45 protein-coding genes and 1 pseudogene are annotated in these 49,072 nt (G+C 72.8%); 24 read left to right on the top strand and 22 right to left on the bottom strand.

The genetic code is table 11. The features are described 5' to 3' along the window. Positions 1-122: 122 nt before the first annotated feature. Positions 123-1,811: a putative Ig domain-containing protein gene (locus ACFVXG_RS43435; RefSeq protein WP_387936041.1), complete on the bottom strand. Its 1,689-nt coding sequence runs from the start codon at positions 1,809-1,811 to the stop codon at positions 123-125. A gap of 270 nt (positions 1,812-2,081) precedes the next feature. Next, a complete protein-coding gene (locus tag ACFVXG_RS43430) occupies positions 2,082-3,281 on the bottom strand; it encodes a M20 family metallopeptidase (protein ID WP_387936040.1) in 1,200 nt (399 codons plus the stop codon). Between the two features lie 236 nt (positions 3,282-3,517). Between ACFVXG_RS43430 and ACFVXG_RS43425 the strand changes: the two genes are divergently transcribed. From ACFVXG_RS43425 to ACFVXG_RS43415, 3 genes are all read left to right on the top strand, one after another. After that, a complete protein-coding gene (locus ACFVXG_RS43425) occupies positions 3,518-3,844 on the top strand; it encodes a PadR family transcriptional regulator (protein ID WP_387936039.1) in 327 nt (108 codons plus the stop codon). Then, on the top strand, positions 3,841-4,764 hold the full coding sequence (locus ACFVXG_RS43420; protein ID WP_387936038.1) for a hypothetical protein: 924 nt from the start codon (positions 3,841-3,843) through the stop codon (positions 4,762-4,764). The genes ACFVXG_RS43425 and ACFVXG_RS43420 overlap by 4 nt, the downstream gene beginning before the upstream one ends. A gap of 127 nt (positions 4,765-4,891) precedes the next feature. After that, complete coding sequence (locus ACFVXG_RS43415) at positions 4,892-5,764, top strand: DUF4184 family protein (RefSeq protein ID WP_387936037.1); 873 nt, start codon at positions 4,892-4,894, stop codon at positions 5,762-5,764. A gap of 91 nt (positions 5,765-5,855) precedes the next feature. Here ACFVXG_RS43415 and ACFVXG_RS43410 read toward each other — a convergent pair whose 3' ends face one another. Next, entirely contained in the window at positions 5,856-6,254 is a 399-nt protein-coding gene (locus ACFVXG_RS43410) for a DUF1634 domain-containing protein (protein WP_387936036.1), read from the bottom strand. Further along, on the bottom strand, positions 6,247-7,140 hold the full coding sequence (locus ACFVXG_RS43405) for a sulfite exporter TauE/SafE family protein (protein ID WP_387936035.1): 894 nt from the start codon (positions 7,138-7,140) through the stop codon (positions 6,247-6,249). The genes ACFVXG_RS43410 and ACFVXG_RS43405 overlap by 8 nt, the downstream gene beginning before the upstream one ends. 90 nt (positions 7,141-7,230) lie before the next feature. On the opposite strand from ACFVXG_RS43405, the gene ACFVXG_RS43400 reads away from it, so the two are divergent. Together ACFVXG_RS43400 and ACFVXG_RS43395 are read left to right on the top strand one after the other, a co-directional pair. Then, positions 7,231-8,595 carry an acyl-CoA dehydrogenase family protein gene (locus ACFVXG_RS43400; RefSeq protein ID WP_387936034.1) on the top strand — a complete coding sequence of 455 codons (1,365 nt, stop codon included), beginning with the start codon at positions 7,231-7,233 and terminating at the stop codon, positions 8,593-8,595. Between the two features lie 151 nt (positions 8,596-8,746). Further along, positions 8,747-9,643 carry a fumarylacetoacetate hydrolase family protein gene (locus ACFVXG_RS43395; RefSeq protein ID WP_387936033.1) on the top strand — a complete coding sequence of 299 codons (897 nt, stop codon included), beginning with the start codon at positions 8,747-8,749 and terminating at the stop codon, positions 9,641-9,643. Between the two features lie 34 nt (positions 9,644-9,677). Here ACFVXG_RS43395 and ACFVXG_RS43390 read toward each other — a convergent pair whose 3' ends face one another. Beyond that, positions 9,678-10,682, bottom strand: coding sequence for an ArsR family transcriptional regulator (locus ACFVXG_RS43390; RefSeq protein ID WP_387936032.1), 1,005 nt, complete (start codon positions 10,680-10,682; stop codon positions 9,678-9,680). 162 nt (positions 10,683-10,844) lie between these two features. Between ACFVXG_RS43390 and ACFVXG_RS43385 the strand changes: the two genes are divergently transcribed. Further along, the gene (locus ACFVXG_RS43385; protein ID WP_387936031.1) at positions 10,845-11,228 is read left to right on the top strand and encodes a hypothetical protein; all 384 of its coding nucleotides are present in this window, start codon (positions 10,845-10,847) and stop codon (positions 11,226-11,228) included. 80 nt (positions 11,229-11,308) lie between these two features. Here ACFVXG_RS43385 and ACFVXG_RS43380 read toward each other — a convergent pair whose 3' ends face one another. Further along, positions 11,309-12,388 (bottom strand): hypothetical protein, encoded by a 1,080-nt coding sequence (locus ACFVXG_RS43380; RefSeq protein WP_387936030.1) that lies wholly within the window; start codon positions 12,386-12,388, stop codon positions 11,309-11,311. A 31-nt stretch (positions 12,389-12,419) separates the two neighbouring features. Then, on the bottom strand, positions 12,420-14,243 hold the full coding sequence (locus ACFVXG_RS43375; RefSeq protein ID WP_387936029.1) for an FAD-dependent oxidoreductase: 1,824 nt from the start codon (positions 14,241-14,243) through the stop codon (positions 12,420-12,422). A 301-nt stretch (positions 14,244-14,544) separates the two neighbouring features. On the opposite strand from ACFVXG_RS43375, the gene ACFVXG_RS43370 reads away from it, so the two are divergent. The 6 genes from ACFVXG_RS43370 (at position 14,545) to ACFVXG_RS43345 (ending at position 22,012) form a co-directional block, all read left to right on the top strand. Beyond that, complete coding sequence (locus tag ACFVXG_RS43370) at positions 14,545-15,390, top strand: patatin-like phospholipase family protein (protein WP_387936028.1); 846 nt, start codon at positions 14,545-14,547, stop codon at positions 15,388-15,390. Between the two features lie 329 nt (positions 15,391-15,719). After that, the gene (locus ACFVXG_RS43365) at positions 15,720-16,178 is read left to right on the top strand and encodes a DUF2690 domain-containing protein (RefSeq protein ID WP_387936027.1); all 459 of its coding nucleotides are present in this window, start codon (positions 15,720-15,722) and stop codon (positions 16,176-16,178) included. 265 nt (positions 16,179-16,443) lie between these two features. Next, a complete protein-coding gene (locus ACFVXG_RS43360; protein WP_387936026.1) occupies positions 16,444-17,085 on the top strand; it encodes a DUF4360 domain-containing protein in 642 nt (213 codons plus the stop codon). A gap of 136 nt (positions 17,086-17,221) precedes the next feature. Next, entirely contained in the window at positions 17,222-19,369 is a 2,148-nt protein-coding gene (locus ACFVXG_RS43355; RefSeq protein ID WP_387936025.1) for a hypothetical protein, read from the top strand. Positions 19,370-19,519: 150 nt separating this feature from the next. After that, the gene (locus ACFVXG_RS43350) at positions 19,520-20,824 is read left to right on the top strand and encodes a tetratricopeptide repeat protein (RefSeq protein ID WP_387936024.1); all 1,305 of its coding nucleotides are present in this window, start codon (positions 19,520-19,522) and stop codon (positions 20,822-20,824) included. A 138-nt stretch (positions 20,825-20,962) separates the two neighbouring features. Beyond that, positions 20,963-22,012: a hypothetical protein gene (locus ACFVXG_RS43345; RefSeq protein WP_387936023.1), complete on the top strand. Its 1,050-nt coding sequence runs from the start codon at positions 20,963-20,965 to the stop codon at positions 22,010-22,012. Positions 22,013-22,124: 112 nt separating this feature from the next. On the opposite strand, the gene ACFVXG_RS43340 is transcribed toward ACFVXG_RS43345, so the two are convergent. Next, entirely contained in the window at positions 22,125-23,060 is a 936-nt protein-coding gene (locus ACFVXG_RS43340; RefSeq protein WP_387936022.1) for a GDSL-type esterase/lipase family protein, read from the bottom strand. Between the two features lie 244 nt (positions 23,061-23,304). Between ACFVXG_RS43340 and ACFVXG_RS43335 the strand changes: the two genes are divergently transcribed. From ACFVXG_RS43335 to ACFVXG_RS43325, 3 genes are all read left to right on the top strand, one after another. Continuing rightward, positions 23,305-24,144: a phytanoyl-CoA dioxygenase family protein gene (locus ACFVXG_RS43335; RefSeq protein ID WP_387936021.1), complete on the top strand. Its 840-nt coding sequence runs from the start codon at positions 23,305-23,307 to the stop codon at positions 24,142-24,144. 44 nt (positions 24,145-24,188) lie between these two features. Further along, on the top strand, positions 24,189-24,461 hold the full coding sequence (locus ACFVXG_RS43330; RefSeq protein ID WP_387936020.1) for a hypothetical protein: 273 nt from the start codon (positions 24,189-24,191) through the stop codon (positions 24,459-24,461). Between the two features lie 139 nt (positions 24,462-24,600). Then, positions 24,601-24,774: a hypothetical protein gene (locus ACFVXG_RS43325; protein WP_387936019.1), complete on the top strand. Its 174-nt coding sequence runs from the start codon at positions 24,601-24,603 to the stop codon at positions 24,772-24,774. Positions 24,775-24,904: 130 nt separating this feature from the next. Here the strand turns inward: ACFVXG_RS43325 and ACFVXG_RS43320 are convergent, their stop codons facing one another. From ACFVXG_RS43320 to ACFVXG_RS43290, 7 genes and pseudogenes are all read right to left on the bottom strand, one after another. Then, the gene (locus tag ACFVXG_RS43320) at positions 24,905-25,069 is read right to left on the bottom strand and encodes a hypothetical protein (protein WP_387936018.1); all 165 of its coding nucleotides are present in this window, start codon (positions 25,067-25,069) and stop codon (positions 24,905-24,907) included. Positions 25,070-25,072: 3 nt separating this feature from the next. Next, positions 25,073-26,587, bottom strand: a complete 1,515-nt coding sequence (locus ACFVXG_RS43315) for an NCS1 family nucleobase:cation symporter-1 (protein ID WP_387936017.1) — start codon at positions 26,585-26,587, stop codon at positions 25,073-25,075. Positions 26,588-26,792: 205 nt separating this feature from the next. Next, complete coding sequence (locus ACFVXG_RS43310) at positions 26,793-29,210, bottom strand: ricin-type beta-trefoil lectin domain protein (protein ID WP_387936016.1); 2,418 nt, start codon at positions 29,208-29,210, stop codon at positions 26,793-26,795. Positions 29,211-29,281: 71 nt separating this feature from the next. Then, positions 29,282-30,838 carry an arabinofuranosidase catalytic domain-containing protein gene (locus ACFVXG_RS43305; RefSeq protein ID WP_387936015.1) on the bottom strand — a complete coding sequence of 519 codons (1,557 nt, stop codon included), beginning with the start codon at positions 30,836-30,838 and terminating at the stop codon, positions 29,282-29,284. A 432-nt stretch (positions 30,839-31,270) separates the two neighbouring features. Continuing rightward, positions 31,271-33,382 carry a hypothetical protein gene (locus tag ACFVXG_RS43300; protein WP_387936014.1) on the bottom strand — a complete coding sequence of 704 codons (2,112 nt, stop codon included), beginning with the start codon at positions 33,380-33,382 and terminating at the stop codon, positions 31,271-31,273. A 307-nt stretch (positions 33,383-33,689) separates the two neighbouring features. Further along, positions 33,690-34,379: pseudogene (locus ACFVXG_RS43295) on the bottom strand (phosphotransferase family protein); the annotation flags it as partial. 147 nt (positions 34,380-34,526) lie between these two features. Further along, a complete protein-coding gene (locus ACFVXG_RS43290) occupies positions 34,527-35,096 on the bottom strand; it encodes an NADPH-dependent FMN reductase (protein WP_387936013.1) in 570 nt (189 codons plus the stop codon). 186 nt (positions 35,097-35,282) lie between these two features. On the opposite strand from ACFVXG_RS43290, the gene ACFVXG_RS43285 reads away from it, so the two are divergent. The 3 genes from ACFVXG_RS43285 to ACFVXG_RS43275 all read left to right on the top strand — a co-directional run bounded on the left by ACFVXG_RS43285 (position 35,283) and on the right by ACFVXG_RS43275 (position 38,230). Next, positions 35,283-36,176: a pirin family protein gene (locus ACFVXG_RS43285; protein ID WP_387936012.1), complete on the top strand. Its 894-nt coding sequence runs from the start codon at positions 35,283-35,285 to the stop codon at positions 36,174-36,176. Then, the gene (locus ACFVXG_RS43280; protein ID WP_387936011.1) at positions 36,173-37,384 is read left to right on the top strand and encodes an MFS transporter; all 1,212 of its coding nucleotides are present in this window, start codon (positions 36,173-36,175) and stop codon (positions 37,382-37,384) included. Before ACFVXG_RS43285 ends, ACFVXG_RS43280 begins: the two co-directional genes overlap by 4 nt. Positions 37,385-37,555: 171 nt before the next feature. Further along, a complete protein-coding gene (locus ACFVXG_RS43275) occupies positions 37,556-38,230 on the top strand; it encodes a TetR/AcrR family transcriptional regulator (protein WP_387936010.1) in 675 nt (224 codons plus the stop codon). Here the strand turns inward: ACFVXG_RS43275 and ACFVXG_RS43270 are convergent. The 4 genes from ACFVXG_RS43270 to ACFVXG_RS43255 all read right to left on the bottom strand — a co-directional run bounded on the left by ACFVXG_RS43270 (position 38,181) and on the right by ACFVXG_RS43255 (position 42,447). After that, positions 38,181-39,740, bottom strand: coding sequence for an amino acid permease (locus ACFVXG_RS43270; RefSeq protein WP_387936009.1), 1,560 nt, complete (start codon positions 39,738-39,740; stop codon positions 38,181-38,183). The genes ACFVXG_RS43275 and ACFVXG_RS43270 overlap by 50 nt on opposite strands. A 197-nt stretch (positions 39,741-39,937) precedes the next feature. Beyond that, positions 39,938-40,627 carry a VC0807 family protein gene (locus ACFVXG_RS43265; protein ID WP_387936008.1) on the bottom strand — a complete coding sequence of 230 codons (690 nt, stop codon included), beginning with the start codon at positions 40,625-40,627 and terminating at the stop codon, positions 39,938-39,940. Between the two features lie 133 nt (positions 40,628-40,760). Further along, positions 40,761-41,540: a hypothetical protein gene (locus ACFVXG_RS43260; RefSeq protein WP_387936007.1), complete on the bottom strand. Its 780-nt coding sequence runs from the start codon at positions 41,538-41,540 to the stop codon at positions 40,761-40,763. Between the two features lie 103 nt (positions 41,541-41,643). Then, positions 41,644-42,447 carry a MerR family transcriptional regulator gene (locus tag ACFVXG_RS43255; protein WP_387936006.1) on the bottom strand — a complete coding sequence of 268 codons (804 nt, stop codon included), beginning with the start codon at positions 42,445-42,447 and terminating at the stop codon, positions 41,644-41,646. 129 nt (positions 42,448-42,576) lie between these two features. On the opposite strand from ACFVXG_RS43255, the gene ACFVXG_RS43250 reads away from it, so the two are divergent. From ACFVXG_RS43250 to ACFVXG_RS43235, 4 genes are all read left to right on the top strand, one after another. Beyond that, positions 42,577-42,969, top strand: a complete 393-nt coding sequence (locus ACFVXG_RS43250) for a nuclear transport factor 2 family protein (protein WP_387936005.1) — start codon at positions 42,577-42,579, stop codon at positions 42,967-42,969. Between the two features lie 21 nt (positions 42,970-42,990). After that, a complete protein-coding gene (locus tag ACFVXG_RS43245) occupies positions 42,991-43,305 on the top strand; it encodes a putative quinol monooxygenase (protein ID WP_387936004.1) in 315 nt (104 codons plus the stop codon). Between the two features lie 153 nt (positions 43,306-43,458). Next, positions 43,459-45,291 (top strand): glycoside hydrolase family 15 protein, encoded by a 1,833-nt coding sequence (locus ACFVXG_RS43240; protein ID WP_387936003.1) that lies wholly within the window; start codon positions 43,459-43,461, stop codon positions 45,289-45,291. Positions 45,292-45,511: 220 nt separating this feature from the next. Continuing rightward, positions 45,512-45,721 (top strand): DUF6243 family protein, encoded by a 210-nt coding sequence (locus ACFVXG_RS43235; RefSeq protein ID WP_387936002.1) that lies wholly within the window; start codon positions 45,512-45,514, stop codon positions 45,719-45,721. Between the two features lie 130 nt (positions 45,722-45,851). On the opposite strand, the gene ACFVXG_RS43230 is transcribed toward ACFVXG_RS43235, so the two are convergent. Then, positions 45,852-46,271 (bottom strand): RidA family protein, encoded by a 420-nt coding sequence (locus ACFVXG_RS43230; RefSeq protein WP_387936001.1) that lies wholly within the window; start codon positions 46,269-46,271, stop codon positions 45,852-45,854. A gap of 44 nt (positions 46,272-46,315) precedes the next feature. Further along, positions 46,316-46,822: a cupin domain-containing protein gene (locus ACFVXG_RS43225; RefSeq protein ID WP_063352400.1), complete on the bottom strand. Its 507-nt coding sequence runs from the start codon at positions 46,820-46,822 to the stop codon at positions 46,316-46,318. An 85-nt stretch (positions 46,823-46,907) separates the two neighbouring features. On the opposite strand from ACFVXG_RS43225, the gene ACFVXG_RS43220 reads away from it, so the two are divergent. Continuing rightward, positions 46,908-47,399 carry a MarR family winged helix-turn-helix transcriptional regulator gene (locus ACFVXG_RS43220; protein ID WP_387936000.1) on the top strand — a complete coding sequence of 164 codons (492 nt, stop codon included), beginning with the start codon at positions 46,908-46,910 and terminating at the stop codon, positions 47,397-47,399. 10 nt (positions 47,400-47,409) lie between these two features. Continuing rightward, positions 47,410-47,934: an AAA family ATPase gene (locus ACFVXG_RS43215; protein WP_387935999.1), complete on the top strand. Its 525-nt coding sequence runs from the start codon at positions 47,410-47,412 to the stop codon at positions 47,932-47,934. Between the two features lie 32 nt (positions 47,935-47,966). Here ACFVXG_RS43215 and ACFVXG_RS43210 read toward each other — a convergent pair whose 3' ends face one another. Next, the gene (locus tag ACFVXG_RS43210; RefSeq protein ID WP_387935998.1) at positions 47,967-48,890 is read right to left on the bottom strand and encodes a GNAT family N-acetyltransferase; all 924 of its coding nucleotides are present in this window, start codon (positions 48,888-48,890) and stop codon (positions 47,967-47,969) included. Positions 48,891-49,072 lie beyond the last annotated feature (182 nt).

Below are 49,072 nucleotides of genomic sequence, written 5' to 3'. Positions count from 1 at the left end.
GGTGCGCCGCCGCCCGTCGGTGGGGGTTTGCGGACGGGGTCCTTCGGGCGGCCCTGCCGTTTTGCGCCCGGGCCGCCCCCCCCGCCGGGGGGTGGGCCCCCGGCCACGGTTCAGGTCCGGGATCAGGAGACGTTGACGGCGGTGTCGTCGAGGACGAAGGAGGTCTGCTTGGTGTAGTCCTCGGAGCCGCTGAACTTGAGGGTCACGCTCTGCCCGGCGTAGCCGGACAGGTCGAAGCTGTGCTGCTGGTAGCCGGTGGCCGCGTTGACGTTGGAGTAGGTCGCCAGGGTGGTGCCGTTGGCGGTCACGGTCAGCTTGTCGAAGGCGGTGGTGTTGCTGGCGGCGGTGTCGATGTGCAGCCAGAAGCTGAAGGTGTAGCTGCTGCAGCCGGTCGGGAGGGTCACGGTCTGGGCGAGGGTGTCGGTGTTGGTGCTGCCGTACCCGTCGAGCCAGGCGTCGTAGCTGCCGGAGTGCGGCGGCTCGCTGGAGCTGCTGTTGATGGTGCTGGTGCCGCTGGTGTTGGTCTCGGTCCAGCCGGCCGTCGAACCGGCTTCGAAGCCGGGGTTGGTGAGCAGCTGGGCGGCGGTGCAGCCGCTGCCGCCGCCGGTGGGCTGGACGGTCCAGGTGAAGGTGACGGAGGAGGACGGGCCGGTGGAGTCGGTCGCGGTGGCCGTCACGGAGTACGTCCCGGCGGTGCTGGGGGTGCCGCTGATCAAGCCGGTCGCGGTGTTGAGCGTGAGGCCGGCGGGCAGGCCGGAGGCGCCGTAGCTCAGGGTGCCGCCGACGGTGTCGGTAGCGGCGAGCTGGAGGCTGGTGGCGGTGCCGGCGGTGGCGGTGCGGGCGCCGGGGTTGGTGAGGGTGACGCTGCCGGTGGTGCTGCCGCTGCCGCCGGCGGCGAGCCAGGCGGTGGCGTTGAGGCCGAGGGCGGCGTCGGTGCCGGCCGGGTCGTTCCAGCCGTCGTAGACGGTCTTGCCGGGCTCGCCGGTGCCGTCGTCGATGGCGGAGCTGTCGCCCCAGATGGCGACCCGGCCCTTGCCGAAGCTGCTGGTGGCGAAGAAGGCGCCGGTGGTGCCGGAGTAGCCGGTGCGGTAGACGATGCCCTTGACGGCGGGGTTGTCGGCGGGCTTGAGGGTGAAGGTGGTGCCGTTGCGGATGATGCTGCCGGTGACGGTGCCGAAGGGGCCGTGCAGGACGGGGTCGGCGGCGTCGTTGATGGCGGTCGGGTTGTCGGTCTGGATGTTGAGCAGATCGACGGAGAGCCCGAACGGGTCCTTGTTGTTGACCGAGTTGGTGGTCATCAGGTCGTTGATGATGGCGGGGGAGTCCCAGCCGTCGTTGTTGCGGTCGCTGCCGGTGTGGTCGGAGATCAGGAACAGGCCGCCGCCGTTCTGGACGAACGTCATGACCGCGGTCTTCTCGGCGTCGCTGAGCCGGATGTTGGGCTCGGGCAGCACGAACTCGTCGAAGTTGGCGAGGTCCAGCGCGCCGCCGGAGCCGTAGGTGATGGTGGAGCCGCTCGGCAGGGTCTTGAGGCTGTACTGCCCGGTCTTCTGGAGGGCGACGCCCCAGCTGGAGATGGCGCCGGTCCAGTCCGTCTCGGACTGCGGGTTGGCGTTCTCGGCGAGCGGGTCCGGCTGGCTGGTGCTGATGATCCAGTCGGCGTTGCCGGCGGTCTCCGCCTTGCTGTTGTCGAACAGGACGCGGTGCTGGGTGGCGGTCGCGGCCGTGGTCGTGGTCGCGACCCCGGCCGTCGTGGTGGCCGCCGGGGCCGCCGCGGCCGGGTGGGGGGCGGTGCTCGCGACGGCGAGCACGGTCAGGGCGGCGGCGCCGAGGGCAAGCGGGCGTATCGCGTCGATGCGTCTGAACACGGGTCAAGTCCCTTGGGGTGTGGGGGTGCAGGAGAGTGCTACGCGCGTAGGTGCGGTGGCACCGTCCCATGGTGAGGTAAGCGGAGCTTGAACGGAACACGACGATCCAGGGCAATGTGTCGCCGCCGGCCCCCGCCCGCAGCGGCCTTCACGGCGGCGACACCGGCCGGGCACCGGACCCGCCGAATCGGCCCCGATCCCGGGGTGGGGGCTTTACCCGCGGGCCAGCCTCCCCAGGGCCAGACCGGCCAGCAGCGCCGCGCCGTCGCCGAGGACGTTGTCGGCGAACTCGGCCTCGGGGGAGTGGTTGTAGGGCGCGGTGAGCGGGTCGCGGCCGTCGTCCGGGACGGCGCCGAGCAGCAGGTACGCCGACGGGACCAGCTCGCCGACCACGCCGAAGTCCTCCGAACCGGCGATCGGTTGGGGCATCTCGACGTACCGCCGCGCCCCGAACAGACGGGCCGCCAGACCGGCCGCGAAGTCCGCCTCCACGGGGTCGTTGACGGTCACCGGGTAGCCGGGCTCCACCTCGGCCGCCGCCTCCAGCCCGTGGGCGGCCGCGATCCCGTGGACCACCCGCAGCGCCTCGGTGCGCACCAGCTCGCGCGAGCGCGGCGAGATGGAGCGGATGGTCGCCTCGAACCGCGCCTCGTCGGGGATGATGTTGGCCGCCGTACCGGCGGAGAACGTGCCGACGGTGAGCACCACCGGGTCGAAGGCGTCGATCCGGCGGGTCACCATCGACTGGAGCGCCAGCACCGTCTCGCAGGCCGCCGGGACGGGGTCGAGCGCCGCGTGCGGGCTGGAGCCGTGGCCGCCGCGCCCGCGCAGGGTGACCCGCAGGGTGTCGGAGGCGGCGAGCACCGCCCCGGGGCGGGTGGTGACCATTCCGTTGGGCAGTATGGCGGAGGCCACGTGCAGGGCGTAGGCGGCCACCACCCGCTCCCCGGCCGCCTCCAGGACGCCCGCGTCCACCATCAGCCGGGCGCCGTCCGCCCCCTCCTCGCCGGGCTGGAACATCAGGACCACGTTCCCGGCCAGCTCCGCGCGCCGCTCGGCCAGCAGTCGGGCGGCCCCGACCAGCGCGGCCATGTGCAGATCGTGCCCGCAGGCGTGCATCGTGCCGGGGATCCGGGAGGCGTACGGCAGTCGCGCGCTCTCCTGGACCGGCAGCGCGTCCATGTCGGCCCGCAGCAGCACGTTCGGCCCCGGGCGCCCGCCGCGCAGCACCGCCGTGATCGAGCTCAGCCCCTTGCCGAGGGTGAGCTCCAGGGGGAGGCCGTCGAGCGCGACGAGCAGCCGGTCCCGGGTCCTGGGGAGTTCCAGGGCGAGCTCCGGTTCCTGGTGCAACTCCCTCCGGAGAGCAGCTAGTTCGGGCTGCAGGAGGGCGGCTGAGCGGAGCAGTTCGGGCAGCCCGAGCAGATCCAGGGGTGCGGCGGACGCGGACGGGTCGGACACGGGCAGGTCGGACACGGGGCCTCCAGGTGTGGATGGACCGGGGAGCCGGGGCGGCTGGATCCATGATCGGAGCTTGCCCGCCCCGATCGGGCCCGGCACACGGACCCGCCGTGAATCCGGTGCGGGCCGGGCTCGGCCTCGTTGAGATAGTCCGACGGAGTGACTATCTTCATGGGGTGAGTGAGCGTGTGATGCAAGAACCCACCGTGATGGTCCTGACCGCCCTCGCGGACGCCCCCCGGCACGGCTACGCCATCGCCCAGGAGATCAAGGCGATGACCGACGGCCGGGTCGCCCTGCGCACCGGAGCCCTGTACGGGGCGCTGGACCGCCTGCTGGCCGACGGCCTGATCGACGTCGACCGCGAGGAGGTCGTCGACGGCCGCGCCCGACGGATCTTCACCCTCTCCCCGTCCGGCCGCGAGCGGCTGGCCGCGGAGGCCGAACGCCTGGCGGCGACCGCGCGGGAGGCCACCCGCCGCCTGTCCGCCGTGCGGCCGGCGGCGACCGGCACATGATCGAGCACCTGCTGCGCCTCTACCCCGCCGCCTACCGGCGCGCCCACGGCGAGGAGATCGCCGAGGCCCATCGCGAGCTGACCGCGGGCGAGCCGCTGCGCGTGCGGGTGCGGGATGCGGCGGAGCTGGCGGCGCACGCGCTGCGGCTGCGTGCGGGGCTGGGGCCGGCCGCGCCCGTCGCGCGGCTGCTCGGGGCGGCGTACCCGTTGGTCCTGGCCGCCTCGGCCGCCGCCTGCGGTCTGCACCTGCTGCGCTGGTACACCGCCCTGGTCTCCTCGCCCGCCCCGTGGGGCCTGCAGCTCCGGTCCGACCTGTCGGGGGCCTGGGGCGCGCTGCTCGTCTCCTCGCTGCTGGTGTTCGCGGGAGCGGCGCTCGCCCTGGCCGGACGGTGGCGGGCGGGTGTGCCCTGCACCGTGGCCGGGCTGCTCGCCTTCGCGGCGGCCGCGGTGGCCAGCGGACCCGCGTTCGGTGACCCGGTCGCCGCCCCGGCCGCCGCCGTCCTGGCGGCGGCCGTGCTGCTCGGCTGCCCGCCGGACCGGCGCACCGAGGCCGTCGCGATGGGCCGGGCGGGTACGGCCGGGGGCGTGATCGCGCTCGTCCTGGTGCCCCGGGCCGCCGTCGACGCGCACATCGTGCCCGGGGTCAGCACCGACTACGGGTGCTGGCCGCTGCTCGTCCTCGCCGGGGCGGGGGTGCTGACGGCCTGGCGCGGCGGGTCGCCCGGCGGTCGCGGGCCGGCGTTGACCGCGTCGTCGGCGACGTCGCTGGCGGCGACCGTCCTCGCGGCCCCGCCGCTGCTCGCCCAGGCCTGCACCACGGCTTGGGGCGATGCGACCGCGGTCGCCTGCCTGGCGGCCGTCCTGGTGGCGGGTGCCACGGGCGTGCTGCTCGCCGGCCGCCTCGGACGGGCCCCGCGCTGAGCTGAACCATCCGACCCTGCCGAGCGGCCCCGTCCGGGCCGCACGGCAGGGTTCATCGCGCACGTATTACTCCGTTTGACGTAGCGTTCCGTTCAACGGACTATCGGGTCCGCGCGAAAGGATGCCCATGCCGTTCACCCTGTCCCACCCCGCAGCCGTCCTGCCCCTGCTGCGCACGCCGTTCAGCCGAGCCGCGCTGGTGGCCGGGGCCGTCGCGCCGGACATGCCGTACTTCCTGGTCACCACGGGCCTGCCGGTCAGCGCCCAGTCCTGGTACGAACCCTTCGCGAACGCCACCACCACCCACACCCTGCCCGGGGTCCTCACCGTCGGCCTGCCGTACACCCTCGCGCTGTGGGCGCTCCTGCTGGCGGGCCGCCGCCCGCTGGCCTCCCTGCTGCCGCTGCCCGCCCTCACACCTGTGGATCACACGGCCCGGACCGCCGGGGCGCTGGTGCGGCGGGCCGGCTGGATCCTGCTGTCCGCGCTGATCGGCCTCGCCACCCACCTGGTCTGGGACTCCTTCACCCACTTCGACGGCTTCGTGGTCACCCGCGTGCCCTGGCTGAACAGCACCCTGGCGGGCAGCCTGACCTGGGCGCGGGCGCTGCAGCACGCCAGCACCATCGGCGGCCTGGCCGCCATCGCCGGCTACGGCTGGCGGCGGCGGGACCGGCTGCGCACGGGCGTCCTCCCGACCGGTCCCGGCGCCGGGCGGCGTCGCCGGGTGCTGCTCGCCCTGGCGCTGTGTGCGGGGGCCGGAGCCGTCGCCCACGCCGGGTGGTGGCTGGTCGGGCCGCAGGCGCCGTCCGGTCGGCCGCTGGATGCCGTGCTCGAAGGGGTGCTGTCCGACGCGGCCAAGGGCGCGGGTGCCGGGCTGATCGCCGCGCTGGCGCTGTACATCACCGCCTGGTGGGGCCGCCGCGCCGTCACGGCGGCGCGCGGTCGCGCGGGCGGCGCCGAGCGTGAGGCCGCCGCGCGGTCCGGCACCACCGCTTGACGCGTGGGCGGCGCCCGCTCGGCGACCGCGACTACCGCGCGGGGCGGTTCGGGCCGACCGCACCGGGGCGGCCGCACGCGCGGAGGATGCGTCAGCCGAGGAGCGCGCCGCCCAGCAGCAGGGCCACCACGAGTACGGCCAGCAGCGAGTAGCGCCAGTCGCCGGCCCGGAGCCAGCGGGCCACGGTGACCAGGATGCCCAGGCCCGGGGCGGCGGCCAGGGCGAGGAGCCCGAGGCCGAGCAGCAGGGGGCCCGGGTCGTGCTGGGAGGTGAGGTCGGCGAGGGCGAGCGGGCGGGCGGTGCGGTCGCCGTCGGCCAGGGAGGTGACCAGTCCGGCCAGGATCAGCACCAGGGCGAGGGCGGTGACGACCAGCAGGGCGGTGGCGGTGAGCCGGTTGGTGCGGGCCTCCCGGGCGAGGGGGTCGGGGGAGGCGGGCGAAGGCCGGTCGGCCGCCGTGACGGCGCTTCCGGTGGTGGGGAGGTCAGACATGGATCACTCCGAAGGCGCCGAGGACGAAGGACAGGCCGGAGGCGAGGACGACCGAGGAGTAGACGGCTTCGATCGTGCCCACCGAGAGGCGGCCGGAGAGGCGGGAGCCGAGCAGTGACCCGGTGGTGATGCCGAGCACGATCGGGGCGACCAGGAGGGGCTGCACCACCCCGGCGGCGAAGTAGACGACGAAGCTGGCCACCGCGGTGATGCCGATCATGAACTGGCTGGTGGCGGTGGCGACCCGGACCGGTACGCCCATGCCCACCGTCATGGCCGGCACCTTGAGGAAGCCGCCGCCGATGCCCAGCATGCCGGAGAGCATCCCGGCCACCATGGAGGCGCCGGCGCCGAGGAGCGGGCGGCGGGCCCGGTAGGCGCGCGCGGCGCCGTCGGTCTCGTCCGCGACCAGACCGGTCAGCCCGTCACGGCCCTCGGAGGCGCGCAGTCCGTGCCGGGAGAGGGCGTCCGGCGGGACCTCGGCGGTCGCCAACGCGTTTGCGGCGGACGGGAGTCGTTTGCGGCGGCGGGTGAGTTCGGCGGACAGGAACTGGCTCAGGCCGAAGACGCCCTCCAGAGCGGGGCGCGGGATGAAGGCGGTGACCAGGCTGCCGAGGATGCCGCCGATGGTGGTGGTCACCTCCAGACTGAACGCCAGGCGCTTGTGGGTCAGCCCCTGCCGCAGGTAAGCCGCCGAGCCGGCAGCGGAGTTGGCGATGACGGCGGCCAGCGAGACGGCCACCGCGGAGCGGAACGAGACGCCGTAGCCGAGCACCAGGGCCGGGACCACGACCGCACCGCCGCCGATCCCGGTCAGCGCACCGACGCCGCCCGCCGCGGCGCCCATCAGTATCAGTACGAGGAGGGTGGAGAACGTCAGCGTCATCGGCATGCCCTTTCCGGGGGACGCGTGGACAGCGTGGGCCGGAATGCCACTTTCCGGCGCCTGAACGTTAGTTGACGCAGGATCAGGACAATGTGGAACTGTGACGCACACCACCGGTCGCCACCGGACAGTTTACCTGCCGGTAACATGGCAGGGTTCCGGGACTGGCATTGTCGATTCCGCTCGCACCGGGATGTGCGATCGGCGCGAGCCTGCAACCTCTCCTCCGAGGAAAGGGCAAAATCCGTGACTCCCTTGGTCGTTCAGCAGCGTCCCTCCGCTGCTGCCCACATCGACGAGGCCGCCGGCACCGATTCGGCGGCCTTTCTGGACCACGTTCGGCGCTTCACCCGGGAAAGAGTCGCCCCGGTGGCCGGACTGATCGACCGCAGCGACGAGATCGGCACCGAACTGTTCGGCGAGCTGGCCCGGCAGGGCCTGTTCGCCAACTCCCTCGGCTACCAGGCCGACCAGCCGCACGGCGGGCCCGAACGGGTCCGCTTCCTCCTCCAGGTGCTGGAGGAGATCTCCCGGGTCTCGCCCTCGGTCGCCAAGGCCGTGATGGACCAGAACCTGGGCCAGATCGGCATGTTGCGCGACTACGCGGGCCCCGACCTGCGCGACCGCTACCTCGACGCGATCCGCACCGGCGAGAAGCAGGCCGCCTTCGCGATGAGCGAGCCGCAGACCGGCTCCAACGTCGCCCGGTTCACCACGGTGGCGACCCCGGTCGAGGGCGGCTACCGGATCAGCGGCGAGAAGGACTGGATCACCGGCGCGGCCCGCCGGACGGTGCATTTCGTGGTCGCCAAGCCCACCCCGGAATCACGCGAGGTCGGCCTGTTCCTGGTGGACCGCACCAAGCTCGGCGCCGGCGACGGAACGGTCGAGATCGACGACCGCAAGGAGAAGCTGGGCCTGCGCGGACTGGGCGAATTCCACATCCGCTACCACGATGTGTTCGTACCCGTCGAACAGGTGGTGCTCGGTTTCGAGCGGGGAACGCTGCGCCGGATCATGCGCCACTACAACGGAAAGCGCCTGGGCCAGTCGGCGATTTGTCTCGGCCTTTCGAAGAGCGCGCTGCGTACGGCCTTCGACTACGCCAGCGCCCGTCTTCCGGCCGGTTCGCCGGGCCACCTCGCGATGCAGAGCACGCTGGCCCCCTTGGTCAGCGAGCTGCGGGCGGCGCAGCACCTCGTCGACTGGGCCGCGGGCGAATGGGCCGCCGGGGACGAGACCGGCGCGCCCAGTGCGATGGCCAAGTACGTGACGGGCGACCTCGCCCAGCGGGTCACCAACGCCGCCGCCCAGGTGTGCGGGGCCAACGGGCTGTCGGACAAGATGCCGCTGGCCCGGCTGATGCGGGACGCCCGGATGCTCACCATGGCCGGCGGCGCCGCGGAGGTGCTGCGCGGCACCGTCGCCCAGAACCTGGACCGCCTGCTCGACTGAGCGCGGCGCCAACGGGCTACGCCCCGGCCGTCCCGGCCGCCCCGGCCACACGCCGGGCGGCCGGGGCGTCGGCCCGCCGCGCCCCGCCCCGCCCCGTCGAGCACGAGTACGAGTACGAGCACGAGAAGCACGAGCACGAGAAGGAGGAAGGATGCGCGTTGCGACCATCCGGACCGGTGGAGCGGAGCGACTCGCACTGGTCGACGCGGACGGCGGCTCGCTGACCCTGCCCCCGGCCGACCGGCCGGGGCCGGACAGCCTGCCCGAGCTGATCCGCCGCGGGCCGGAGGCCTGGCAGGAGCTGGCCGGGTGGGGTCGCTCCGCCCCCGGCCGCTCCGGTCGCCGACTGCCGCTCGGCGACGTCGAGTTGCTGGCGCCGCTGCCGCGTCCGGCGAACAACCTGTTCGCCCTCGGCCTCAACTACACCGACCACGGCGAGGAGGCGTACCGCGCGGCGGGCCGGGAGTACCGCAGACCACGGCACCCGGTGGTGTTCACCAAGGACCGCGGTTGCGTGGCCGCGCCCGTCGGCCCGCTGGAGATCGACTTCTCGCTTTCGCGGGAGATCGACTGGGAGGTCGAACTCGCGGTGGTGATCGGCCGCCGGGCCTGGCGGGTCGGCGAGGCCGCGGCCCTGGACCACGTGTTCGGCTACTGCGTGGCCAACGACATCACCGCGCGGGACCTCCAGACCCGGCACAAGCAGTACTACCTGTCGAAGAGCCTGCCCGCCAGTTGCCCGCTCGGGCCGTGGATCACCACGGCCGACGAGGTGCCGGATCCGCACGACCTGGCGATCACGCTCAGCGTCAACGGCGTGCCCCGACAGGTCTCCCGTACCGACCAGATGGTGTTCTCCATCCCCGAGACGATCGCCGCGATCTCCCGGATCGTCCCGCTGGAACCCGGTGACATCATCCTGACCGGCACCCCGGCCGGGACGGGCTTCGCGGCCGATCCGCCGAGCTACCTGGCCCCCGGTGACGTGGTGGAGTGCAGCGTCGAGGGGCTCGGGACACTCGGCAACCGGGTCGTGGCGCTGGACTGACGGCCGGCACCAGGGCGGCGGGCGGTGCGGGCGCTCAGCCGTACACGGCGGCCAGGTCGCGCCCGCGGTCGCTCTGCTGGTAGTAGACCCGGTGCTGTTCACGGGACTTGAGGACGAAGCCGGCCCGGTGGAGGGCGGTGAGGTGGTGGGAGACGGCGCTGGGGGTGAGCCAGTGGCGGCGGGCCAGTTCGGTGGTGGTGCGCGGGGTGGCGAGGTCGCGCAGGATGAGGCCCCGGGTGCCCGCCATCCGGTCGGCCGCCGGCCTGCCCGTCGGGCGGCCGCCCTCGCCGTCGCCGGGGACGGTGTACGCGGGGTAGGAGATCACCGGCTGCTGGCGGCCGGCCCCGGGGAGCGGGTCGGCGGCCACCGAGAGCGAGCCGTTGAAGACCGACGGCGCGAGGAGTAGCACGTCGGCTTCCGTCACGTCGAGGTCGAACGGCATGTCGATGCTCAGCCGGTCCCCGTGCCAGCCGATCCGCGGGTCGAGGCCGGAGAAGACCTCCGCCAGGCCCTGCCGCGCCATGGTCCGGGCGCGGCGGGCGATGTCACCTTCGATCCGGGCCCGCAGGAGCGGCCACTGCCCGGCGAGTGCGCCGTCCCACAGCTGGGCCATCTCGGTGGCCGCCCGCTCCGCGAAGGCCGCCTCGCCGTGCTCCAGCGCCTCCAGCAACTCCCTCGGCGTACGGGCGAGTCGGGTGCGCCGCACGGCCGGTTCGCGCAGCATGTGGCCGAGTTCCCGGGCCAGCCGCTCCGGACTCGCGGTGGCGACGGCGTGCAGTTCGCTGTCGAGCGACCCCTGCACGACGGTCGGACGCGGCAGGGTGAAGTCCGGGATGTACCGCCAGTGCCCGGCGAACAGCCCGCTCAGCACCGTCAGCCGCCGCTCCCGCAGGGTCGCCCGCAGCCGCGCGCTCGACGCGCGGGCCTGCGGCTGCACGGGGCAGTACCCGAACATCAGTCCCTCGACCAGCGCGTGCAGCGGCGAGACCACGAACCGGGTGTTCGCCCAGCCGTGCGCCCCCATGCCGATCGTGATCACGGTCGCCCCACCCCCGAATCGCCCCGCTCCGGCGGCACACCCTAGGGCGCCGCCGCAAGCGCATTCGAGGAAATCGCAAAGACTTTACCGGCCTGCCGAGCCGCCGCTTCCATGGTTCCACCGCCCCGGAAGACCCCGAAAGAACCTACGGAGGGAACAAGCATGGCCATCGGCAAGAGGACCAGGTTCGGCCTGGCCACCGCGTTCGGCGCGGCCGCCCTGCTGGCGCTGGGCGCCAATCCGGCCTACGCCCAGGAGGGCAACTTCCCGATAGGGCCCAACTCTTGTACGGCCGTCGAGGAGATCCAGCTCCAGTGGATCGACGGCGCGTGGCACGACGCCATGGAGAACAACCCGACCCAGGCCTCGGCGACCGACCCGTACTGGTGCCGGTTCAGCCTGATCGACAACGGCGCCGAGATCTGGCACTCGACCGGCGGCGGGTCCGGCTGGTGGCCCGACGGCCCTGGCCACCACATGCAGGCCTGCGCCGACCGCTGGTACAACGGCATCCGACAGGCCCACGACTGCGGTCCGATCAACTGACCCCGCACGCCCGGCCGTCGGGGCCCCACCCCCGGCGGCCGGGCGCCGGCCGTTCCGGAGCTTGCCCCAAGTGACCTCGGTCAGTGGGGCATCCGGTTGTCCGTTGCCAGGACGTCGCCCGGCGCCGTCGAGCCCACCTGGCGCCGTAGCGCGCCGATCGCCGGGTCGGAGATGGAGACCGTGAGCCGGTAGTACGGCTGGCCGGTGACGGTGCTGTGCGAGTCGGTCGGCGCCACCAGGAACTGCTGGAGGGCGAAGCCGTCGAGGCCCGGGCACAGGGCCTCGGCCGGGAGGGTCACCTGTACGGACGCGCCGTTCTCGGGTCCGGCGTGGACGGTGCCGCCCGCGTCGGACGGGCCGTCGGACGAGGCGTCGTCCTCGGGCGTGAGCGGGAGGCCGTGGGCCCCGGCGACCAGGCCGTCCGGGCCCTCGATCTCCACCGCCACGCCCTGCGGACCGAGCGGCGCCGACAGGTCCAGCGCGCGCCCGCCGGGGCCCGGGCCGAGCATCAGGCCGATCGTGAAGTGCCCGGGGTCCGGCGCCGCGCTCCGTGAGAACCCGTAGGAGCCGAGGACGAGTTGCGGTCCTGGCGGTGGGGCGTCCGTCACCGATCCGGCGAAGGTGTAGGACGCGGGCGCCGGCTCGAAGTGGTGGAAGCCCTTGGTGCCGCACTTGGTGGCGTCGGAGACCCCGCCGCCCGGCAGCGCGACGTCCGCGGTCGGCCGGGGAGATCCGGGCACCGGCCGCGGGCTGTGCATCGACAGGCCGTCCGGGTTGAGCGGACCGCTCCGGTTCAGCAGGCCGCCCGGGTCCGTCCCGACCGCGACGGCCAGCAGCGCCGCGAAAGCGGTGACCGCGATCAGTACGGTGCGCCGGCGTCCGGGCCGGGTCCAGCTCGAGCGGGCCGTGCCGGAGGCCGACCCGGGTGTCCAGCGGCGGCCTCCCGGATCCACCGGCGGCTCCTCCCGCCACCGGGCGGCGAGCATCCGGGTCCGGGCGGTGGGCTCCGTGACGGCGGCGTCCCCGATGAAACGCTCGTCCAGGACGAGTCCCTCGAACGGGTCGGGCGTCGCCCGGCCGGGCGCTGTCGGCTCGGGCTCGGGCTCCGGATCGGGGGAAGGGGGCTGGTGGGGCTGGTGGGGTTCGTCGGCGGTCGGCACGGCGCCAGTATGCCGGTCCGGTCCCGCGCCGTCAGCCCAGGTCGAGGGCGTTCGGCAGGCCCCGGCGGTAGCGGGCCTCGTCCCGCTGCTGGAGGGCGGCCAGTTCCGGCGGCCGGTACAGCGGCCACACCGTGCAGCGCGGGGCCGGTGAACCGTCCGCGTCGAGCAGGGCGTTGACGGCTCGGCGGGCGGATTCGTTGGCGCCCTCCATGGTGGCCAGGTCGATGTCGGTGGCGACGTAGTCCCCGGCCAGGAAGAGGTTGGGCACGGCGGTCGCGGCGGACGGTCGGTCGTACAGGGTGCCCGCCGGATGGACCAGCAGCTGTTCGCGGTTGGCCGGGGCCGGGCCGCCGAGGCCGGTGACGGCCGGGTCGATGAACCAGGTGACCAGGTCCGCGTCGTCCAGCACCCGCCGGCCGCCGCTGTTCAGGGAGTCCTTGAGCTGGGCCCAGGTCTCGCGCACCACCTCCTCGCGGGAGCACTTGAGTGCGGGTTTGCCGTAGACGATCCCCGGGACGTTCCACTCCGAGACGATCGCCGAGAGGCAGTCGGCCGTCCGCCCGTCGCCGTAGTCCCGGCGGAAGTCCCGGCCGGGCCAGAACTGGGCCTGGCCGATGCAGGTGACGGACCAGGGCGAGTCGACCAGGTCGACGTGGCCGTGCACGATCGGGGTGCGGCCGCGCAGGTAGAACTGCACGCCGACCATCCAGTCGGTCCGCAGCCGGTCGCAGCGCGCGAGTTGCGGGTCGGCGGCGCGCAGCCCGGGGCCCCAGGTGGCGCGGGCGTGTTCGACCGGCATCGCGCTGAGGTAGTGGTCGGCGACGACGGGGGCGTCCGCGTCCCGCAGCCGCACGCCGGTGATCCGGCCGTCCCGGTACAGCAACTCCTGCACCTCGGTGCCGAGTTCGAACCGTACACCGAGGGAGCGCAGCCGGGCCTCCCAGGGGCCGATCCAGGCCTCGCTGGTCGGGGCGTTGAGCACGCGGTCCGGCTCGCCGTCGCAGCCCTGGCCCAGGACGTTGTAGACGAACGCCTGGAGGATCCGGGCGACGGTACGGGTGCTGGCCTCCTCGGCCTTGGTCGCGACGAGGTTGCGGGTGAGGCCGACGCCGAGCAGCCGCTGGTAGTCGTACGACATCTCGCCGGCCCGGATGAACCGCCACCACGGGACGCGCTCCCACTGCTCGTGGCGGCGCAGGTCGCAGCTGGTGAAGTGGACCAGCAGCCGGTTGGCGAAGTACGCCACCTCGCCGGCCGGCAGGTGCAGGGCGGTGTCCAGCAGGCCCGTCAGCGTCTGGAGCAGCGCGTCGGGCAGCAGCTCGCCGAGCACCGGGGGAGTGGTCACGGTACGGAACGGCAGCCGCAGCGCCGGTCGTCCGGCGTTGCGCGGGAAGAGCTCCTCGGTGGCGTTCACCAGGTTGTCGTGGACGGTGCGGCCCACCGCCCCGGCGGGCAGCGGGATCCGGCGCAGGGTGTCGGGCAGGTTGCGGTAGAAGCCGGGGAAGAAGCGGAAGCCGTGCTCGCCGGGCAGCGGCCGCCGGCCGCCCCGGGCGGTGTCGGGCACGTCCATGCTGCGGGCCTTGCCGCCCAGCACCCAGTTGCGCTCGTAGACCGTCACCTGGTAGCCGCGCTCGGCCAGTTCCTGTGCCGCGCTCAGGCCGGCGACCCCGCCGCCGAGCACGGCGACCCGCCGTCCCGGCTGCCCGTCGGGCCGCTGCGCCGCGCGCGCCGGCTGTGCTGCCCGCGTCGGCTGCGCTGTCGGCCCGGTGGCGGTCAGTGTGAGGTCGGTGGCGGCCCCGGCCGCCGTGGTGAGCAGGGCACGCCGGGTGGGGGCGGCCGCTGTGATCGTTCGCATGCTCCGTCAACGAGCCCGCGCGGGCGGCGGGCACGGCCGGGACCGGGGCGCGGCCGGGACCGGGGCGCGGATGCTCCGGGGCAGCGGGTCCGGACGGCCGCCACGGGTCGACAGCCGTCGATCCCGCCCGACCGCTGAGTGAGCCGCCGAGCCCCACGAACCACTGCACCCCTCGCGCCGCTGGTGCGAGGGGTGCAGTGGCTACGACCCGCCCCACGCCCACCCCCGCTGGTGTACTGTCGCATCGACACAAAGTGGGGATCATTCCCCATTTCCTGCGCGTCGGGGGAGAGGAACCACCATGAACGGGACGGCTCTGGTACTGGGCGGCGGCGGACCGGTCGGCGGCGCCTGGCTGACCGGCGTGCTCGCGGGCCTCGCCGACGGCGGGATCGACCCGACGGCCGCCGACACCGTCATCGGCACCTCGGCCGGAGCCGTCTTCGGGGCCCGCCTCGCCGCCGGTGAAACCGCCCGCGAGCTGTTCGAACGTCAACTGGCCGACCTCGACCGGGTCGAGATGGGCATCACCCTCGCACAGACCCTGCGCTTCCTGTGGGCAGCCCTCGCCACCCGCGACGCGGAACGCTCGGTCCGGCGCCTGGGTCACGCCGCCCTGACCGCGCGCACCACCCCCGCCCAGGACCTCCACACCACCGTGCGCACCCTGCTGCGCGACGCCACCGCATGGCCCGCGCAAGAGCTGCGGATCACCGCCGTGGACGCACGGACCGGCGAGGTCCAGGCCTTCGACGCCGACTCCGGCCTCGCCCTGGCGGACGCGGTCGCCGCCAGCTGCGCCGTCCCGCTGGTGTGGCCCCCGGCCGCTGCCCTCGGGCGGCGGTGGATCGACGGCGGAACCCGCTCCACCGGCAACCTCCAACTGGCCGACGGCCACCAGCAGGTGCTCGCCGTCTCGCCCGTCCCTACCGCCGTCGGGCCGCATCCCAGCGCCCAGCAGCAGGCGGACCGGCTGCGTGCCGGCGGCGCGCACGTCACCCTGATCACCCCGGACGCCGACGCCCGCCGCGCGATGGGCCGCAACCTGACCGCCAACGCCCGGCGCCCGGCCGCCGCCCGGGCCGGGCACCGGCAGGGCACCGCCCTCGCCGTCTCCCTCGCCCTCACCTGGCCGTCCCGCCTCTGAGTCGGGGCGGCAGCGAAGGCGCCGTCCCGCATCCCGCCGGCGTCCTCGGGGCGGGCGCGGGCGTCCCGGGACGCAGCGGGGACGCGCAGACGGCTCCGGGAACGGGCTCCGGGCGGAACACTGTCGAACTGCGCCGCAGTCCTCCTGCCGGGCTGCCGGAGTTCGCCGTGCGAACGGCACGGACGGCACGGACGGAGTGCGGCGACACCATCCCGATCAGGAACAGTGCTGGTGGGACCCGCTGCCGTGCGTTCCGTCCGACGGCACCGGGGCGTGTCACTTCGCCAGCTCGACCCAGCACTGACCACGACCAGCTCTCAGAAGGATCCATGCGCATCTCCACCTCCCTCAAGCGGGCCGCCCTGGTCGGCGCGGTCACCGTCGCCCTGGCCACGGGCGTCAACGGGACCGCGAACGCCGCCGGCTACGACGGACAGGACCCGATCTCGTCCGGCTGCGCCGCCGACGCGATCACCGCGAAGTCCGTGGCCCTGAACGCGGACGGCATCGGCCAGGTCGGCACCCTCGAGCTGCGGTACAGCCCCTCGTGCCGCACCGCCTGGGCCCGCGTCTACTCCCGGGGCAGCAACCTCTGGGCGAACGTGGTCCGTCAGAGGGACAACCAGCGCTCGGGTTGCGACAAGGCGTCCTGGGACTCGGGCTCCGGGCAGTACTACTGCTACACCCCCATGGTCAACGACGCCGGCTACTTCTCCTACGCCGTCGGCAACGCCACCGACTCCTCCGGGCAGATCGGCAGCCACGCGGGATACACCCCCTTGTACTGACAGCGGTCCGCCCGTGACGACGGTGCCCCCGAACGGCTGGTCCGTTTCGGGGGCACCGTCGTCATGGCGGTGCCGAGGCCCTGTCCGCCGCCCGTCCCAGCGGGTGGGTGAACGTGATCTCCGTCGTGAAGGCTGTTCGAGTGATTGGATCGTCACCTTCTGTGCGCGGATGTGCGGCGTGTGGTGCGATGCCGACGTGAAATCCGGGGGGCGGGCGCGGAGAGCGACGCCCGCCCTGGATCCGTGGACGATCGAAGGGAAGCCCATGGTGCTCCGCCTGCTGGCCGCGACTGGTGTCGCCACGTCATTGTTCGGCTCGTCGGCCTTCGGCGGCAGCCCGCCCCCGCCGCCCCCGCCGACGGACCGGATCGTCATCGACAGCGTGGTGGCCAACGGTTCCGGCTGCCCGGCGGGGACGGCCGCCGTGGCGGTGTCCCCGGACGGCACCGCCTTCACCGTCACCTACAGCAACTACCTCGCCCAGGTGGGGCCCGGGACGTCGCCGACCGACTTCCAGAAGAACTGTCAGCTCAGCCTTTCCGTGCACGTCCCCGGTGGCCTGACGTACGCGGTCGTGTCCGCCGACTACCGCGGCTTCGCGTCCCTGGCGCCGGGCGCGTCCGGGACCCAGCGGGCCGGCTACCACTTCCAGGGCGACCCCCGCACCACCAACGCGACCCACCAGTTCAAGGGCGGGTTCAACAACGACTGGGAGACGACCGACACCGTGCCCGCCCCCGCCCTGGTCTTCGCCCCCTGCGGGGAGGAGCGCAACCTCACCATCGACACCGAACTGCAGGTCGACGCCGGCACCTCGAGCCCGAGCGCCACCAGCTTCATGGAGATGGATTCGACGGACGGCACGATCAAGACCGCCTACCACCTGGCATTGAGACAGTGTCCGTGATCCACTGAGTCGGGGCGGCCCGCGTTCGGGCCGCCCCTTCGCCGTTCCAATCCGCCCCGTTCACCCTGCCGCTTTGAGGCCCACCGGCGGCAGCCGGCCTGAGCGGATGTCAGTGGTCCCGGCGAAGATCGCAGCCATGGATCTCCGCACCGCCCTCGCCGGCCTCGACGCCCACCCCTGGGCCACGGTCAACCACGCCTACGGCCCCGCCGAGGACCTGCCCGGGCTGTTGCGCGCCTTCGCCGAGGGCGGTGAGGACGCCGAGGAGGCGCTGGACGAGCTGTACGGCTCGATCGTGCACCAGGGCACCGTGTACCCGGCCAGCGTCGACGCCGCCCCCTACCTCGCCCGAGTCGCCGCCTCCGGCCGCCGAAGCGCCGACGCGCTGCGGCTGCTCGGCTGCCTCGCCAAGAGCGAGGACGAGTACGGCGTCGAGCCGGGCGCCGTCCGGGCCGCCGTCGCCGCCCAACTGCCGCTGCTGATAGCCCTGCTGGCCGACGCGGACGCCACCGTCCGGCAAGCGGCCGGCTGGACGGTCGGCCACACCCGGGACACCGGCACCGCCCTGCCCGCCGTCCGGGCCCGCCTCGCCACCGAGACCGACCCCGCCGTCCGGGCCGAACTCCTCACCGTCTACAGCCGGTTGGACCGCACGGGCGCCGCCGACGAGGCCCGCACCCTGCTCGGCCCCGACACCCCCGCACAACTGCGCCTGGCCGCCGTGTTCGCCGCGCTGGACGCCGACGAGCCGTGGCTCGCCGCCCACCACGACACCGTCCTCGGCCTGCTGCCCGCCCGGGAAACGGTCAGGTCCGGGTACGCGGACGAGCACCGGGAGCCGCTGCGCACGATCGTCGGAGTCCTGCTGGGACGGGGCACCGGCGCCGCCCGCGAGAGCGCGCTCGCCCTGCTCGACGCCGCCCTGCGCGACGAGCGCCCCGAGGTACGGGCCGAGGCCCTGTGGGCGGCCGACCGTGCCTGCATGCTGTCCCGCAGCGCCCCGCAGCGGCTGATCCCGGCGATCGCCCCGCTCGCCGCCGACTGGGCGGCCGCCCAACTGCTGGCCAAGCTCGGCCCGGCCGCCGCCGACGCCGCGCCCGTCCTCGCCGAACTCGCCGCGCAGCCCGACGACGAGGCGGCCGACCAGGCCCTCGCCGCGCTCGTCCTGGTGGCGCCGCGGGCCGCAGCCCCGCTGCTGGCCCGGGCCCTCGGCCGCCGCCCGCGCGCCATGCAGTCCGCCGCCGGGTCCTACGCCCCGGCCGACGCTCCCTTCCCGTTCGACCCGGAACTGTTCGCCGCGGTCCGCGCCCGCCTGGCCGCCAAGGCCCTGGAGCGTCCCACCGGATGCGAGGGCTGCGGCTGCTCGACGACCGAGGACCACAACGACACCGCCGGCCTGGTCCACCTGCTGCGGCAATGGGGCCCGCAGGCCGTCGAGGCACTGCCCGAACTGTGCGCCGTCCTGCCCCGGTTCCAGTACGCCGCCACGGCCATCACCGCCGTCGCCACCGACCTCGGGCCCGAGCAGCGCGAGCAGGCCGCCACCGCCCTGCGAGCCGACGCCGGGAAGCTCCTCGTGGCGCGGGCACTGCACGAACTGACCGGCGAGGCCGGGCCGTTGCTGGCCGCCGCCGAGGCGGCGCTCGCCACCGGCGTGCGCGGCGCCGCCGAGGGCGCCGACGCCGCGGCCGACCTCGGCCCGGCGGCCGCCCGCCTCACCCCGGCCCTGCGGGAGGCGCTCGGCCGCACCGCCGAGCGCGACACCACGCCCCAGACGGACACCGACCTGGCCCTGGCGCTCGGCCTGTGGCGGATTACCGGGGAGGCGGCCGAAGTCCTCCCGGTCCTGGCCTCGGTACTCGACAACAGCCGAGGCCGGCAGTGGTTCCACCGGACGGCCGCCCGCGCCGCCCGCGAGATCGCCGCACTCGGCCCGGCCGGACGCCCGCTCGCCGCCCGCCTCCACACCCTCCTCGACGACCCGGCCCAGGCACCCTCGGCCGTCCTCGCCCTGCTCGCCGTCGCCGACCTGGCCGGCCTCGACCACGCCCGCCTCGCCGAAGCGGCCCTCCACTCGGCCGAGACCCACGCCGACCTCAGGGGCGCCTGCGCCGCCCTGCGGGCACTCGGCACCTCCGCCCTGACACCGCAGCAGCACGACCGGCTGACGGCGCTCGCCACCGGGGACCGCCGCCTGGCCGTCTCCGGGTCCGACCACGCGATGATCCGCGAGGACGAACACCTGCGCACCGCGCTGGCATCCGTCCTCGACCAGGCCGACTGAGGCGCGGGCCTCTCCCGCGCCTTGGCCCTGCCCGGCGCCGGAGTGCCTGCGGTCGACATGCCGGTGGCCCAGCCGACAATGCACGAGTACGCCAGTATGATCATCGCCGCGTATCGGCTCGGGGCCGGAATGACGGGGTGGGGGGCGGACATGCCGGAGTGGTGGCGGAACCGGTCGCAGCGGCGTGCGGCCGCGCGCGCGGAGTCGCTCACTGACCAGTCGAACCGTCTCGCGGCCGCCGGCCAGTGGGCGCGGGTCGAAACCGTACTGCGGCAGGTCATCCGGCTGCGCACCGACCAACTGGGCCCGCACGCGTCGGCCACTGTGGCCGCGCGCGGTGAACTGGCTGCGGCCCTGGTCGCGTTGAGGCGGTATGAGGAGGCCGAGGCGGAGTTGCGGGTCGCTCTGCCGCCGGCCGTTGCGGCCCAGGGCGAGGACCACACCGACGTGCGTGAGCTGCGGGCCGTGCTCGGCCGTGCCCTGGTCGAGTTGAGGCGGTACGAGGAGGCCGAGCCCGAGCTGCGGGCTGTTCTCCCGCTGGCCGTCGCGGCCCGGGGCGAGGACTCCGACGACGTCCACGACCTGCGGTTCCTGCTGGGCCGCGTCCTGATCGCCACCGGACGCCCGGCGGAGGCCGAGGAACTGGCGTGCGCGGTGCTGGCCGCGCATCCCGCCGTGGATCCGGTGCGCCTGCGCGCGTGGAGGGCCAGGGCGCTGGCGCTCAACGGCCTCGGCCGCCACCGTGAGGCCGCGGCCGAGTACACCGCGCTCCTGACCGCCGCCCCGGCGGTGCTCGGCGAGCGTCACCGGCTGCTGCTGGTGGTCCGCTCGCTACGGTTCCAGCAGCTCGCGGTCCTGGGTGAGTGCGACCAGGTCGAACAGGAATACCCAGCCCTGCTGTCCGCCCTTCCCGACGGCGACAGCCTCCGCTCCTCCGTGCACAGCGCGAGGGTCTTCGCCCTCAACGTCGCGGGCCGGCACACCGAGGCCGAGGCCCTCGCCCGGAAGGCACTGGCCCGCCATCCCGGGATCGGCCTCTCCCTCGGACTCGCCCGCAGCCTCAACGCCCTCGGCCGGTCCACGGAGGCGCTCCAGGTCCTCACCGACGCCGAAGCGGAGACCCCCAGGTCGGTCGAGGGCGCGCTCGCCGTCCTGCTTGCCATCCTTACCGCCCAGGCCCTGCTCGGCCTCGACCGGCCGGACGAGGCCGAGACCCAGGCCAGGCGTGCGGTCGACCTCGCCCAGTGCTACTACCACCCGGACAACCACCGGGCCCTGGAAGCCGCCACCACCGTGGGTCGCGTCCTCGCCGCCCAAGGCCGGCACTCCGAGGCCACGACCCAGCTGTCCCGCTGCGCGACCGTCTGGCGCGAGCACTTCGGCGCCCGGCACCCGTACACCGTGGCCGTCGAGGCCGACCTCGCGGCGCTTTGTGGCGGGCGGCCCTGCGGCTGACCCCCGCTCAGGCGGTGGGCGGGCCGCAGTGTGCGGGCCTCGGGCTGCCGGAAAACCTGTTCGTGGCTCTGTGTCCGAACGATAAGATCTCCACGAAACGCACACCTGTGCGACAAAGTTCCGTAGAGAAGCAGGTCCATGCATCACCCGCTCGTCATCGTCCCCCTCGTCGTCCTCCTCATCAGGCTGGGCCTGTGGCTGAACAAGCGCCGCAAGGCCACCGCCGGCCACGATGCGCCCGCAGCCGGCTTGGTGCCGCGCGCCGAACTGGTGGAAGTGGGCAGCGAGCCCGCCGACCCGGCGGCGCGGGCCGCGCTGAACGCGGCGAAGGCGGGGGACTGGCGGCCCGCCGCGGCCTACCTCTCGGAGGGCGGCGGTGACTGGAGCACCCGCTACGCCCGGATGGGCCCGTTCGGCGACCTCGCGGCCACCGACGACACCTGGCTCTGGCAGTGGCGCAAGGAGCAGCCGTTCAGCCCCGAGGCCGCCCAGGTGCAGACCGACGCCCTGGTCAAGCGGGCGTGGGAGATCCGCACCGGGAAGTACGCGTCCGAGGTGACCCGCGAGCAGGCGATGGGCTTTCACCAGGTGCTGCAGGAGGCGGCGGAGGTGTCGGAGGAGGCGGTCCGACTCGCCCCGGCCGGGGACCCGAACGCCTGGGTGATGCAGCAGCCGATCGCGATGGGCCAGGGCTGGTCGAACGAGCGCTACCGCGCGCTGTGGTCGGAGATCGTGGCCCGCGAGCCCCACCACTACGGCGCCCACGCCGCCGCGCTGCAGTACTGGTGCGAGAAGTGGCTCGGCAGCAACGAGTTGATGCACGGGTTCGCGGACGAGGCGATCGCCGGAGCGCCGGCGGGCAGCCTGCTGACCGTGCTGAAGCTGCGGGCGTACTGGGAGCAGGTCCTGCGCGACAAGTCCGCGGCCCCGCTCTACCGTTCGGCCGAGTACACGGCCGCCCTGGACGCGGCGCTGGCCGACCTGGCAGCCGCCGACCCCGCCCACCCCGGCATCGTCCCCGTGCGTGGCTGGATCGCCCACGGCCTGATCGAGAACGGCCGCCCGGCGCAGGCGCTGGACCTCTTCCGCGGGATGGGCCGGGAGATCGCCGGTCCGTGGATCTACTACGGGAACCCGGCCGCCGTCTTCGACCGCGCCCGCACCAAGGCCGCCCACGCGGCGGCCTGACGCCCGTCGCGCCGGCGGCTCGCGGCTGCTCGCGGGGACCGGGGCGGTGCCGGGCAGGGCGGGGGCGAGCAACCCGCCGCGCCCGCGGGCGGCCGCTCCGGTCCTGCCGTGCTCAGCGGAGGGCGTCCAGGTGCCGGTAGAGCTCCTTGTGTCCCTCCGGGCCGGGGTGCAGGCCGTCGACGAGCAGGTCCGGCTGCTCGCGGAGCGGCTCCCACAGGTCGAGGAAGTCGATGTGGTGGTCCGCGCACCAGGTCCGCAGGGCCGCGCGCAGGGCGAGCGCCCGGTCCGTCGTGAAGCGGAGGCCCTCGTAGTCGCCGGTGCGCGTCTCGTCGAGCCAGATCGGTCCGGCGACGACCAGGCGCGCGTTGTGCCGCTGGGCCGTCGCGGCCAGCGAGTCGAGGCGGCCCGCGATGTGCGCGAGCCCGTCGTGGCCGGCGTCCGTCGTGGCGAGCGGCACGGCGGAGTCGTTGATCCCCGCCGCCACGATGAGGGTGTCCGGGTGACGGGGAGCCAGGAGCGCGGGGGTCTGCTCGCAGACGTCCGCCAGGGTGCTGCCGGGGATGGCGAGGTTGAAGACCCGGTGCCCGGTCTCGTTCGCCGCGATGTGAGCTGCCGCCAGGTGCCCGGCCCAGCCGCCCTGGGGGTCGCAGCGTCCGTAGGCGATGCTGTCGCCGACGATCACGATCCGTGCCGCCGAGCGCAGCGGGTTCGCGTCCAGGTAGGCCCAGGCCGTTTCCCCCGAGGTGAGCAGGACCCGTCGCCGGGCGTAGTCGGCGACCTCGTACGCGTCGGCCGCGGCCAGTTCCTGGTCGGTCAGGCGCAGGACGGCGCCCGCGACGGTGCTGCCGAGCCTGCGCTCCAGGGTCAGGTGCACATCCTGGCCGCTGGTGGCGATCACGTCTTCGTCGGTGATGGCGAGGGGCTTGGCCGCGTAGCCGGCCAGGGCCGCCGGGGTCATCGCCACGATGCGCCCGAAGAGCGCGGTCTGGACTTGCGGGTCCAGCAGCGTGCCGAAGGAGAACAGGGTGTGGGGGTGGGACTCGGTCACCGTGAAGCCGTGGCCTTTCGATTGGGGATGATCGACTCACTCTATGTCGGCCCTGCGGATCCCGTCACAGTGGCCCTGAACTGGTCACGGTGCCTCTGAGCTGGGACGGCTTCGGCGAGTGCGCTGCGCCTTTCCGCTGAGAGCCCGGTGGCGGGAAGGGGCCGGTGACCACCGGTGACCACCCGACAAAGGCGGTGCGGGATATGTCGGGTGGCCGGAACCGGCGCCACCGCATGATGGGGGCATGGATGACACGACCCTGGTAACCCGGTTCCTGCGCGACGGCTTCGTGAAGCTGGAAGGCGCCGTCGCACCCCGGGTGGCCGCCGACTGCGCACGGCTGCTCTGGCAGGAGACCGGCTGCGACCCGCACGACCCCGCCACCTGGACCCAGCCCGTCCACTGGATCCCCGGCATGGCCCAGGGGCCCTTCGCCGCCGCACCCAACTCCCCGGCCCTGCACCGCGCTTACGACCTCCTCGTCGGCAAGGGGCGCTGGGAACCGCGCTACTCGCTGGGCACCTTCCCCCTGCGCTTCCCCCACGAGGAGGAACCGGACGACGCCGGCTGGCACATCGAGGGCAGCTACCTCCCCGAGGGCGAGACCTGGTACTTCACCAACCTCCACTCCGACGGGCGCGCGCTGCTCATGCTGTTCCTCTTCAGCGAGGTCGGCGAGCACGACGCCCCGACCCGCATCCGCGTCGGCTCCCACCTCGACGCCCCCAGGGTGCTGGAGAAGTACGGACGGGACGGCGCGAGCGGACTGGTTCTCGCCCCCGACCTGGTGACGGCCTCCGCCCACCGGCCCGTCGCCCTGGCCACCGGCTCCCCGGGCGACGTCTACCTCTGCCACCCCTTCCTCGTCCACGCCGCGCAACCGCACCACGGCACCCGCCCGCGCCTCATGGCCCAACCACCCCTGATGCCCGCCGCACCGTACGAACTGGACCGCGCCGACGGCGCGTACTCACCCGTGGAGACCGCCATCCGCCGGGGCCTTGGGCAGGACACCCCCGACCCGGACGGCCACGGTCCGAAATCCGATGGATCCTCCGCCGCGCGCGAGGCACAATCCCGGTGAACCGCAGCGGGGGGAGCTTGTTTGGACGTGTTCGAGTGTGCCGGGTGGGCGAGCCGTGGCGCCCACCCGACCGCGAGGCGACGGTGGTGCCGCTGGACAGCGGGGTCTGGGCGTACCTGACCAGCCCCGGGGAGACCTCGCCGATGCCCGCCACCGGGGTACTCCCGGAGGGTGTCCTGCGCGACGACTACCCGCTGCCCCCGCGCCCCCGGTGCCCCCTGGAACCCCACCACGGTGCCTTCAGGGCCACCCTGGTCGGGCTGCCCGCGATCCGTGGCCCCCGGCTGCGCAGGTACCACGACTCGTACCGGCCATGAGCGTCCGCTGGGCGACGGCGGGGCCCATGACCTGTGAACCAGGGCGTCTGCGTTCGGGGTACGGGCGGTGACGGCCCCGCGTGCCGCAGCGGCCGACGTCCTGTCCGCGGCCGGGACCCGGGGTGACAGACTGTCGGTCATGAGTGATCAAACCGGCCATCCGACCCACCGCCCGCTGGCCCAGCCGTTCTCGCACGCGAGTGCCGCCGCCGACGAACCCCTCGTCGAACGAGTGCTCCCGACCGAGCGCCTCGGCTCTCCGTTCGCCGTCCCGACCGCCTCCGAGGCCGAGCCCGGCGAGGTCCTCCCGTAAGGCCGCCCGTGGTTGCCTCGGCCCCGGCCTGAGCGAAGCGGGCCCGGGCCCACACCTGAGAGGCACACCCGGTACGCGAGCGGCCCCGCACCCGGAAACGGGGTGCGGGGCCGCTGCGTTGCGCCGGTTCTCAGCAGCGGGGCACGCCGGGTACGGTGTGGAACGCTCCGGCGCCGTCGACGAACGGCGCGAAGGTCCAGGACTGTCCGACCCCGGTGGCCTGGTTGTTCCGGTACACGAACGTGGTGTGGTACCAGACGTCACCGAAGGACCCGGGGGCCGGGTCCACGGCCACGGTTCAGGCCGCCTCGGCCGTCTCGTCGGCGGGGAGCGCCGGGAGGATCCGGCTCCTTCCGCCGTTCACCGCGAAGTACAGCGAGCCGGCGACGATGACGCCGATGAACCAGCTGTACGGCCCGAGCGCCGCGGCGTAGCCGGCCGGCCCGTAGACCGGCAGGAGGCTGGAGAAGACCGCGCCGACGGCGGCGGCGGCGAACGCCCGGATGTTCCAGCCGCCCTGGAAGCGGAACACGCCGTTCTCCTGGTAGAGCGCGGGGACGTCGATCCGGGCCCGGCGGATCAGGTGGTAGTCCACGATGACCACCCCGAAGATCGGGCCCATGGTCGAGCCGATGGCGTTGACGAAGCTCGGCGCGTTGTCCCAGGGGTGCAGGGGGTAGAGCAGGAGGGCGATGCCGGCGGCGATCAGGCCTCCGCGCCGGAAGTCGATGTATTTCGGGGCGACGTTGGCGAAGTCGAACGCCGGGCTGACGAAGTTCGCGACCACGTTGATGCCCAGGGTGGCGACCGCGAAGGTCAGCGCGGCCAGCAGGACCAGGTAGACGCTGTCGAACCTGGCGGAGATCTTGGCGGGTTCGAGGATCACCTGGCCGTAGACCTTGCCGGCGGCCGCGGTGGTCAGGGCGGCGACGAAGGAGAACAGGATGAGGTTGACCGGCAGCCCCCAGAGGTTCCCCTTGCGCAGGGTCTTCTCGTCGGGCACGAAGCGCGCGAAGTCGCCGAAGTTGAGGACGAGGGCCGCGAAGTAGGTGATCCACGTGGCCGCTATCGCCGCGATCGCGGCGAGCGAGCCCGGGACGACGTCCAGGCCGGTCGAGCTCTTGGCGAGCGCGGCGAGGTCCCCGGCCGGCATGTCGACGGAGAAGGACAGCGTGCCGGCCTTGACCGACAGGACGACGGCGAGGACCAGCATCATCAGCCAGACGACCGGCCCGGCGAAGTCCTGGAAGCGGCGCACCGTCTCCATCCCCTTGCTGATGACCAGCAGTTGTGCTGCCCACACCCCCAGGAAGCACACCGTCTCCAGGCCGCTGTGTCCGAGCAGGTGGGTGCTCTCGTGGAACTGCCTGGGGCCGCTGTACCTGGTGAGGAAGGCGACGATCGCGCCCGCTGCGGCGCTGGTCTGCGCCCCGTACCAGAAGGTGGCGACCACGGCCCGCACCAAGGCCGGGACGTTCGCGCCGAAGGTGCCGAACGAAGCCCGCGCGAGCACCGGGTACGGCACGCCGGTGCGCACTCCCGCCTTGCCGATCAGCGTCATCAGCCAGTAGATCACCAGCGAGCCGACGCCGATCCCGATGACGAACTTGAAGGCGTTGCCGGCGACGAGGAACAGGCTGGCGGCCAGGAAGTAGCCGTAGAGGCTGTGGACGTCGGAGGTCCACACGTTGAAGATGCTGAACGCGCCCCACTTGCGCTCGGTGGTGGGGGCCAGGTCGTCGTTGTAGAGGCGCGGCGAGTACTGCGCCGGGACCGGTGCCGGGGTGAGGGCCGTGTCCGCTTCCGCTGTCATGCTCTCTCCTTGCCGCTCTGACCTGCGGAAGCACGTTTGCTCCGTCGTGGTGGCAGGCCAGGTGCCAGATGGCATACAGGGAACGGGCCGTGCGTTTCCTCCCGATGCCGCGGATGTAAGCGGAACGTCAACTTCGGAAGCGCTGTTTCGCATGGCGGAACAAGGTGCGCCGGGGGCTCAGCCCCCGGCGCACCCGGGCGAATCCTCAGGACAGCGACCACCGCTGGTTGGACTGGCCGTTGCAGGCCCACAGCTGGACCGGTGCGCCGTTGCCGGTGGAGGCGCCAGACACGTCCAGGCACAGCCCGGACTGCACCCCGGTGACGGTGCCGTCGGCGTTGAAGGCCCACTGCTGGTTGCTCTGGCCGTTGCACGTCCAGACCGCGACCTTGGTGCCGTTGGTCGTGCCCCTGCCGTAGGCGTCCAGGCAGAGCCGGTCCGTGCCGCCGTAGACCGTCAACTCGCCAGCGGACGTGCGGGTGAAGAGCTGGTTGGCCGCACCGCTGCAGTCCCAGATCTGGGTCTGGGTGCCGGGGGAGGTTGACGCGTTCGGCACGTCCAGGCACCTGCCCGCCCCCACGGCGTGCACCGCCCCGCTGACATCACCGCCGCCGTCGCCGCCGCTGCCCGTCACGCCCGACTGGGCGATCACCTGCTGCGCCCCGGACGGCCAGTTGGTGCCGCTGACCTGGACGTTCCCGGTGAGGACGTTGTTGTGCGGGGCTCCGGTGGCGACCTGGGTGGCGCCCGCGTTGTACCAGTTGCCCGAGAAGGTGCTGTCGTTGGTGTTGTTCCCGCCGCTCGCGTTGGTGAAGGCCCACACGCCCGAGTCCTGGACCACGTTGCTGCTGAGGGTCTCGCTGCGGGAGCCCTCGTCCAGGTAGAGCCCGACGGTGTTCCTGTTGTCGTAGACGTAGTTGTGGTCGACGCTCGTGCCGGGGTCGGCGGACAGGGTGTAGATGCTGCCGCCGTCGTGGAACACCTGCTTGGTGCCGTGCACCTTGTTGTAGCTGATGACGGTGTTCTTCAGGGTCGTCGGCGTGGTGTAGACGGGCTGGTAGTCGTAGAGGCCGCGGTTGCGGTAGTCCTGGCTGCCGCCGGCGTCGTTGGCTCCCCAGCCCCATCCGACGTCGATGCCGTCGTAGGCGAGGTTGGAGACCTCGTTGTGGGTGATGACGGCGTGGGTGACGTAGGTCGAGAGGATCCCGGCCATGTCCTTGTAGTCCTTGGCGACGTCACTGATCCGGTTGTTGCGGATGGTGATGTCCCGGTCGGTCATCGCGGCGTCGGACGGGTGGTGGGCGTCGGGCTGCACGCCGCCGACCACGATGCCCGCGCCGGAGTCGTCGGTGAACGTGCTGTCCGAGACGGTGATGTCCGAGGCGCCCAGGCCGACGCCGGAGGCATGGGCGTCGGCGTCGTTGCCGATGCCCAGGCCCACCTGGCCGAGGTGGGCGAAGGAGTCGCCGGAGAAGGTGATGGAGGCGGCCGCCGAGACCTGCACCGCCGCCGGCACCTGGTTCCAGTTGTTGCGGGCGGCCTCGAACAGCGGGCATCCCGACTGGCACGAGGTCATGAAGTCCGAGGGCTGGGTGAAGGGGCGCGACAGGAACGCCCCGCTCTGCTGGTCGGCGTAGCCGACGGAGGTGCCGGGCTGCAGCCAGGTGGTGTGGCTGAAGGCGATGCCCTGGAAGGCGATGTCGTGCACGGGGCTGGGGTAGCTGCCGCTGATCTGCAGCAGGGACGTCAGGCGGGGCAGTTCGATGTCGTGGGCGGCGGCCGACCAGCCCGCAGGGGCCTTGTAGTACAGCCGGCCCGCCTGCGGGTCCAGGAACCACTGTCCGGCGGACTTGAGGAACGCGTACGAGTTCTCCAACTGCAGCGCCCCGCCGGCGAAGGGCTTGGCCAGGGTGTCGTAGCCCCAGTTGTTGTTGTTCCACGCGGGTTGCTGCATGGTGACCGTCGTCCCGCTGATGGACTGCACCGGCGCGTAGCGGTCGGTGAAGGAGTTCTGGCTCTCCAGCTCGATCCTGCTCTGCTGGGGCAGCGTGGCCAGGTAGTTCAGTGCCGGATTGACGATGGTCATCCCGCCGGCGGTGATGTTCACGTCCGAGCGCGAGACCGGGATCGCCGCCCGCGGCGCCAGCATCCCGTCGACGTACAGCTGCCGCGAGTCGGTGCCGGACGGCACCGGCGCCGCGTAGATGTCGTTCGCGGGGTCCGTCAGGGTCCAGCCCGTCACCTGCTGCCCGCCCGACAGCACCGGGGTCGCGCCCGGGGCGGCCTGCCAGAGCACCCGGTGGCCGTTGCCGCCCGAGTCCGCGGCGCCGAGCGTGAGCGGAGCGGTCAACCGGTAGGTCCCGCCGGCCAGTTGGACCACGATGTCGCCGGTCATGCCCGCGTTGACGGCTTCCACGGCGGTCTTCGCCTGGGTCAGGGAGCAGGGGGCCGAGGCCGAGCACGTGCTCCCGCTACCGGTCGGCGCGACGTACAGGGTGGTCGTCGTCGCCGCGTGCGAGGCCGCGGCGGGCGCGGCCACGACGGCGCCGGCGGCCAGGGCCGCGACGGCGAGGGCCGCTCTCGTGCGGCCGGGCGCCGGGAGTGCGCGTCGGGTGGGCTTCATGGGGTTGCTGTCTCCTCGCGTGGGTGGTGGGCCGGGGTGGAGGTGTACGGGAACGGGCGCCGACGGTCAGCTCAACTGCGGGCCCACTTCTGGTTGCTGGCACCCGTGCACTGCCACAGCTGGAGCAGGGTCCCGTTGGCGGTGCCGTAGGCGCTGACGTCCAGGCACAGGCCGGACTGCACGCTCGTGACGGTGCCGTCGGCGTTGAGGTTCCACTGCTGGTTGGACTGGCCGTTGCAGTCCCAGATGATCGCCTTGGTGCCGTTCGCCGTGCCCCGGGCCTCGGCATCCAGGCACTTGCCGCCGTAGACCCGCAACTCCTTGGCGCCGGTCGGCGTCCACTGCTGGTTCGTGCCGCCGCTGCAGTCCCAGAGCTGCGTCTGGATGCCGTTGGCCTGGCTGGAGTTCGGGACGTCCAGGCAGCGGTTGGCGCTGGTGCTGCGCAGCGGACCGGCCGGGCCACCGCCGGTGCCGGAACTGCCGTAGCCGGCGGCGGTGATGCTCGTCTGCACCGCGTTCTCGGTGGCGTCCGGGGGGAAGCCCGCGGTGATGGCGCCCTCGAAGAACTCGCCCTGGCCGGAGACGCTGTTGTCGCCCCCGGTCCCGAGCAGCAGGGAGCTGTCGGTCTTCATCGGCGAGTAGCCGTTGGGCAGGGCGCCGGAGTAGGGGGTGGTGAGCCCGCCGCTCGCGGCGTTCCCGTACTTCAGCGTGAAGTTGCTGGTCCCGTTGTTCTTCTCCATGGCGCTGACGAAGGGGTAGTGGACGCCCTGGTTGCCGGGATCCTTGTTGGAGCCGGTGTTGGTGTGGAACATCCCGTTCTCCAGGTCGGCCTCGACCCAGGGGCCGGTGCCGGTGCAGCCCTTGAACCAGCAGGCGTTGCCCCAGTAGATGGCGTTCATCGTGGCGTCGCCGGTGTCGGTGTGGCTGTTCTCGCCGCTGCCGTAGTCGAAGCAGCACCACTGGTTGGTGAAGTCGGAGGAGGTCACCATGTAGATGCCCTCGGGCTGGGAGCCGGTGGGCGCCCCGCTGGCGTGGTCGATCCGGTACCCCACGCCCTGGGTGACCTTGACGCCGAAGACCTGGTGCCCGCCCGCCGTGACGGGCAGGGCCGAGGCGTCGGCGCCGACGTCGTAACCGTTCGGGCCGGGGCCCTTCCAGTAGCCGCCCCACGAGATGGCCAGGTCGTTGTGGTGGCTGGTCTGGTCGTAGATCTTGGTGATGGTGCAGGAGGTGCCGGCGCAGAAGGAGGTCTGGGCCGACGCATCGGCGTAGCCGCCGGCGGCGAGCAGGCCCACGTCGTGGGACGCGTGGTCGGACGCGCGCTGGACCTGGTACAGCGGGCCGTCGTAGCCCGCGAACAGCGCCCTGGTGGTGGCGTGGGCCGCGATGCAGGGCGCGCCGCCGGCCGCGTAGAGGTCGCAGGGCAGCGCCGCCGCCGGGGCCGCTGCTGCGGCGGGGCGGGCTGCGACGGGGACCGTCCCCGCGGCGGGACCGCTCGCGGCGGCCGGGCCGCCGAGCACGGCCATCGTCACCGCGAGGACCAGCAGCAGCACGGCGCCCGGCCGGGCCAGCCGCAACGGGCGCAACGGGCGTAAGAGGTGGGAGCGGGTGGTCGTGCGGTGGTGCATCGGAGCCTCCTGCGGGTGGGACACGAGGACGCGAGGACACGGGGACACGGGGGAGGAACAGTGACCGCGGATCAGCGGCGGGACGTGCCGCGCGCCACCGTGGTCCGCGATGAGTACGACACATTCCGGCCACGGTGGATCGGGGCCCGGGTGCGGATTCAGCCGACGGAGCGCTCGTTCGACCAGCTCGGTGCCGTTCCTGGGGTCACAGGACGGCCCCGGCAGGGGAGTTGTGGCAGCTCATTCATGTGAGCGCTCACAATCGAGAGGGAGGATCGCCGGCGGGCACCGCTTGCCGCTGGGGAACTGCGGTGAGCCGAAATGAGACTGACACATGTTTCAGTCGCATGACAAGACATGTGAAGCACATGCCCGATGCCGGCCGGTCCCAGGATCGCGGACCGGCCGGCGCATGGCGCGTCGGACGCCGGGTCAGGGGAAGGCGACCACGTTGCTGGGCACGGTGCTGCCGGTGGGCGTGCTCGCCCCTGTGTCGTTGATGACATGGGTGATCGTGCCCTTGCCGCCGAGGGAGACGGTGAACACGTCGTGGAACCTCACGCCCGGGACCGCCGGTACCTCGAACGCGTGGTAGCTGTTCACCGACGGGTCGACGTTGAAGTAGCAGTAGCTGCCCAGGCCCCACGCCTCGTGCGAGATGACGTTGTCGCCCACCTTGTAGGCGGCGTAGCCGTTGACCCCGGTCGGGCCCGTCCAGGCGGCCTGGTTCGGCACGTCGTACGGCATCTCGTTCTGGAAGAAGATCGTCTTGCCGTTCTGGCCGTTCCAGGTGACGTCGTACTTCTGGTAGTGCTCGACGAACAGGCCCGTCGCCTCGACGTTGTCGCCGTTGACGATCAGGCCGTTGTCGGCCGTGTTGACGTCCCAGCCGACCGTGCCCGCGTTGCCGTGGTCGGCCCGCCAGGCCCAGATGTCGTCGATGATCGCGTCGTTGCTGTTCACGACCAGGCTCGCGGTCGCCCGGCCCGCGATCTCGCCACCGATCCGGAAGAACACGTCCTGGATGGTGGTCGGGTCGCCCGCGTGACTCGCGCCCGTCCTCGGGGCCCCGACCGTCAGCAGCGCGGCCGAGTCGATGGTGCCGGCATCGAACAGCAGGCCCTTGAGCCGGACGCCGTCGACGTCCGCCACCTGCATCGCGTCGACCCCGTTGTCCGGCACGAACGTCGGGTAGCCGATGCCCAGGACCACCGTGTCGGCCTTGGTGACGTTGAGCGTCCGGTCGAGGTGGTAGACCCCCGGGGTGACGAACAGGTTGCACCCCTGGGCCAGCGCCGCGTTGATGGTCGAGGCGGTGTCGCCGGCCTTGACGACGTAGAACCCGTTCATCGGCAGCGAACTGCCCGCGGTGCTGCCGCCCGCCCAGCTGGGGCCCGAGGCGTCGGTGCGCAGAGAAGGCAGGAACACCCGGTACCGGCCGGCGCCGTCGACATAGAGGTAGGGCACGTCACGCGAGACGGGGGTGATGCCCAGCGTGGTCTCCGGGGGGTTCGGGAAGGTGTTCGCCGGAGCACCGCCGGTGCCGGAGAAGACCATGTTCCACACACCGCCGCTCCAACTGCCCAGGCTGCTGTCCCGGGTGTACCACTGCTGCTGCGAGGAGGAGGACGCCTGACCCGCCACCTTGCTGTCGGCGACGTAACCACCGCTCGCCCAGCCGTAGCTGGCCGGGTAGAGCTGCAGGTCGCCGTGGACGTCGACGCGCCGCAACGGCGCCGCCTGCGCCACGGCCCAGCGGTTGCCGCCGGCCGGGTTGATGGCCAGGTTCTCCGCCGAGCGCCAGAAGTTCTGCGTCGCGTTGCCCGCGTCCGAGGCGTTGAACGCGTCGACCGTGACATGGCCGTTGATGGTCACGTCGTCCGGATTCAGCCCCAGACCCGCGACCGAGGTGTAGAACCCGACGTTGTCCTCCACGCTGTACACGCCGGGCTTGAACAGGTCGGCCACCCGGTTCTCGGAGAACTGCGCGGTGTTGGTGTCCTTCATCCGGGCGAACTGCGCGTCGAGCTCCGCCTGGATGGCGGCGCCGGACATGCCCGGGTCGAAGACGTGCACGTTCGGGCCCAGGTCCGGGGTGTCGGACTGGGCCGGGCACCCGGTCGTCGAGCCGCCTCCACCACCCTGGGTGTAGGTGAAGTGCGGGGTGTCGTACTGCGGGCCGCTCTTCTCGTAGGTGAACCAGTACTCGACCGGAGTGCCGGCGGAGAGCGGGCCGACGGTCCGGGTCCAGGTGCCGGCCTCGTTCGCCATCCGGAAGTTCTGCTGGCCGGCACCGTTGACCAGGTAGTGGACGTCGACGTACCGGGCCGGCGTCGTCGGCGTGAACGCGATCCGTACCTGCGTGGCGCCGAGCGGCGTGGCGCTCTGGGTGTAGTCGCCGGACGCTGCGGCCGCGGACGTGAGGCCGAACAGCCCGGCGAACGCCAGGGCGAGGACGGCGAACAGCGCCACGACGCGCGACGGCCCGCGGCCTGGCCTCGGGCTCGGGCTCGGGGCGGGGGTCGGGAGGACTATGCGATGCATGCGGTGGGGGTTCCTCTCGTCTGTGTTCGCGAAATGAACACCGGAGCATGACCCGCGGCCACCGCGGGGCAAGCGCCTTCGAGCCGGTCCACAAGGACCGTCGTCCAACAGCCGATCGGGAGTGAGCATGTCAGAAGGGGAGTCTCATGGCGGCCTGAACCATCGTCAAGAGGCGGCACACCGTTCATCTTCTGAACAAGCCACGCGGCCACCGCCGGACACCCCTTCAGAGACCGACGCCCGGCCGACGCGGGCGGAGTCGCCGGGGTGTCCGGAGCGCCTCGACTCAGCCCGGTGCGTCCATCAGCGCGGTGACAAGGTCCGCCGGGCCCCAGGAGGTGGCCGCCCAGTCGACGACGCCGGTGATCCGGGCCCCGGCCGGGCCGGAGGGCTGAGCGTCGAACAGCACGGTGCCGGGCTGGAAGTCCCGGTGCAGGAAGCGCCCTTCACGGGGCGGTACCGGTCCGCGGAGCACGTCGATCGCCGCGGCCCATGCCGCCGCGTCGGCGCCCTCGGGAGTCACGACGGTGTCGGTGGTCGTCAGCGTCACGTACGTCGGGGGCCGCTCGGCGGGGCGCAGGGCGTGGATGGTCACGAGTCGGCGGGCCAACAGGGGAAGGCGCGCCTCCAGTCCTTCGTCGTCGAGGACCGTCCGGCCCGCCAGATGCGTCATGAGGAGCGACGGGTGCTCGCAGTGTGTGGCGGTCGGGTCCCGGGCGACCAGTTCGGGAGCCGGCACGTCGGTCCCCGCGAGCAGGGTCAGGGCGCCGGCCTCCCGATTCAGCCAGTCCTCGGCATCCGCCACGCCGGGGAAGGTCCGCAGCACCAGGTCATGAGTGCCGCCGTCGCGCGTGCGGATGGTCAGCCTCCGCATCTCGGCGGTGCTGCCGCCGTGCAGCGCGCGGGTTCGGACGATCCGTTCGCCGGCCGCCAGCTGCCGGCGCACCCAGGCCAGTGTCAACGGTCGGATGGTCGCAGCCTCATCGAGGTCCGTCATCGGGCCACCTCGTCACCCGGGTGACGGCACGCGCGAATGCATTCGTCCCACCGGCTCCGGTTTCGACATGTGGGGGCAACCGCGTCCCGGCGGCAACCGTCCGCCGGGACGGGGAGTGGCGAAGCCGGTGGGGTTCGGCGCAGGGTGTCAGGCGCGGGCGTCGATCTTGCCCTGGAGGGCGGCGAGCAGGTCCTTGAGGATGCCGACGGTGACCTCGTCGGTCAGCTCGCCCTGCTCGTCGAAGCGCTCGTGCGAGCGGAAGGCGACCAGCTCGGGCTTGACCACGACGTCGCTGTCGGTCCAGACGAAGACCTGGCGCAGCGCCAGCTGGGCGCGGACGGAGCCGAAGTTGGTGGGGGCGGCGCCCATGATCGCGGTGGGCTTGCGGTGCAGCGGCAGGCTCTCGGTCTTGGTCCAGTCGGTGCTCAGCCAGTCCAGGGCGTTCTTCAGGACGCCGGGGACGGAGTAGTTGAACTCCGGGGTGGCGATGAGCAGTCCGTCGGCCTCGGTGACCTTGCGGCGCAGCTCCTCGACGACGGCCGGGCGCTTGCCGGGGTGGTCGAGGTCGTAGTCGTACGGCGGGATCTCGCGCAGGCCGTCGTAGATCTCGATCTCCATGCCGGCCGGGTTGAGCTTCCGGGCGGCGCGCAGCAGCGCGGTGTTGTGCGAGTCGGCGCGAAGCGAGCCGGAGATGGCGAAGACCTTGGACGCGCTCATGACGGTGCTCCTTGCAATGTGGGTCTGGGTCTGGGTCTGGGTGCGGGTGGGGGCCGGCCAGGTGTGGTTCGGGTGCTGGGGCCGGCTGCCGTTCCGATGCCGAGAAACCTAAACCGTTCAGTTCAATGCGTCAACCAGACGGTTCAGTCTTGACTCTGAACTGAATCGTATAGTTCAGTTCTCGGCATGACGACGACTCAGCTCGCCGCGGCCCAGGCCGCCCCCGTCCGCACGACCACCACCGTCATCGATCCCGTCCACACCTTCGAGGGCGCGGGCTTCCCCGTCCGCCGCCCGTTCCCGGTGGCCGAGCTCCCGATGCTCGACCCGTTCCTGATGGTCGACCAGACCGGTCCGCTGCTGCTCGCCCCCGGCGAGGCCAAGGGCGCCCCCGCCCACCCGCACCGCGGTTTCGAGGCGGTCTCCTACCTCATCGAGGGCTCGATGGACTGGGCCGACTCGACCGGCCGGCGCGGCACCAGCGTCGCCGGCGAGGTCGAGTGGCTCACCGCCGGTGCCGGCATCGTCCACTCCAACGAGCCGACCGCCGAACTGCTCGCCCACGGCGGCCGCCAGCACATGCTCCAGATCTGGGTGAACCTGCCCGCCCGGCTGAAGGACCTCCCGGCCCGCAGCCAGAACCAGGGGCCCGACACCATCCCGGTGGTGCACACCGAGGACGGCAGCCGGGTCAAGGTGATCGCGGGCCGCAGCCACGGTGTGGCCGGACCCTTCGAGACGCACCTGCCGGTGCTGCTCGCGCACGCCGTGCTGCCCGCCGGTGGGCAGGTCGATTTCACGGTGCCGATCGGCCACAACGCCGCCGTCTACGTGCTCTCCGGCGCCGTCGAACTGCCCGACGCGCCGCTGGCGGACGGCCGGCTCGCGGTGTTGGCGCACGACGGCGAGCGGATCGCCGTCGCCGCGCCGGACGGCCCGGCCGAGGTGCTGGTCCTGGCCGGCGAACCGATCGGTGAGCCGGTCGCTCGCGGCGGCCCGTTCGTGATGAACACCGCGGCCGAGCTCCGGCAGGCCCAACTCGACTTCTCGAACGGGAAGTTCGGGAGGATCCCGGAATGAACCCGGGAGTGCTGAACACGGCGGCCGGGGCGGGCGCGCTCCCGGCGGAGCCGCCGACGGGCAGCGCCGGCCGGGGCGTACGGGGGTCGCTCCGGACTGGCCTGCTGCTCGCGGCGGTCGCCGCCCCGGGGGCCGCCGGACTCTCCAGCCCGAGTCTCGTCCTGCCCGCCGTCGCGCGGGAACTGCATACCGGCCCCGGCTCAGCCGCCTGGCTGATGAGCGGCTACGGGCTCGGCATGATGCTCGGCACCCCGCTGCTCACCGGTACCGCCGGGCGGCGCGGCCCCCGGCCGCTGCTGCTCGCCTCTGCCGGGGCGCTGCTGCTCGGCGTGCTGGTCACGCTCGGCGCCGGGGCGGCCCTCGGTCCGCTGGTCGCCGGGCGCGCCCTGCAGGCGGTCGGTGCGGCCGGGTTCAACGTGGCCGCCTTCCAGTTGGCCGCGCGCCAACCGGACGGACGCGCCTCCGGGGTCGTCGCGATCGGCAGCGCGGCGGGCGGCACCGCCGGGCTGTTCATCGGAGCGGCGGTGGCGGCCGGGCTGGGCTGGCGGGCCTGCCTGGTGCTGCCGGTGCTGACCCTGGCAGTGCTGCCGGCCGCACTGCGCGGGTGCGCCGAGCCGGACGCGGGCGCGGTGGCCGGGACCGGGACGGCGACGGTGGCCGGGACCGGTCCGGAGCCGGCGCGGGGCGCGGGTGCGGCGAGCCGCTCGCTCCTCGGCCTGGACGCCCTGGCGGTGCCGCGCTTCCGGGCCGTCGCGCTGGTGATGCTGATCCTGGCGACCGTCAACTTCGGCCTGGTCTACGGCGCACCGCGGCGGGTCGCCGCGCTGACCGGCTGGAGCGCCGTCCAGACCGGTGCGGTCGGCTCGCTCGCCACCCTGACCGGTGCGCTGCTCTCCTGGTCGCTGGTGCGTGCCGCGCCCCGACTGGGCCTGCGGCGGACCACCGGCCTGCTGCTCGGTGTCTCGTTCGCCGCGCTCCTGCTCGCGGCGGTCGGCCCCTGGGCGCCGTTGGTGCTGCTGGGCGCCGGGGCCAGCGCCTGCGTCAACGCGGGCGGCCAGGGCGTCCTGACCGGTGCCGCCGCCGAGGCCGTGGCGCCGCGGCGGCGGCCGGAGGCGATCGGGCTGTTCAACCTGGTGTTCCTGCTCGGCGCGGCGCTCGGCCCGCAGCTCGCGGCGTTCGGCGCGCGGATCGCCGGGGCGGGCCCGTAGTCCGCCTCGCCGGCGCACCGGTCGGGGCGCCTGCCGGGCGCGCCGATCTGACGCGCGGTCGGGGGCGCCGCCGGTCCGGAGGCCGGGCCTGCCGACCGAACCGTTCAGTTTCCTATACTGGCCCGTACCGTCTCCCTCCGAGCGCCCAGCACCCCCGAGGAGAACCTCCTGATGGCCGCCGACAGCCCCCAGCCGATCGACGAGTTCGGCATCCCGATCATCCCGAGCCCGGTCGACGCCGCCCAGCGGCGTCGACAGGCGATCATCGACGCGGCCCTGGTCGAGTTCCTGAAGGAGGGTTACTCCGCCGCCTCGATGGACGCCATCACGGCGCGCTCCGGTGTCTCCAAGGCGACCATCTACAAGCACTTCGGGAACAAGGAACGGCTCTTCCTCGCGGTGATCGGCGGCATACTGCCCACCACCTACGAGGACCTCAAACCGTGGAACTCCACCATCGCCGAGGCCGACGACCTGCGCTCCGCGCTGATCACGCTCACCCTCGACTGGACCCGCATCCTGCTGCGCCCCGACATCATGTCGCTGCGCCGGCTGGTGATCGGCGAGATCGACCGCTTCCCCCAGTTGGGCCAGCTCTGGTACCGGGTCAGCTACGACATGAACAACGGCCCGCTGATCGAGGCCTTCGCCGAACTGGACCGCCGCGGCGTCCTCGCCGTGGAGGACCCGGCGCTGGCCGTGCAGCAGTTGGTCGCCTGCACGGTGGGCGTGCCGCAGCTGGTGCGGACGTTCCGCCCGGAGGCGGAGCTGGACGAGGCCGAGATGCACCGGATGATCAGCTCCGGGGTCGACCTGTTCCTGGCGCGGTATGCACGGGAGCAGTGACGACGGAGGTCGTGTCCACGGCGGCCGTGGCCACGGCGACGGCGGGTTCGGCGTCCGGCCGGCGACGGCGGCGCCGCAATCCGGCCACTGCCATCAGCGCCGCCGTCCACGCGCCGGTGCAGAGCACCTGGCTGCGGCTGCCCGGGTCCACCAGCATGAACACCAGCACCCCGGCCATCGCCGCCAGCGCCAGGTAACCCAGGTACGGGAAGCCCCGCAGCGGGGTCGCCTGCCGCGGCGTGTGCTCCCGCTCCGGCCCGTGATCCTGGTCCGGTCCGTGCTGGTCCGGCCCGTCCGTGCGCTGCCGCCGGCCGTGCAGCCGCAGGTGGGAGGCGGCGATCAGGATCCAGACCACCAGGATCGCCGTCCCGATCGAGTTCAGCAGGAACGGGAAGACGGTCCGCGGCCACAACAGGCTGAGCACCACCGACGCGAAGCCGAACGCGGCCGAGGCGAGCACGGCGCGGCCGGTCCCGGCCGGGGCGTTGGCCACGTCGCCAGCGCCGTTCACGCCGGTCGAGCCGTCGCCGCCACGGAGGGCCGACCGGCCGCGGCGGGTCAGCAGCCGTGGGGCGTCGCCGCGGGCGGCGAGGGCGCGCAGCATCCGCGAGGAGCCGTAGATGTTGGCGTTCATCGCGGACAGCAGGGCCACCAGCACCACGGCGTTCATCAGCTGCTCCGCGCCCGGCACCCCGATCCGACCGATGGCCGCCGCGTACGGGCCGCCGGCGACCGCGGGGTCGTCCCACGGCACCACGGCGACGATCACCGCCATCGAGCCGATGTAGAACAGCGCCACCCGCCACAGCACCGTGCGCACCGCCCGGCGCACCGCGGCCACCGGGTCCTCGCACTCGGCGGCGGCGATCGTCACCGTCTCCAGCCCGCCGTACGCGAACACCGCCGCGATGGTGCCCACCGCGACCCCGTGCCAGCCGTGCGGCAGCAGGCCGCCGTGCGTGGTCAGGTTCGCCGCGGTCGGCGTCCGGCCGGTGAGCACGGCGGCGGCGCCGAGCAGGATGAACGCGCAGATCGAGGCCGCCTTCACCCCGGCGAACCAGAACTCCAGCTCGCCGAAGTGCCGCACACCCGCCAGGTTCGTCCCGGTGAACAGCGCCATGAACGCCGCCACCCACACCCAGGCCGGCACCTGCGGCAGCCAACCCGCCACGATCCGGGAGGCGCCGATCGCCTCCGCGGCCACGCTCACCACCAGCAGCGCCCAGTACATCCAGCCGGCCAGCAGCCCGGCCCACGGCCCCCAGGCGCGGGTGGCGTGCGCGGCGAACGACCCGGAGCCGGGGTGGGCGGCGGACATCTCGCCGAGCATCCGCATGACCAGCACCGTGAGCACCCCGGCCACCAGGTACGACAGCACGATCCCGGGCCCCGCCGCGGCGATCCCGACGCCGGAGCCGACGAACAGCCCGGCTCCGATCGCACCGCCCAGCGCGATCATGGCGATGTGGCGCTGTCTCAGCCCACGATTGACCGACCGGTCCTCAGACATCACGGCTCCCCCCGTTGTGATCCAACCGGGGGAGATCTTGGCCCGACCGCCCGTCATGATCAAGTCCTCGGGCCGGTCCGACCGCAGGGTGGACACCCGTTGACCGGAATCCGGGACGGCCGTCGGCCGGGCCGACGGGGTGGAACCCCGTCCGGCGCCAAGCGGCCGCGCGACCTCGTCGACGCCACCCGCGAGCCTCAAGCGGCCGACCCGGTCGTGCCGGAGGTCAACCGCCAGAGCCCGGCCAGCTCGTAGTAGACGCCGTTGACCACCTGTAGGAGCACCAGGGTGACCGGCCACAGCAGCGCGCCGAGGCCGGGCACCACGTCCACCGGCAGGGTGTACGCCATCACGATCCGCGCGGCGGCGTCGAGCAGCATCGCCACGCCCCAGATCGCGGTCGAGACCCGCCAGATCCGCCGGAAGGCCGGCTCGCGCTCCCACAGCACGTCCCAGGAGGTGCCGTCGGAGCGGAACCGGCCTTCCAGCAGCGGCCGGCCGCCGTGGAAGAGCAGCGGGCGCCTGGCCCTGATCGAGACCAGGAACCAGAGCCCGGCCACCCCGGTCAGCCACCCGTCCTTGGCCAGCAGGAAGCGGGGGCTGCCGCTGACCAGCGCGGCCGCGACGCCGAGCAGCATGGTCCCGGCGACGAATCCCGCCATGCCCTCCAGGCTGCGGGTGCGCAGCCACCGCACCGCTGTGGTGAGCGCCGGCAGGACGGCGCCGGCCAGCAGCGCGACGAAGACGCTGACCCCGGCGGCGCGCAGCCCGTAGTACACCCCGATCGGGACCAGGACGTCCCAGGCGACGCCGAGCAGCAGGCGCCGGCCGCTGGGCCGCGGCGGCGGCGCGGGGGCGTCGCCGCCGGCACTTCGCGTGGTGGTCACGGCATCCTCCGGGGCACGGGAAGGCCAGCGTAGTGCCGGGTCCGCGCGCCTGCCCGCTCCGCCAACTCGCTTTCGGCTGCGTGCCGTTGCCTCCGCCGCCAAGGCGGCTGGTGCTGCCACGGGGACGGACGGGTCAGCGCGGGCGGTACCGCCGGTAGCGGACGTACAGCACGATGCAGGTGATCGCGCCGACCGCGCACACCGGCAGGCTCAGCCCGACCGCCATGATCACGCCGTTGCCGACGCCCTGCACGGTGTGCTCACTGACCATGCCGTTCGCGTCGGTGGTCCTGCGGGTGGTGTCCGCGTGGCTCGCGAGGTAGGCGACCATCGAGACGCCCACCACCAGGAACGCCGCCGCCCCGGCCAGGAACCAGCCGCCCGCCCGCTCCTGCCACTCGTCCCCTTCCAGCCGCCGCGCGCGGGGACTGTGCTCCACCACCGCACGGCCCAGGCCGGAGGCCCCGGCGGCGTGCCCGTCGATGTGCAGGCGCGCGCCGCCGTCGAGGGCGAGGCGGCAGCGGTAGTCGTTGCCCAGCCGGCGGGCGAGGCCGTGGATCCTCGTGCTGCCGGGGATGGTGATCGACACGACCTGGCTCCACTCCCAGCCCACCGCGCCGCGCCGCGAGCCGTGGACGAGCCCGCGCTCGCGGACCTCGAAGTACTCTCCGGACCCGCCCCGCACCGCGCGCCACGCCTGGGTCACGGCGATGTACAGCGCACCCAGGGACAGGCCGATCACCAGGCCGATCGTCCGGCCGCCGCCCGAGCGGCCGTCGTCCGCGCTGAGCAACGCCCACAGCCCGAGCCAGCCGGTGGGCACGGCCAGCACCAGCGCCCACACGGCGTTCCGCCACCGCGCCCCGGTGTCCACCCGGTGCCTGCTGAGCACGGCACCGAACAGGTCAGTCATCTCCGCCTCGCTGATCATCCGCACAGTGAAGCACCAACACCACGTCCGCTCAAGGGCGTTCGGCCGCCCCCGCCCCCGCCGCTGTGGTGCGGGCGGGGCGACGCTAGCCGTTGGAGCGGAAGATGGGCCAGCCGACCTCGGTGACCCAGTCCTGCTCACTCGCCACGTCGAGGGGGCTGCGCAGGTAGAACTCGCGCAGCGGGCCGTCGACGCCGATCTCGTGGCGTGCGGTGTGGGTGCCCAGGTCGCCGTAGGTGAGATCGATGGTCCGGAGGGGTCCGCGGTGGACCGCGACCGCGAGTTCCGCGCCGGGCACGACCACGGCGTCGATCCGGCCGACCGGGCGGACGTCGCCGTCGACGGGGACGAACACCAGCGCCTCGCCGCGCTCGTCCTGGAGCAGCTCGCTCGCGAACAGACCGCCCATCGGGCCGGTGCGGTGCAGTCCCCGCGCGGTGGTGAAGCCGTGGAGCTCGCCGAGGGCGCCCTGCCACCAGCTCAGCACGTCCTGCCGCTCGACGACCTCGCGGATGCCGATCGCGGGCTGCGCAGGGACCGTGCGGTACTCGATGGTGGACCCGTGCGCCGGGCGGGACAGCAGCTCGCGCAGCGATTCGACGGCGCTCTGCGCCTGCGCGAGCCGGTCCTCCAGCCGTGCGAGGTGCGCGCTGATCAGCTCGTTGCGGGTGCTCACGTCCGGTGCGGCGAGCACGGCCTTCACGTCCGCGACGGGCATGTCCAGGTTGCGCAGCCGTACGATCACCTGCGCGGTCGGCACCTGGTCCAGGGAGTAGTACCGGTAGCCGGTGCCCGGGTCCACGTCGGCCGGGGCGAGCAGCCCGACGTCGTGGTAGTGCCGCAGCGTCTTGATGCTCAGATGGGTCACGCGGGAGAACGCGCTGTGCATGGCACCAGTGTCAACCCTCCCCCTGCCGGAGGGTCCAGCAGAAGATCCGCGTTTGACTCTCCCGTGGCGGTAGCGCCCAGCGTGTCCAGTGAGCACCCACTGAGCACCCCACCGGTAAGGAATCCCGCAATGAACACCACCGAACCCACCGCCCCCACCGCCCCGGCCGACGCCCTGCCCGAGGTCGTCGCCACCTTCATCGCGGCGGTCAACGCCTTCGACCTGGACGCCGTCATGGCGACCTTCTGCGACGACGCCCTGGTCAACGACGCGCGCCGGGAATTCGTCGGCACCGCATCGATCCGCGCCTGGGCGCGCCGCGACCTGGTCGACGACAAGGTCACCATGGCCGTGACGGAGGTCGCGCACCACGGCGCCCTGACCATCGTGCGAGCGCGCTACGACGGCGAGTACGACAAGACGAACCTGCCCGACGAGCTGATCCTGACCAGCTACCTCACGGTCGCCGACGGCAGGATCAGCTCCATGATCATCGTGCACAACCAGCCGGCTCCCTACTGACCACTGACCGCGAGGATTCCGATGAGCACACTGGTCACCGCCGAACTCTTCGCCCGGCCCGGACGCGGCGACGACGTCGCGCAGCTGCTGCTGGACGTCCTGGGCGAGAGCCTCCAGCACCAGGGCTGCGAGGAGATCCGCATCCTGCGCGACCAGAACGACGCCGACCACGTCACGGGCCTGACCCAGTGGACCCGGGCGCAGAACTACACCGACTACCTCGCCTGGCGCACCGCACACGGCTTCACCGCCACCTTCGAGGCCATGCTCACCCGCCCCTTGGTGCTCCACTACTACGACGAGATCTACCAGGGCTGGGGCATCGCAGCCCGCTGAGTGCCCCTGCCCTGCACCAAGCCGCCGAGGCCGGTGATCAAGGCGAATGGGCGGCGGAGGCCCGCCGCGCCGAATTCCGGGGGCGATCTACCATGAGAGACGAGGTCTGCTGTGGCCCGTACCTGCCCTCGGTGAAACGGTAGGGAGGCCGGCATGGAGTTCGGGACCGGATCCGGGGGAGGGGGCGGTGGGCGCTACCTGCCGATCGCCCAGCACGGGCTGATCGGTGATCTCCGCACTGCCGCGCTGGTCGGGACGGACGGCACCATCGACTGGTACTGCTGCCCGCGGTTCGACGCGCCCAGCGTGTTCGGGTCCATCCTGGACGCGGAGCGGGGCGGCTCGTTCGAGCTGGCCGCCGAGGTGCCGACCCGGACGCGGCAGTTCTACTTCCCCGACACGAACGTGCTGATCACGCGGTTCTACGCGGCCGACGGCGTCGCGGAGATCCAGGACTTCATGCCGGTCGTCGACGAGTCCCGGGAGGCCTCCCGGCACCGGTTGATCCGGCGGGTGTTCTGCGTGCGGGGGAGCCTGCCGTTCGCGGCGCGGATCGCCCCCCGGTTCCGGTACGGGGCCGAATCGCACACCCTGCGGGTGCGGGCCGACGAGGCGGTCTTCGAGGCACCGTCGATGTCGCTGGCGCTGACCTCGACCGCGCCGCTGGAGGCCGACGGCCCGGACGTCCGGGCGCAGTTCAAGCTGCTGGAGGGCGAGTCCGTGGTGTTCGCCCTGGACCGGATCGGCGAGGACGTGCGTCCGCGCGCCTGTCCGCACGCGGAGGCGGAGGCGCAGTTCGAGGCGACCGTCCGGTTCTGGTGTGACTGGCTGAGCCGCTCGCGCTACCGCGGCCGCTGGCGGGAGATGGTGCACCGCTCGGCGCTGGTGTTGAAGCTGCTCACCTACGCGCCGACCGGCGCGATCGTGGCCGCGCCGACCACCAGCCTGCCGGAGCGGGTCGGTGGTGAACGCAACTGGGACTACCGGTACGTGTGGGTACGCGACGCCGCGTTCTGCGTCTACGCCATGCTCCGCCTGGGCTTCACCTCCGAGGCCGAGGCGTTCATGGGCTTCCTGTCCGAGCGCGGCATCATGCGGGGCGCCGGCCCGACCGGCCCGCTGCAGATCATGTACGGCATCGACGGGCGCAAGGACCTGCCCGAGACCGAACTGGGCCACCTCGAAGGACACTTGGGATCCGCGCCGGTGCGGGTTGGGAACGCCGCCACCCATCAGCTCCAGCTCGACATCTACGGGGCGCTGATCGACTCCGTCTACCTGTACGACAAGTGGGGCAAGCCGATCAGCAGCGACCACTGGGACGAGGTCGGCGCCGTCGTGGACTGGCTCTGCGACCACTGGGACCAGCCGGACGAGGGCGTCTGGGAGACCAGGGGCGGCCGACGGGACTTCGTCTACTCGCGGCTGATGTGCTGGGTGGCGATCGAACGGGCCATCCGGATGGCCAACCGGCGCGGCCTGCCCGCAGACCTCGCCCGCTGGCAGCGGAACCGGGACATGATCTACCGGCAGATCATGCGGGAGGGCTGGTCCGCCGAACGCGGGGCGTTCGTCCAGTCCCTGGGCGCCGACGTCCTCGACGCCTCGGTGCTGATGATGCCGATGGCCAAGTTCATCTCGCCCACGGACCCCAAGTGGCTGGCGACCCTGGACGCGCTCACCCGGGACCTGGTCTCCGACTCCCTGGTCTACCGCTACGACCCGGAGGCCAGCCCGGACGGCCTGCACGGCTCCGAGGGCACCTTCTCGATCTGCTCCTTCTGGTACGTCGAGGCGCTCACCCGGGCCGGCCGCCTGGAGGAGGCCCGGCTGGCCTTCGAGAAGATGCTCACCTACGGCAACCACCTGGGCCTCTACGCCGAGGAGATCGGCCGCACCGGCGAGCAACTCGGCAACTTCCCCCAGGCGTTCACCCACCTCTCGCTGATCAGCGCGGCCTTCAACCTCGACCGCGCCCTCGGCTGAGGGGGCGGTCGAGGTGGGATCCCGGATTCCGTGCGGCGAGAAGGTTGGTGTGCAGGGCCGACGGAACCGGGTAATGTCGTTGTCATGTGATTCCAGACGCCGATTTACGAGTGAGCGCGTGATGGGCTCCTGCTGACGTCCTTCGACGTGGCCGCCCGTCCCCCACCGATGAATCCGTAGATCACTTCACCTCACTTCACCACCGGGAGAACCCACGACCGTGAGCAAGAACATCAACAACCCCGTGGGCATGGGCGGCGGCCAGCGCAAGAGGCTGTCCCGCGCCGAACGGCAGAACAACGGTCCGCACCGCAACCTCGACCGTCAGGGTGCAGCCGACCAGAAGGCGGAGCTGGTGCGCAAGATGCGCGAGAAGGCAGCAACGGCTGAGGGCGCCGAGCAGGCGGGCGGCGACACCGAACAGGGCTGACGCACCGCCGCCGCAGCGCGGCACCGCACGGGGCAGGGCTCGGACCGCGACGCGCGGTCCGAGCCCTGCTGCCGTACCGGGCGCGGCCGGTCCCGCTCAGCTCTCGGCCGACCAGCCGCGCGTGGGTGGGTCAGCCCGCTGCCCCGGCCGGCGGGCGGACGGCGACCGCGTCGATCTCGAGGAGCATCCCCGGCAGGGCGAGCGAGGCGACCCCGCTGAGCGTCTGCGCGGGCAGCCGGTCGCCCCAGGCCCCGGCCAGGGCTTTGCCGAGGACGGCCAGCTTCTCCGCGTCGTGGTCGACGATGTACGAGCCGAGCCGGACCACGTGCTCGAAGCCGAGGCCGACCCCGGCGAGCGCGGTGCGCAGGTTGGCGAGGGCAAGCTCCGTCTGGGCGGCGAAGTCGCCGGGCACGACCTGACCGTCGGCGTCGGAGGCGTACTGGCCGGCGATGAACACCGGTTCGCCGGGCGCGGAGGCGACGTGGCTGTAGCCGAACGGCGTCGGGTCGTGCAGGCCGGGCGGGTTGGTGATGGTGCGGGTGTCGGTCACGGGGTTCCTTCGCTGGTGTCGGGCCGGGCTCGGTGGCGGGCGGTCTACGGCTCGGACCGGGCGGCTTCCTCCCGGGCGTCGCGCCAACTCGGCGACTCCAGGAAGTGGTTGTCGAAGAGGTCCTGCTTGGCGAGCAGTTCCTCGACCGTCGCCTCGCCCGCGCGGATCCGCTCCAGCAGGCGGAAGTAGTCGAAGCGCTCCACCCCGGGGGTGATCACGATCAGCAGGTCCGCCCCGGAGTCCGGCGCCGCCGCGAAGGCGTGCGGCAGATGGGGCGGCACCACCACGAGGTCGCCGCTGCGGGCGGTGACCACCTCGTTCCCGACCAGCACCTGGGCCGAGCCGTCGACGACGAAGAACAGCTCCGAGGAGCCCCCGTGGTAGTGCGGGGTGGCGCCGTCCTTGCCGCGCCCCAGCGTGACGCGCAGGGTGCTCAGGGCGCCGCCGGTGGCGCTGGAGTCCGCCAGCAGCCGCCCCTTGCCGCCGAGCATTCCGACGGTCTCGGCTTCGTCGCCCCTCACCACCACGGCTTCCGGTCCGATCAACGTCATTGGTCTCTCCCCACAGTGAGCACTCCAGTAGTTCCATGGCTGATAGTACTACGTCTAACTATCTCCCATCGAATAACATGTCCCCATGGATCACGTGGACGTCATGCTCGACCAGTGGAGCCGGGAGCGCCCGGACCTCGACCTGGCGGCGGTCGGCACCGTCGGCCGCCTCGGCCGCCTCGCGCTGCTCGCGGGCCGGATCGTCGAAGAGGTGTTCAAGCAACACGGCCTCCAGCGCGGCGAGTTCGACGTTCTCGCCACCCTGCGCCGCTCCGGCTCGCCGTACGAACTGATGCCCTCCGAGCTCGCCGCGCTGCTGCTGATGTCGAGGGCCGGCATGACCAGCCGGATCGACCGGCTGGAATCGGCGGGCCTGGTGGAGCGCCGCACCGACCCGGCGGACCGGCGCAGCGTCCGCATCGCCCTCACCGCGACCGGACGCGCCCTCGTGGACGCCGCCTTCACCGACCACGCGGCCAACGAGACCGCGCTGCTCTCCGCCCTCTCGGGCGAGGAACGGGCCACCCTGGACGAGCTCCTGCGCAAACTGCTCACCGACGTCGAGGGCGCGGGGTAGCGTCGGTCCCATGATCGTATGGCTCAACGGCACCCACGGCGCGGGCAAGACGACGACCAGTGCGCTCGTGCAGCAGCTGATCCCGGATTCACGAGTGTTCGACGCCGAGAAGGTCGGCGAGACACTCATGGACATCACGCCGGGGCTGCCCAGGACGGACAACTTCCAGCACTGGCCGCCGTGGCGGCCGCTCGTGGTCGAGACCGCCCGCCGCGTACTCGACTACACCGGCGGCACTCTGGTGATGCCCATGACCGTCCTGGTCGAGGAGTACTGGCGCGAGATCAGCACGGGCCTCGCCCGATATGAGATCCCGGTGCGGCACTTCGTCCTCCACGCCGACCAGGAGACCCTCCGCGGGCGCATCGCAGGGGACACTGTTGTCGGTCCCAACTCGTGGTTCCGCCTCAAGTACCTTGAGCCCTACGCCGAGGCGGCCCGCACCTGGCTGCACGGTGAGGCCGAGGTCATCGACACCACCCACCTCACGCCCACCCAGGCCGCCCAGCAGATCGCAGAGGCCCTCGGGAGCTGAGGCCCGCCCGCCACGCGGAACAGCCCGGCGGGCTAGGGACGGGTCCGAAGGTCGGCGACCATGGTCAGGGAGTTCGCGCCCTCGCGCGGGTCGTGGACCAGGAAGCCTTCGCGCTCGTAGAGCCGCAGGGCGGGGTTGGCCCGTTCGACGCTCAGCGAGACGCGGTCGACACCGGACTCATGGGCGATCCGCAGCAGGCGCCTGAGCAGTGCGGTGCCGACGCCGCAGCCGCGCTCCGCCGGGTGGACACCGATGCTGAGCTCCGGGACGTCAGGGCCGACGAAGCCGTAGCCGGGCTCGTCCTCGGTGAAGTAGCGCAGCCATGCGGCGCCGACCGGGACCGGGTCGAAACCGTTGGCCTCCCGGGTGGCGACGGCCACCAGGCCCAGGTCGCCGCGTCGGGGCCAGCCGTCCACGTAGCGGGAGTTGCTCGGCTCGGACAGGACCGCCTCGGGCGAGAGGCCGCGGCCGGGTTCCCAGCTGACCGCGGCTACCCAAAGCTCGCGGAGCAGTTCGGCATCGCCGGTGAGCGCGAAGCGGGTGTGGATGTGTCGGGGAGTGCCCGGGGGCTCGATCGCTTGCTCCCGGCCTTCGGGCGCCAGCTGTCGCAGCTCCGCGCCGTGGAACATCCACACCCGGAAGTAGAGGTCGTGCTGGTCCTTCACGAACAGCTGGACGAACTCGGGGCACTGCCACGGGATGCGCTCGATGTGGGCCACCAGCCCGGCGAGATCCGCGTGGTTGAGCGCCCCGGCGTAGACGTCGCACTCCGGGTGCTTGCCGCCGCCCCAGAGCGAGTCGCGGCCGGTGGTCTCCCGGAGCGAGCCGACCCAGCCGGTGGCGCCGGGGTCGCCGCCGCGCTGCGGGGCGGAGGTCTGCAACCACTGGCTCAGTTCCTCGACCGCCGGGACGTCGTCCATTTCGACGGAGATCATGACGTTCGCTACGTGACTCACCCCAGTATTGAACACAATCGATGATCTTCGCGCCAATGGGTTCCTGCACGATCGAGCCGTGCGGGGGAAGTGGCTTGGGGTGGTGGGGGGTCAGTAATCCGAAGCCCTTACGGGCTCACCCCAACGGGGTGAAAATCTGGGTGGGTCCGTCCGGCTGACGTCGTATCCTCTTGGCGCTTTCC

This window comes from Kitasatospora sp. NPDC058162 (assembly GCF_042884005.1).
GTDB lineage: Bacteria > Actinomycetota > Actinomycetes > Streptomycetales > Streptomycetaceae > Kitasatospora.
Note: the sequence above shows the minus strand (reverse complement) of the source record. Positions and strands in the feature narration are given on the sequence as shown.

Bases quoted from the DNA above. Each gene is read 5' to 3' on its own strand.
- ACFVXG_RS43300 (WP_387936014.1), bottom strand. From the start codon at position 33,382: ATGCATCGCATAGTCCTCCCGACCCCCGCCCCGAGCCCGAGCCCGAGG.
- ACFVXG_RS43400 (WP_387936034.1), top strand. From the start codon at position 7,231: ATGTGGAACTGTGACGCACACCACCGGTCGCCACCGGACAGTTTACCT.
- ACFVXG_RS43250 (WP_387936005.1), top strand. From the start codon at position 42,577: ATGAACACCACCGAACCCACCGCCCCCACCGCCCCGGCCGACGCCCTG.
- ACFVXG_RS43350 (WP_387936024.1), top strand. From the start codon at position 19,520: ATGCCGGAGTGGTGGCGGAACCGGTCGCAGCGGCGTGCGGCCGCGCGC.
- ACFVXG_RS43305 (WP_387936015.1), bottom strand. From the start codon at position 30,838: ATGCACCACCGCACGACCACCCGCTCCCACCTCTTACGCCCGTTGCGC.
- ACFVXG_RS43275 (WP_387936010.1), top strand. From the start codon at position 37,556: ATGGCCGCCGACAGCCCCCAGCCGATCGACGAGTTCGGCATCCCGATC.
- ACFVXG_RS43310 (WP_387936016.1), bottom strand. From the start codon at position 29,210: ATGAAGCCCACCCGACGCGCACTCCCGGCGCCCGGCCGCACGAGAGCG.
- ACFVXG_RS43325 (WP_387936019.1), top strand. From the start codon at position 24,601: ATGAGTGATCAAACCGGCCATCCGACCCACCGCCCGCTGGCCCAGCCG.
- ACFVXG_RS43285 (WP_387936012.1), top strand. From the start codon at position 35,283: ATGACGACGACTCAGCTCGCCGCGGCCCAGGCCGCCCCCGTCCGCACG.
- ACFVXG_RS43385 (WP_387936031.1), top strand. From the start codon at position 10,845: ATGGCCATCGGCAAGAGGACCAGGTTCGGCCTGGCCACCGCGTTCGGC.
- ACFVXG_RS43405 (WP_387936035.1), bottom strand. From the start codon at position 7,140: ATGACGCTGACGTTCTCCACCCTCCTCGTACTGATACTGATGGGCGCC.
- ACFVXG_RS43335 (WP_387936021.1), top strand. From the start codon at position 23,305: ATGGATGACACGACCCTGGTAACCCGGTTCCTGCGCGACGGCTTCGTG.
- ACFVXG_RS43420 (WP_387936038.1), top strand. From the start codon at position 3,841: ATGATCGAGCACCTGCTGCGCCTCTACCCCGCCGCCTACCGGCGCGCC.
- ACFVXG_RS43365 (WP_387936027.1), top strand. From the start codon at position 15,720: ATGCGCATCTCCACCTCCCTCAAGCGGGCCGCCCTGGTCGGCGCGGTC.
- ACFVXG_RS43395 (WP_387936033.1), top strand. From the start codon at position 8,747: ATGCGCGTTGCGACCATCCGGACCGGTGGAGCGGAGCGACTCGCACTG.
- ACFVXG_RS43360 (WP_387936026.1), top strand. From the start codon at position 16,444: ATGGTGCTCCGCCTGCTGGCCGCGACTGGTGTCGCCACGTCATTGTTC.
- ACFVXG_RS43290 (WP_387936013.1), bottom strand. From the start codon at position 35,096: ATGAGCGCGTCCAAGGTCTTCGCCATCTCCGGCTCGCTTCGCGCCGAC.
- ACFVXG_RS43225 (WP_063352400.1), bottom strand. From the start codon at position 46,822: ATGACGTTGATCGGACCGGAAGCCGTGGTGGTGAGGGGCGACGAAGCC.
- ACFVXG_RS43355 (WP_387936025.1), top strand. From the start codon at position 17,222: ATGGATCTCCGCACCGCCCTCGCCGGCCTCGACGCCCACCCCTGGGCC.
- ACFVXG_RS43410 (WP_387936036.1), bottom strand. From the start codon at position 6,254: ATGTCTGACCTCCCCACCACCGGAAGCGCCGTCACGGCGGCCGACCGG.
- ACFVXG_RS43260 (WP_387936007.1), bottom strand. From the start codon at position 41,540: ATGACTGACCTGTTCGGTGCCGTGCTCAGCAGGCACCGGGTGGACACC.
- ACFVXG_RS43280 (WP_387936011.1), top strand. From the start codon at position 36,173: ATGAACCCGGGAGTGCTGAACACGGCGGCCGGGGCGGGCGCGCTCCCG.
- ACFVXG_RS43215 (WP_387935999.1), top strand. From the start codon at position 47,410: ATGATCGTATGGCTCAACGGCACCCACGGCGCGGGCAAGACGACGACC.
- ACFVXG_RS43375 (WP_387936029.1), bottom strand. From the start codon at position 14,243: ATGCGAACGATCACAGCGGCCGCCCCCACCCGGCGTGCCCTGCTCACC.
- ACFVXG_RS43370 (WP_387936028.1), top strand. From the start codon at position 14,545: ATGAACGGGACGGCTCTGGTACTGGGCGGCGGCGGACCGGTCGGCGGC.
- ACFVXG_RS43415 (WP_387936037.1), top strand. From the start codon at position 4,892: ATGCCGTTCACCCTGTCCCACCCCGCAGCCGTCCTGCCCCTGCTGCGC.
- ACFVXG_RS43270 (WP_387936009.1), bottom strand. From the start codon at position 39,740: ATGTCTGAGGACCGGTCGGTCAATCGTGGGCTGAGACAGCGCCACATC.
- ACFVXG_RS43220 (WP_387936000.1), top strand. From the start codon at position 46,908: ATGGATCACGTGGACGTCATGCTCGACCAGTGGAGCCGGGAGCGCCCG.
- ACFVXG_RS43345 (WP_387936023.1), top strand. From the start codon at position 20,963: ATGCATCACCCGCTCGTCATCGTCCCCCTCGTCGTCCTCCTCATCAGG.
- ACFVXG_RS43425 (WP_387936039.1), top strand. From the start codon at position 3,518: ATGCAAGAACCCACCGTGATGGTCCTGACCGCCCTCGCGGACGCCCCC.
- ACFVXG_RS43245 (WP_387936004.1), top strand. From the start codon at position 42,991: ATGAGCACACTGGTCACCGCCGAACTCTTCGCCCGGCCCGGACGCGGC.
- ACFVXG_RS43255 (WP_387936006.1), bottom strand. From the start codon at position 42,447: ATGCACAGCGCGTTCTCCCGCGTGACCCATCTGAGCATCAAGACGCTG.
- ACFVXG_RS43240 (WP_387936003.1), top strand. From the start codon at position 43,459: ATGGAGTTCGGGACCGGATCCGGGGGAGGGGGCGGTGGGCGCTACCTG.
- ACFVXG_RS43315 (WP_387936017.1), bottom strand. From the start codon at position 26,587: ATGACAGCGGAAGCGGACACGGCCCTCACCCCGGCACCGGTCCCGGCG.